We start from the raw sequence: 57,671 nt of genomic DNA on the forward strand, positions 1-57,671 counted from the left end.
CGAGAACGATTCGCTGGCACGATATTTCCGGCATGACGTAGTGAGGGCAAAATCCTATCAGTAAGTGGTGGGATTGTTTAGGTTATGGAGTTATCGTCTATTGAAAACGAACTTGAGCTTTTGGGTAGTGTAATCTTCAAATTTACGGTCGGACGAGACGAGTGTGAGTTTTTCGGTAATGGCGTGCGATATGATTGCATGGTCAAAAGGGTCGTTGTGCCGATCAGCAATCTGAAGTATCGAAAGTGTGTTGGTATGTTGTTTTGTAAAAGGCAGGATTTCTATATGTAGATCTTTTTCGATAATATCGATTATTTCCGTTGCTCGTTTTACATTTTTAGGGAAAATTTTCTTTATACGATACAATTGTAAAAGCTCAACAACAGAAACGGAACTTACATATTGTTGACTAGCATAATCATCCAAGATCATGGCGACATCAGCAGAAATACGATCGTATTCTCCTGAAATAATAAAAGCTACGATATTTGTGTCCAATAAATATCGAGCCATCTCGTTACTTCAAGACTGCCTTCATGTCTACAATTTCAACATACGGATCTTTTACGGCTTTAAGAAAAGCCAGCCAGGTTTTTGAACCTTTTTTTGCTTTTACCCGCTCTTCTGCTTCTGCTATTAATTGATCGATATTTTCCTTGTCTATTTTTTTCCTTGCTGTTTTCATCCTACCTCCATTGACTTTCACAAAGATACACAAAATCGAAATAATTAGCTAACGAGTGCGGGCCGCCACCTCCCATGTGCCAACGGCTCGCTGTGCTTTAACCACGGTAAGCTGATTATACAGCGCCACCGTAGGGCAAACGTGGATAGGCAAGGCGTAAACCACATCGCCAACGCGATATCCATGATCTGCCGGTGCGGCTAGCACTAAATGTTCTTCGCTATGGCTGATGGGTTTAAGGTTTGGCGCATTCAAGAAATGCAACCGCCGCTCCAGCAGATTCTCTGATGCCACAGCCTTATAGCCCAGGTCTACGCAGATACGGTCAGGACCGGGTGTGGATACCACACGACACAACAACACGGCCGCTGGCAGGAATTTTTGTTCGGGCAACGTGTCGCCGTACCCTTTATCCCAAAGCACGAATGTGCCTGGGCTGCATTCTACATCAGGGTAATGGGCGTACACGGGATACGATGGTGAGCCGCCGATGATGATACGAGGCGAGGTAACCCCCTCTTCTTGAAGTGTACGTACCATGTGCTGGATGGGCTGGAAATTATCCTCGCATATTGCTTTACGCTTCGCTAGGTCTATCTCCCGAACGTGCCCATCGTAGGCGTGGAATCCCCGTACCTGCAACCCCTGCAACGTAGCGCAATAGCGATAAAGGTGCAACGCATCCTCGCCGGGCCGGATGCCCGTACGCCCCATGCCAACATCCAAATCGATGTATGTATTGATGGCTACTCCTGCAGTCAGCGCTGCTGCTGAAAGATGCCCGGCTGCTGCTTCATGATCTACGATAGCTGAAAACAGTGTGTTCGGAAAACGAGGAACCAACGCCAAAAAACGCGCTACCTTGGGACCATGCAACGGATAAGCCAATAATACATCGGGTGCCCCGCATACGCCCAACATCTCGGCTTCGGCAATGGTGGCACATTTGAATTTTGTAATCCCGGCATCCAGCTGAAGCTGCAGGATCTCCGCGGTTTTATGGGTTTTGACGTGAGGCCGTAATCGGCTGACGTCACCAATCATGGAAATAGCCAACTCGATGTTATGCGTAATCCGCTCGGGATACACCAGCAAAGCAGGCGAATCCACGTCGTGTTCGTTGTTAAGCCTATACCACTCCATAATCTGCTAATTGTTCAGCAAGTATCGTCCTGATTTTCTCCTCGGCGTCGACAGCAAGATGGCTCGTGCGGCACCGCCAGCACTCGTACCCTCCACGCGCTAACTCGTGCGCTGGCGGCACATACCCTACATAATCGTTGGCCAAGCAAATGGTAAAATATTTACCCGACGGCCCAGTTGATTTCAATTTCAAACCCGTCTCTGAAAAGAACTCCCCGCCCAACGCCCCGATAGCACCCTGCCCGATACGGAAACTTTGGACGGGAAAAGGCTTTTCATCGGGATACTCAGCCAGTAACACCTGCTCGCGGGCGTATACCTGTTCGAAAAAACGTTCATTGCCAAATGAGATCGTCTCATAGTCGGTTTCACGAACTATCCGCTCGAAAACGGGTAATTCTTCAACAGATGGCTTTCGTAATCCGACCACAAAGTCTGTGTATCGAACGGCCAATGAAGGGCTCGATTCCCATGATACACGCTGTAGCGAATGAGCTACCGCCGCTGCCAGCTCACCGCCAATCAATCGGCTCTTTTCGTGATTGCCTTTCGGGTAACGGTCCGGGTGCTGAAAGTCCCAGATATTGATTTCGCCGCTCGTACCGTTGCTCATCAACCCCACGAAACCCTCGTCCGCACCCAACTGTATTGCCACCGCTTTTGCAAAATAACCAAAATAATCTGCGCTGATGGTACCGCGATCGCAGTCGCCTACGTAATGCAACGAATAGTTGGCCAATAGGCCTAGCCACCGACCGTCTATGGCTTGGATAGCAAGGTAACCCAAGCCGGGATCGGGCTGCGTAGTGTCTCTCACGATACGATGTTCGTTTCCGAACGGATTGGTTTTTACCTCATCCCTCCCACCGGTAACGGGGTTTACGGCTTGAAAGCCGCTATCCATCTCATAGCGTCGGCAAAGCAGGTGTTGGGGTTGGTCTACCGCGCCCCAGCCGATTTTGGCAGGCTCCAAATTATTGAACGCCGCTTTCGCTGCGTCTACAATCAGACCGCGCAACCGCCTTCGGTACGCCCAATCGATGTGGCCCATCAGTAGTTCCGCCACCGAACCGGCAGAATGGGTATGAGTAGCGGCGATAAGCTGGCATCTGCAAGGTATGCCCAGCAAATGGCTGATGGTGGTTTTGACCTCATCCAGAAAATCACGCTGCATAGCGCAAATATCAACCATTATAATGAGCAGGGTCGTTTTGCCTTGTTGCAGTACCAGTGCTTTAGCAAACAACGGGTCGGCAATATTATTGGCGTAACGGTTGGTAAACTCACCGTTGATTACCGTGCCCAGGGGCGGCGTGATATCTACTTGTGCGGCCCCTGCGCTAAATGAATGTTCTTGCATCCCGTACTATCTATTTGTTCCATGCTTGCCGTAAAAACCGTAACCAGTTTCCGCTGAAAATATGATCGATATCTTGTTCAGAATACCCACGGCCCTGCAGGATATACTCAAATTTTTGCAAATCGGCTATCGAGTCCATATCCCAAGGACTTTGCTCGGTACCGAATATACCGTCCAGGTCGCTGCCTATACCGATATGCTCTGCGTTTCCGGCCAGCTGACAGATGTGGTCCCAGTGATCAACCAAGTGTTCCAACCGGATGTCCAACTGCCAAGGATCGGAAACCGTATCGATAAATCGGATGTCCATCGCCCAGCAATCCAGCATGCCGCCGATAACCGCCCCTCGGCTAATGAGCTTTTTGATTTGTTCATCAGTCAGCTGCCGTTGGTTCGAAACGATGGCCCGCACATTATGATGGCTCGCCCAAATCGGCCCATCATACGCATCCAACGCCTGATCAAACCCTTCATCCGTTAAATGGGTTGCATCTAGAATCATGTTCAACTCGCCCATCACTTTCATCAGTTCCAATCCCTGCTGATGGATCCGCCCGGATGTTTTTGTGCCATCGGCATACCTACCCGGGCCAAAGTGCGACAAGCCCACCGCACGCAGACCGTAATCGTGGGCCCGATAAAGGTAATCAATATCTACTAACGAATCGCCCCCCTCCAAACTAAGGATATAGCCGACCGGCTTTTCGCTATCGGCCTTGCTTTCGTCTGCCCACAATGCCAAGTGGTTTTCAAGCCCAGCCGAGTCGGTAATCTGTACCATTTCGCCCAGTGCTTCCATTTCACGGTACCACGCGAGTTGGGCCTGGGTCATCGCCCAAGCCTGCTGGGGAGAGTTCCACGCTGTGGGCGTGTAGCTGGCCGGGCGGAATCGCGCCAATTGCGTAGCCACTACCAAACCTACTTTCCCTTCGCGCAAGGCGGGCAGGCATACGGTACCCTTGCCACGATCGGGTTTATCATCCATATTCGATTCCCGTCTGCGGATTTCGGCCAACGGTAACGACAGATCCCGGTTCCACTCCATGGCGTTCATCGCCAAATCCAGGTGGGCGTCAACAATCAAGCGCTTCATGAGGATACTTCAATATGAGTTGACGGATTTCTTTGCTGAACTGGCTTAACGTAGCTTTACGTACCTCAGAGTCGTGACTAGTGTAGGTGGCTAACTGCCCTTCTATACCGCTTGGGATATCGGTCATCTTAGACAAGTCGGGATTAAGGTCTTTCATCACCATGCCGTATGCATAGGTACCCATCAAATCCATGTACCGGAAATTACCCGCAAATGTGAGGTAATAGCCTGCATCGTTGCGGCAGGCGCGGTCTATGCTTTCTACGGAAGCATGTCCATTTTGAACCAGGTACATCGCTTCGCGAACCCATGCTGCCATCATCCGGGCGCGGACGCTGAAACCGCCATGTACGATGTAGGGATCTTTTCCCCATACCTCTCGGCCAATGGTAGCCAGCCGATTGACATATTGTGGGACTGATTGTTCATTGGCTACAATCTCCAAAAAAAAAGTGAGTTCGGCGGGGTAACACCAGTTTAACCCCAAAATACGCCCGGGATGTGCAACGTCCGCTGCCTGCAGCTCGTCAAGCGGAATGCTTTCGGTGTTGACGGCGATGATGGCATCGTTGTCTAAACGGCATGCCAACTGGTGTATTACGCTTAGCTTGACAGCCGCGTTTTCTCCTGTGATAGCAACCGCCACCGAGCAGGTGATGGTAGCGGGCCAATCAACCAGCAGCGTAAGCAAATGGGTATTTTTGCAACCTGCTTGTGTTATTTCGGTCCGTGCTTCGGCATGTCTGGCTGTGAGCAACACCGTCTCCTGGCCGGCATTCAGCATGTTGCAGGCCACCCGATACGTCGGCTCTCCATCGCCAACTATAAATATATGATCTTTCGGTTTGTTCATTTTATATTGTTTCAAACTATCTTTAGAGCGCTCGCAACGCTTCTCGGGCCACGGAAATGGCCTCATCGATATCCTCTTCGGTATGCACTGCGCTGATGTACCACAGGCCCCGCCCGATTACGCGGATGCCCCGGTCGTGCAATCCGGCAATGAACCGGCCCAGTTTGGCCTTATCGGCTTGGAGTGTATCCCGGTAATCGCGCATAGCGGTGAGCGGAGCAAATGCGGTATTGAACATAGGTCCCATGCCCTGCACCAGTAGCGGCTGGCCAGTTTCTGTTGCTGCTGCCCGCAATCCGTCCATGAGCCGATGCCCCAGACGGAACATCCTGGTATAGGTATCCGGATCGCGCTCCAACACCTCAATGGTTGCTAATGCGGCAGCCACTGTGGCGTTGCCACTGTTCATCGTGCCGGCATGGATAACCCGTGCGGAGGCTATTTCGTCCATCCATTCGCGTTTGCCCACAATCGCGCTGATCGGGTAACCGCTGGCGATAGCCTTGGCGAAAATGGCAAGGTCTGGAAAAACCCCGTAATAGCCCTGCGCACCACTCAGGCCCAGCCGGAAGCCGGTGATGACTTCGTCGAAAATCAATGCGATGCCATATTCATCGCAGATAGCTCGTAAACCCTGCAGGAATCCATCAGCCGGAGGAATGCATCCGTTGTTGCACATGACCGGTTCGGTAATGATGGCCGCCAAATCCGAATGGTGCTCGGCCACGGCCGCCCGTACCAATTCCAAATCATTCCAGGGCATTGCGAGGAATTCGTCGCGGCTCCGGGCTGCTAAACCGCCAGACCATGCATATACCGTAGGCTCCTCGCGGCTACCCAGCGCATCTGCCGAGGGTGTACTGATGCCCCACGCCACGTTGTCTAACCAACCGTGGTAATGCCCTTCAAACCGGAGGAACTTCTGCTTGCCTGTTTTGGCACGGGCAACGCGCAAAGCCGTTTGCACTGCTTCTGAACCATCTAAGCAAAAGCGCATCAGCTCGGCCGATGGGATAAGCTCATGGAGCTTTTCGGCAAGCTCAACTTCCTTGATGTGCTGGCCGGCATACAACTGTCCGGTAGCGGAGTAGTCGGCAATAGCTGCGACGACGTGGGGGTGGGAATGGCCTACAATCAACGGCCCTTGGCTGAGGGTGAAATCCAAATATTCGTTCCCGTCTACATCGTATATACGACTGCTTTTTCCATGGGAATAGAAAATAGCGTGAGGGTGATTGTACTTCCGGAACTCGGAAGAAACGCCGCTGGCTAAAACGTGCTTGGCCCGCGCCAGTAAACGGGCCGATTCTCGATATCGATTGTTCGTCATGTTACGATGATACAGGTGTTTTTTTGTCTTCTGCCACAGCCTCTGCGTTATACCGGGCGGCCAGTTCATAGATATCTCTATTGAATTGAGCAAAGGCGACTTCCCACCGCTTTGCCGAAACTTCGGTATAGGGGTATAAACCGTTTAGATTGTGGATACCTTTTGCGCCTTGCTCCACCATCTGCTGCATGATTTCCGGCACATCGGTGCGATTGCTGAGCTGGGGAAGTATTCGCGTTAACGCGTTAAGGTAATTTGCTCCACCCTCGAGGGTAATCCGTTCAAAAATCCCCATCATGGTAACCCATGAGCCGGCATCATATCGGAAGGCCTTATCGGCATCGGCTAGCGTGACGTGGCCTTGCTCAACCAAGGTGAGGGCCTCGCGATACACTGCATACATTAAGCGGTTGGTAATGAACCCGCGGACATCTTTTAATAACAACGTCGGCTCCTTGCCCCACGCTTCGCCCAAAGAAAGCATGAACTGGCCCACGGCCGGATCGGTGTCGTTGCCGCAGGTAATTTCGAGGAAACGGGTGATGTAGGCGGGTTCGGCCCAATGGACGCCCAAAAACCGCTCCGGGTGCGGCACCAACGCCTGTAATTCACTGATGGGGATGGCTGAGGTATTGGAAGCAATGATCGTCACGGTAGAAACTACGTCGGCAATCTGCTGGTATACGGTTTCTTTAATCTGCTTATCTTCGATAACGCATTCCATCACCACGCGGCAGTCGGCCAATAGTCGGTAGTCCTCAACTAACTGAAGGCGGCTAACGCAAGCCGCTATTCCCTCGGACAGCATGGCTGACGCGTCGGCATGGCGGAGCAAATCCGTGATGTGCCGCGATGCCTTTTCCTTTTCGCCGGCTATGGGAGCTAATGCCACCACCCGATGGCCAGCTGCCAACAACGCGACGACAATGCTGCTGCCCATCAGCCCCAGCCCTACCACGCCCACCGGCATGGACTTGATCTTTTGATTATCCATACGCAACTAAGGAAGCTTGACGATGCAATCGATCTCTACCCGGATGCCTTCGGCCAGTACGGATTGTACGGTGGTGCGGGCGGGCCGCACGCCACTGAAATACGCTCCGTAGACGGTATTGAAACGGTCGAAATCATCGATTTCCTTGAGGTGGACGGTGCTTTTGACCACATCATCCATCGTAGCTCCGGCCGCCTCGATGATGGCCTTGATATTATCGAGCGTACGCTCGGTTTCTTCTTCGATGGTGCCCAGTACAAACCGGGACGTTTTAAAATCTACCGCAGCTTGGCCACTGATGAACAGGAAACCTCCTGCGATAACTCCATCGGAATATGCTCCGGTTACGAAATGGGCATCCCGATCCGGATGCACGATTTTTTGTTTACTCATATCCTCTTTCCCTAACGTTTCAACTTAAATAGAATTTGTAAGCAAAGGTAGGCTGACGGGCTTTGGGGGTCTATTACATTTATGTGGATTTGTAGTACTATTTTTTAGAACGGGTTTGATATACAGAAAGGTTAACACCTCAATAACGTCCTGTTAACCTTGGTTTCGCACTTTTGCATAAAGTGACAGTGTACCTAATGGAAATAATCATTTGCTCCGTTACCCTGTTTATAGCAGGATTAACCTACCTTTTTATCAAATACGTAGACGTGGTATTCGATGACCCGGACGACAACTAACTGCCTCAACTTATGAATAAACGGAATGTAGATTTGGTGGTTATATCCGATGTGCACCTAGGCACCTACGGCTGCCACGCTAAAGAGCTCTTGCATTACCTCAAAAGCATCAAACCGAAACAAATCCTGCTAAACGGCGATATTGTAGACATTTGGCAATTCAGCAAACGGTACTGGCCGGAATCGCACATGAAGGTGGTACGGAAAATACTCAAGTTCGTGGCCGATGGTGTACCGGTGACCTACCTCACCGGCAACCACGATGAAATGCTGCGTAAGTTTTCCGACTTCCGGCTGGGATCGCTGACGTTGACCAACAAACTCTCTCTCCGTGTAGGCAAAAAGCGGGCATGGGTATTCCACGGCGACGTATTCGACATTTCCATGCAGCACGCAAAATGGCTGGCGCGGTTGGGTGCCATCGGTTACGACAGCCTCATTTTACTGAACAGCGTGGTCAACTGGATGCTTGTAAAACTGGGACGCGAGAAAATGAGCCTCTCCAAACGCATCAAAAACAGCATCAAGAATGCGGTGAAGTTCATTAATGATTTCGAGGTGACGGCAGCTACGCTGGCTATTGAAAAAGGCTACCAATACGTCATCTGCGGCCACATTCATCAGCCCGAGATCCGTGTGATCGAAACCGAAAAAGGTAGCGTCACCTACCTCAACTCGGGCGATTGGGTGGAAAACCTCACCGCACTGGAATACAATAAGGGCAACTGGCGGATATACCGATACAAAGCAGCGGATTACGCCAACGCGCTGCCCGATGCGGACCTTTCTGAAAATGACAACCTAAGCGATAAACTCAACATCAAGCAATTGCTCGACCTACTAAAATCAGAACCGGTGGCTTAGCAAGTTGATGACTGACAATGAAGAATTAATTTTCAATTTTCATCGGTCAATTGTCAATTAACTACTATACTTGTAACGCCATCGGGCGTATACAAAATGATCAATCAGTTTCGCAAATACACACCGTTAAACATTCTGATTTTGTCTGTTGTAGGGCTTGTGCTCTGTTTAGGAGTGTTTTTGCATCTGCCCGATAATCTTATGCCGGTGTTTTTCGAGCCCGCCATCAGCAATTTCACCGGCAAGCTGTCGCCTGAAATCATATCGCCGCAAGTCAATGTACTCATTACACTAGGGCTCACTATTGTTCAGGCGCTGTTGGTCAATGCAATTGTGAACCGCTTTAACCTGGTGGGCCGGTCTAGCTTCCTGCCTGCTTTAATGTATATGACGTTGGCGAGCCTCATGCTACCTTTCCTGGTGCTGTCGCCGATACTGATTTGCAATTTTCTGACCATCTGGATGCTGGACAAGTTGCTTAGCACCTATCGCCGCACGGAAATCAAGCCGTTGATGTTTGACCTGGGCATGATCGTTGCCCTAGGCAGTCTGGTTTATTTCCCCTTCATTGTGATGCTGGTGCTCCTGTGGTGTAGCCTGATGATTTTCCGGCCGTTCAGTTGGCGCGAGTGGGTGGCTGCACCCGTTGGTTTCGGTACGGTCTATTTCTTGCTTGGCGTGGTCTATTTATGGTTTGATCGGATGGATGAATTTTACGAAATTTGGCTACCACTCACCTATCCTTTTCCAACGTCGATCCACATTGATATTTATGACTATCTGGTGCTAATACCCTTGATAGCCATCATGGTACTTTTTATCATCACCCTCAAACAGAACCTTTTCAAAAGCGTAGTTCACATACGTAAATCATTCCAGTTGCTGTTTTGCATGTTTGCGTTAGCCGCAGTTTCGTTTTACCTCAACGCCGACTGGTCTATAAACCACTTTCTGCTTGCGGCCCCACCGATTGCCATTTACATGACCTACTATTTCAGTTACGCCACGAAACGATGGTTTTACGAAAGCATATTTACCTTACTACTGCTCACTATCATTTATTTTCAGTTCTTCTAATTGATTTATAAGCAATGGTTTAACCTTTTTTAACAAAAAGGATGTCCTGTGGCAACTAAAAATTAGATAGCTTTGCATACATTTTTCTGGTTATTAAATTTACTGATTGTCAATTAATAGGTATTCATCGACATCATCGTCCCGTTTTTAAATTAACACATGCAGCACCGCATATCGAAGTCCCTTTATACAACCGCACGCTTCATCCCTGGCGCCTTCACGCTCTCCTTATTACTCCTGTTTTCAACAACGACGCAAGCGCAACGCGCTACCACCAGTTCACCGTATTCACGGTACGGACTGGGAGAGATGCGCGGTGATGCGTTGCCACAGGCACGCGCGATGGGTGGTATTACCACCGGCATTCGCTATTTAAACGGGTATGGCAACATTAACGTAGGCAACCCGGCTTCGTACTCAGCGTTAGGACTTACCACGATCGATGTGGGTCTATTCGGTAACATTACCGAACTGAGCAAGAACGACTTGGTTGAAAATTCATACAATTTTTCCCTTAGCCATATCAATTTCGGCATACCTTTAGGCCGTCCGGGTGGCATCAGTTTCGGTATTATGCCGTTTTCTGATGTCGGTTTCAGTTACGCTATTCCGGGAACTATTGACACCACCGATATCCGTACCGTCTATGCCGGTGCAGGCGGCACCACGAAAGCTTACCTCGGCTATGGCATCCAAATCACGAAAAATTTCAGTGTAGGAGTCAATGCTTCGTATATTTTCGGTACGCTTGAGCGGATAAACTCGATTGAATTCCCCGGTGATGTAGGCGCACTGAATGTGCGGACAGACAGTAGCCAATACGTGAAGGGATTCAGTTTTGATTATGGGGTGCAGTATTTCCAACCCCTCGGTAACAACGTCAACTTGACTGTCGGTTACACGGGTACCGCAGGCTCACCGTTGAATACCAGCACCTCCCGGGTCATTACACGCACTCCAACAAGTGTAGAGGATGATCAAGAAAATCTTCCGGTAGATACCGTTTCCGTAGACGAGGGCTTAAAGCAACGGATTACCATGCCCATGAAACACAGCGTCGGATTCAGTATCGCCAAAGGCAATAACTGGCTGGTTGGTGGTGACTTCAATTATGCCAAGTGGAGCGATTATCGGGTAGGCGACAGCAACCCACATTTGACAGATAGCTATGGGTTTGCCGTCGGCGGCCAAATAACGCCCGACGTAACATCGGTGAATTACTTCGGTGTGGTGGACTACCGGCTCGGTTTCAAGTACGACAAATCACACATCAATATCGACAATCAAGACATTAACCGGATGGCGTTGACCGTGGGCTTCGGCTTTCCGTTGCCTTCTCTGTTTGGCTCATCATTCTATAAAATCAACTTCGCTACCGAATTCGGCCAAATGGGTACTTTATCCAACAACTTGGTGCGCGAACGTTATATTAACTTCAACTTAGGATTTACGCTAAACGATAGTTGGTTTAGACGCAGGTACTACGATTAGCGGATCCGCATCATCATGAGATGGGTATGCTTAGCAAAAATACAAGGATCTTCAGTATATATGCCCTATTGGGCATCGTGTTGCTAAGTGCCTGCGAGACCGACCTCAAAGAAGTGGACCGCATTGCCGCGATACAAGCGGAAGAACCTGTAGATATATCATTGGGCGTAACCGTTGTATATAGCGATTCAGCGTTAGTGAAAGCCCAGATGACGGCACCCGAAATGCGCCACTACAACGTTGAAGAACCTTATTATGAATTCCAGAAGGGTGTTACCATCGTTTTTTATGACGAAAACAGTGTGGAAACCCAACGCATCACATCCGATTATGCCATCCAGAAGGAGAAAGAAGAACTAATCGAATTCAGAGACAACGTGATTATTACCCGGGCCGACGGGGCCGTTATCAAGACAGAGGAACTCATCCACGATCAAAAGGAGAACACCTTCTACAACAACGTACCCGTTACCGCTTTCTTTAAGGATGGCGACAATTTGCGGGGCGATTACTTCACATCAAACGGGGATTTCACTGACGTTTATATCGACAATATGACAGCGTTGCATTATTTGCAACCAGGACAGGGACCTGCTTTCCGATAAGCATCTGCATTTTATTTAACTTTTTACGCTTTTTTTGATAAAAGTCGTATCTTGCGCCTCGTTTAAAAATGTGGATGCAACCACCTGAAAACAAGAATTTGACACAATAATATAACAGCTAAAAAAAACAGTTTTACACAGGCTATGGGATTGATGAATTATTTACGCAACCGCGCGGGAACGGTGATCGTTTTCTTTATTGGTTTTGCGATTGTTGCGTTTTTATTAGGGGATATAATCAGCTACGGTACGCCGTTTTGGGCTCGCAACCAAAACCAGGTTGGCAGCATCAACGGCGAGACCATTGATATCAACGCATTTAATGCACAGGTAGACCAAACCTCTGAAATGTTCCGGCAGCAGATGGGCGGCGGCAACTTGAGTCCACAGATGAAGACGTGGGCGGTGCAACAGGTTTGGAGCCAATACTTAAACCGTGAATTGCTGAAAAGTGAAGTCCAACGTATTGGCCTTTCTGTTGGGGGAACAGAACTGAATGACCTCGTGCAGGGCGACGACCCCTCCATGCAAATCCAGCAGGCATTTCGGAACCCACAAACGGGCCAGTTTGACCGCGATCAACTCAGCATGTTCATTTCACAGGTGAACACCTTACCACAAGGCCACGAAGCACACGGGCAATGGGAAGCACTCTTGCAAAATGTCATTGACGAACGGCTGAGCACCAAATACACCAATCTCGTCAGCAACAGCATTTACGTAACATCACTTGAGGCGAATGAAGCTTATAGTCAACGTAATAAATTGGCTAATTTTGAATACATATTGCTCGATTACCAATCACTAGCCGATAGCGCCATAACCATTACCGAAAAAGACTATCAGGCATATTACAACGAGAACAAAGGAGTTTTCCAAAACCGCGAAGAAACTCGCAGTTTGGAATACGTGGTATTCGATGCTAGCCCTACCGCCCAGGATACCGTTCGGGTACAAACCACCATCGAGGAACTCAAAGCACAGTTAGTAGAAACGAAAACAGACTCCTTATTCGCTGCTGTCAATTCCGATACAAAATATCCCTACATCTTCCGCAAGCAGGGTGAACTCGGACCTGCATTAGATACCTTGTTGTTTGGTGCAGCTGTAGGTACGACAGTTGGTCCCGTGCTCGCCAATGGGCGGTTTGAAATCGCAAAGGTGGTGGAGTCGTTGGTTGGCCCCGATTCGGTAAAAGCCAGCCACATTCTGCTCAACCCCGCTATCGAAGGCGGTGTAGACAAGGCAACTGCTAAAGCCGACTCTATCAAGACATTGATTGAAAACGGCGAAAGCTTTGCCGCGTTAGCCATCCAATTCAGTGTAGACGAAGGCAGCAAAATAAACGGAGGTGAGTTAGGTACATTCGGGCGGGGCATGATGGTTCCTGCATTTGAAAAAGCAGCGTTTGGGGCGAAGAAAGGCGAAGTGGTCATTGCTACCTCTCAATTTGGAATCCATATCATCAACGTCGAAGATCAGATCGGTTCATCGCGATTTGTCAAAGCCGCTATCATCGATAAGCAGGTAAATAGTGGCCGGGAGACGTTGGAAGCTGCCTATCGGCAAGCAACTCAATTCTTCGGCCAAATCGGCAGTTCAGATTTCGAAGAAGCGGCTACCCAGCAAGGGTTGTCTGTACAAAAGGCCGACGATGTAACCGCCATGGAAACGAATCTGATGGGCACTGAGGTACCTCGCGAACTCTTACGTTGGGCTTTCGATGCTGACAAGGGCGATGTCACCGACAAAATATATGAATCTGAAAATCATTATATCGTGGCAAAACTCACTGGCGTACGCGAGAAGGGCCAATTGCCATTGGCTGCCGTAAAAAGTGACATAGAAGATGTGGTGCGCAATCGGGTGAAGGCAAAAAAACTGATTACCCAAGCCGAAGAGGCTGCCAACGGCGCAACCAGCCTCGCGCAGATTGGCCAAAAATTGGGTAAAACCCCAGCCTTAGCAGAAAACATTGTGTTCGCCAACCCGGTTATCCCGGGAGTGGCCCAAGAAAATACGGTGGTGGGCACGGTCTTCGGATTGCAACCCAAGCAACCGTCGAAACCCATTAGGGGCTCGCAAGGTGTGTACGTAGTTGAAGTGAGCGGATTCGTAAATCCTGACGCTCCTACAGACCTCACTGCGCAAAAGCAACAGCTAACTCAGTCGGTGTCACAGCGTATCTGGTCATTGGCGTTCCAAGCATTGCAAGACAAGGCCGACATTGTCGACAATCGTGCCCGGTTCTTTTAAGGCGAGCACTGAACTTTATTTCGTACCTTTGTATCCGGGTAACGGCATCCGTTATCCGGATTTTTTGTGATGATTGAAACGAGATGAAAATACAGGAAACCATTGTAAATAAAGTGGCGCAGAGCGGACTGATGACCGTAGATCTTGCTAGTTTCTCCCCCAAGGGTGAACGGGTGGTCTACGACATCAAAGACAACCTGTTTCAAGGCCTTATCTTGCGTGAGAAGGACTTCAGGGAATTTGTAAACACCCACGATTGGCAGCAATATCAGGGTAAGTTTGTGGCCATTACCTGCTCGGCAGATGCCATTGTTCCTACCTGGGCGTATATGCTCCTCGCCAACCGATTAGAACCTTACGCAACGGATATCGTTTTCGGCGATGTTGCCACCTTGGAGACGGTACTTTATGAACGGGCATTGGAAAAGCTAGATATGGAACATTACCGCGACCAGCGGGTGGTGGTAAAAGGGTGTGGCGATATCGAGATACCCGAATCCGCTTTTGTCAAATTCACCACGATGGTAAGTAAAGTAGCCAAAAGCATTATGTATGGCGAACCCTGTTCTACCGTACCTGTCTTCAAACGCAAAGTATCCGTAACCAATGGGTAAAAGCGGCATTTTATTTGTATATTTCAGGATATGAAGAAGATGCTTATCCTCATTTGGGCCGTGCTCGCTTCGGTTTTTCTAACGCATGGGCAGTCGCTCCCCTACCTTAAGGAGCCTGCCTTCCAAGCAGGCGAAGAGCTCAGTTACCGCTTGCGTTACGGTATGATATCGGCAGCTACCGGGACATTGACGGTGGAAGATTCGAAAATCCAATTCAGCAGTCCGCAAAGTTACCATCTTTCGGCTCGCGGACAAACTTCCAGTGCATTTAGCATCTTTTTTACCGTGGATAACCGCTACAACTCCTATATCGATTCGCGTACCTTCCTTCCGCATTACTATACCGAAAACATCCGGGAGGGCAGCTACCGCCGTACAGACATTGTGAGTTTCAATCACCGCAACCAAACCGTTAAAGGTAATAAGGGTACGTTCAAGAGTCCATCGGCCCAGACGTTCGACCTTTTGTCGGCCTATTACTTCGCGCGTAATCTCGATTTATCCAACGTAAAAAAAGGACAGTCGTTCAAACTCACCTATTTCCTCAACGATGAAATAGCTACGCTTGGCATTGAGTATATTGGTGTAGAAACAATTAAAACATCACTGGGCACGCTGGAGTGTCTTAAATTCAGTCCGGAGATAAAACCTGGCCGGATTTTCCGAAAAGATAGCCGTCTATACCTCTGGGTGACCAACGATGGCAACCGCATACCTGTGAAGGCCCAAGTGGAAATCTTAGTGGGATCGGTAACGTTGGAATTGACCGACGCAAAAGGACTGAAATACCCACTCGGCGAACCCGCGAATTGACAAAAAGAACACGACCGATCATGATGATTGAAGTAGGCCCCGTATTGGTGAGTGAAGAACTGATAAAGGAAGAGTTTGTATGTAACCTCAGCAAATGCCGCGGTGCTTGCTGTGTGGAAGGTGATGCGGGTGCGCCCCTCGAACAAAAAGAACTCGATGTGCTGGCAGCTGTGTATCCAAAAGTGCAGCCATACATGACCGAAAAGGGAATCGCCACGGTTGAAGAGCATGGTACGCACGTTGTTGATACTGACGGTGATTTCACTACACCCTGCGTGGATGGCCATAAGGAATGTGCCTATGTGACCTGGGAAAACGGAATCACTAAATGTGCTATCGAAAAAGCATATGAAAATGGTGAAATCGACTGGCGGAAGCCGCTCTCCTGCCACCTCTACCCGATCCGTACAACAGCCTACCCCGAATTCGACGTGCTGCATTACGATCGCTGGCATATCTGCCATGCGGCCTGCTCCTTAGGTTGCGAACTGCAAGTGCCGGTCTATACTTTTTTAAAGGAACCGCTCGTCCGTAAATACGGCCAGCAATGGTACGATGAATTGGAAGAATCGGTGGCGCTGCTATAGGTTATTGTGGATTTCTTAGTATCTTGCGCCGTTTTGAAACAGACAAGTTAAATTCATGGCTGCCGACCGTTTTACATGCTCAAACTAAGCGAAATACAAAGGCCCATTGAAAGGGAACTGACAATTTTTGAAGATAAATTCAAGGAATCGATGCGGAGCTCCGTTCCGCTACTCGACCGCATCACCCATTACATCGTAAAGCGTAAGGGCAAACAAATGCGTCCGATGTTTGTCTTTTTTTCAGCGGGATCTTGCGGTGAAATCAATGACGCCACCCATCGTGGCGCAGCACTCGTAGAGCTTTTGCATACGGCAACATTGGTGCACGATGATGTGGTGGATAATGCCAATGTGCGACGTGGTTTCTTCTCGGTGAATGCACTTTGGAAAAATAAAGTTGCGGTGCTGGTAGGCGATTTCCTGTTGGCCAAAGGCATGCAGTTATCACTTGCAAACGACGATTTCGGTATGCTCAAGATTGTGAGTGATGCCGTCCAACAGATCATCGAAGGCGAATTGTTGCAACTCGAAAAAGCCCGACGCATGGACATCGATGAATCGATCTATTTTGAGGTTATCCGACAGAAAACAGCTTCGCTAATCGCATCTTGCTGTGCATGTGGGGCTGCGTCAACAGGTGCCGATGATGCGACAGTCGAACAGATGCGCCAGTTTGGTGAAAAAGTGGGCATGGCGTTTCAAATAAAAGATGACTTGTTCGACTTCGGCATAGACGATGTCGGAAAGCCGCTGGGCAACGACATTAAGGAGAAGAAACTCACGTTACCACTGATCCATGCATTGAAACAAGTGGGTAAACCGGAAAAACAACGGATCATCAACTTGGTTAAAAATCACAACGACGACTCCCAGAAAGTAACCGAAGTAATTGCCTTTGTAAAGGCAAATGGCGGCATGGAATATGCCTCTTCGCAAATGTTGGCATACCAACAAGAGGCTTTTAACATCCTCACCCATCTGCCCGACAATGCTTACCGCCATGGCTTAGAACAACTTGTAAGATATACAACCGAAAGAAATAAATAATATGAGCAACGAACTTCTATTTTTTGGTGGCTTTTTACTTTTCATCATTCTCATGCTGGCTATAGACCTTGGCCTGTTTAGTAAAAGCAACTCGGCAGTAAGCTTTAAACAAGCCGCCATTATGAGCGCGGTATGGGTGAGCTTTGCCCTCGGTTTTTACGTCATTCTACGTATTTGGGGCCATGAACTGCATAATATCGAAGATTTTGCCCGCTTGGCGGAGGTTACAGAAAAGCACTTACATAATATCCGCCTAATACCTGACGACTTTCTTGCTAGCTTGGAACTATACCGCCGCAACCTCGCGCTCGAATACATCACGGGCTATGTAGTCGAGTATGCGCTTTCCGTCGACAACATATTCGTCATGGTACTGGTTTTCAGCTCATTCGGTGTACCAACCCAATATTATCATAAGGTACTGGTATGGGGGATTATAGGTGCTATTGTACTTCGCTTCCTCTTTATCTTTTTGGGCGCAGCATTGATCAGTCAATTCGGATGGATACTTTATATATTTGGTCTGTTCCTGGTGTACACAGGCATCATGATGTTTATCCATCGAAACCAAGAAGAAGAAATTGATCCCCAAAACCATACGGTAGTCAAATTTGCGTCGAAGTATTTCTCTGTGTATCCCACCTTCGTAAACGGAAAGTTCTTCCATAGGGAGAATGCAAAACGGTACGTTACACCTTTGTTTTTGGTTTTACTGGTCATTGAATTTACCGACCTCATCTTTGCCGTCGATTCCATTCCAGCCATATTTGCGGTAACCAAAGACCCCTATATCGTATTCTTCTCCAACATCTTCGCGATTCTCGGATTGCGGTCCATGTTTTTCCTGTTGGTCAACATCATCCATAAATTCCATTACCTCAAAACCGGTCTTTCGTTCCTGCTGGTATTCATTGGGGCGAAAATGCTTTTGCATGATTGGCTATCAGGTATTGGCTTTACAACTTCACACTCGTTGATCATCATTGTGTCGATATTATTCATCAGTGTGGCTGCATCGCTCATTTTTCCTAAGAAAAAGATACCACAGTCCTAATACGCGGACATGAAGCCATTGCGCGTTAGCTGTACTTCGGCCGTTGTTTGGCGAAATCGGCCGTATCGCCGCTGCCGTAGGATACTTCGCTTGGAAACTGATGATAGACAACAACCTCGAAGAGGCACTACGTATTGGGGGTGATTGGCAGTGGGACTAATGCGCGCTAGAATAATACGTCTTGTATATCTTGGGTTTTCTTAAAAACACTTTTTGCATAAGGACATAGAGGCAGAATTTTGAGCCCATTTTCACGAGCAAATTCCACCGCTTCCATCACCAGATTTCTGCCGATTCCTTGCCCTGAAAAATCGGGGCTCACTTCGGTATGGTCAATGATAAATTTATGTTCACCTGCCCATGTATAGGTCATTAAACCCGCTTTTTCTTCATCCACCAAAGCCGTGAATTGTCCCTTTTTCCCGTTGTCATCTCGTTTAATTTCCATTTGCTCCCTTATTTGAATTACTTCGTCATTCGGTATAGGCAGTTTCCGTATTTTGAAACAGGAATGCCCATTTATCGGCCTGCTCAGCAATAATCATGGCCGTGGGTTTACCTGCGCCATGCCCCGCCTTTGTTTCAATACGGATGAGCACAGGATTTGGTCCCGCGTGGTATTCCTGCAAGCGCGCGGCAAACTTAAACGAGTGTGCGGGAACCACGCGGTCGTCATGATCCGCCGTGGTAACCATCGTTGCCGGGTAAGCCGTACCGGCTTTCAGCGCATGGTAAGGCGAGTACATATGCAAATAGTTAAACATTTCGGCATTATCATCGGCAGTCCCGTAATCGTAAGCCCATCCTGCCCCCGCCGTAAACTTATGGTAACGCAGCATATCCAACACACCCACAGCCGGCAGGGCCACTTTGAACAATTCAGGCCGCTGTGTCATAACCGCCCCCACCAGCAAACCACCGTTGGAACCACCTGCGATACCCAGCTTTCCGGGTGACGTATATCCTTCATCAATGAGGTATTCAGCGGCTGTAATGAAGTCGTCAAATACATTTTGCTTCTGGAGTTTTGTGCCGGCTTCATGCCATTTCTGGCCATACTCACCACCGCCACGCAGATTAGCTACGGCATATACACCTCCCTGCTCAAGCAGAATAATATTAGATGTGCTGAATGAAGGTGTCAGGCTAATGTTGAAACCTCCGTATCCATAAAGTAGTGTCGGGTTGCTTCCATCAAGCACAAGTCCTTTTTTATGCGTGATGATCATCGGTACCCTCGTGCCGTCTTGGGAAGTATAAAACACCTGTTTGGATTCATACTGCGTTGGATCGAAATCCACACCCGACGCTTTATATAATTCGGATTCGCCCGAAGCGATATCATATTTAAAAATGGTAGGTGGATACACATAAGAAGTAAACGAATAATACAAATCCGTGTCCGTTGTTTTCGCACTGAAGCCCCCTGCCGAACCCACATCTGGCAGTTCAATGGTACGCTCAAGTTTCCCGCTTCGGTCATATTGCAACACCATAGACGTCGCATCCTTTAGGTAATTCGCAAAGATCTTACCGCCACCAGTGCCAGCATTAAGCACATGCTTGGCTTCGGGAATTAAGTCCACCCAGTTTTCCGGCTTCGGATTATCGGCATCAACCGTAACGATTTTTCCGTTTGGTGCATCTAGGTTTGTGTAAATAAACAACCTATCGCCGTCGTTGTCGATAATCGCGTGGTCTTTTTCAAAATTATTGACCACATTTACAATGGGACTGCCCGATTTGGATAAATCCTGGATATATAATTCGCCACCGCTGGTTGTATTAGCTGCGGTGATAATGAGGAATCGCTCATCTTCGGTGAGGTATCCACCGATATAACGCCGGGGAGTGCTCGAACCGCCAAAGATAAGCGTGTCTTCGTTTTGCGGGGCCTCAAGTTTATGGAAGAAAAGCTGATGCTGATCAGTCACCCCCGAAAGTGTACTGCCTTCGTCAGGCTTATCGTAGCTGCTATAATAAAACCCTTCATTGCCGCGCCATGCCAGGTCGCTGAACTTCACGTCTACCAACGTGTCACCTACTATAGACTTGTCTTCCGCCCGAATAACGACAACTTTACGCCAGTCGGAACCGCCTTCCGACAACTGGTAAGCAACTAGGCTACCATCGCGTGAAAATGCGATACCGGCTAGGGACGTGGTGCCATCTTCCGAAAATTTATTTGGATCAAGAAAAACCTCCACATTACCATCTTCGCCTTTCTGGCGGTACAGCACACTTTGGTTCTGCAACCCGTCGTTCTTGTAGAAATAGGTATAATCACCCTCTTTAAACGGTGCGGAGAATTTTTCGTAATTCCACAGTTTTTCCAATCGCTTATAAATCGCATCACGGAAAGGGATTTGCTCCAGATAGGCTTCGGTTACCTTATTTTGCTCCGATACCCACGCCTTTGTATCATCCGCCATATCGTTTTCAAGCCAGCGGTAAGGGTCTGGCACCTCCGTGCCGAAATAATCATCTGTTACATCTCCTTTTCCCGTTGCCGGATAAGGTAGAAGACTGATCTCTTCTGCAGGCTGGATAGCCTGCTGGTTTTGACAGGCGGTAACAATCGTAGCCAATACGATAAGTTTTAAATTTTTATTCATGGTGCAATAGTCTTCGATAACCCATCCGACTAAAGCAAAGCTACAAGAATTTTTTAATTTTCCGCTGTAGAAAACCTCCCGCGGTCGCGGAGAACAGCACTCGGAGCTCACCGAAGGTAAATCAATGAACTTTCTTGGCACGCCAAGTGACCATATTGCATATAAAAGAAACTTATCGTAGCGATCTCATTGATGCCGAAAAAACGAACAAGATATCAATAACTTAGCGTAGCGATCTCATTGATGCCGAAAAAACGAACAAGATATCAATAACTTAGCGTAGCGATCTCATTGATGCCGAAAAAACGAACAAGATATCAATAATTTATCTAAGTTTGGCCGCATGGCAATACGCGATAAAGTTTATTTTGCTTCCGACTTCCACTTGGGCGCACATCCCCGTTCCGCAACGCGGGAACGGGAAGCGCGTATCGTCGCCTGGCTCGACCACATCAAGGCCGACGCCGCCGAATTATACTTGATGGGCGATGTCTTTGATTTTTGGTTTGAGTATGCCACAGTAGTACCCAGAGGCTACATCCGGTTTTTGGGTAAATTGGCCGAGCTGGCCGACGTAGGCGTGAAAATCACCCTTTTTAAAGGCAATCATGACATGTGGATGTTCGGCTACCTGAAAAATGAGCTTGGCGCAAGCATTGTCGACGACGAACTAGTTATTGAGCGGAACGGCAAAACATTCTATCTGCACCATGGCGACGGGTTGGGACCGGGTGATCGCACGTACAAAATTCTCAAGAATATATTCCGCAGCCGATTTTGCCAGTGGTTGTTTGCCCGGCTCCACCCCAATCTGGGTATCGGGATAGCCCAACGATGGTCGGCCCATAGCCGTATTGCTTCAGGCGGACAGGAAACGTTTCAGGGGGAAGCTAACGAATGGCTTGTAGTGTATGCGAAAGAACTCCTCGAACACCACTATTATGATTATTTCATCTTCGGCCATCGCCACCTACCGATTGACCTCGTATTACCCAAAGGCAGTAGGTACATCAATCTGGGTGAGTGGATAAACTATGATACCTACGCCGTATTCGATGGCAGAGAACTCGAGTTGAAGACATGGCCGGCGTAATCCCCAACGGATCGGTTGCACCCGAAGCTATGGAGGCTATACTCACCCGCGGGCTCGCTATTCCCCACGAATCGTTCGTGAAACTTACCGATATTATCCGGGTCATCGACCTGCCAAAAGGCAATCTGTTATTCAGTGCCGGCAAACTCGAACGTGATATTTATTTCATGGTCCGGGGTATCGCACGTGTTTATTATCATCGTGGAGATCACACCACTACACTCTGTTTTAACAGCGAAGGGGAAGTGCTGATTTCCCTAAAAAGTTATATTGAAAACCAGCCCGGCTACGAAAACATTGAATTGCTGGAACCGAGCAGGTTACTCCAGCTAAAAACCGGTGACCTCGATAAACTGTACACTTCGGATATACACGTCGCAAATTGGGGCCGCCGGTTAGCCGAGCAGGAATTGATAAAGACCGAAGAACGCCTGATGTCCAAATTGTTTAATACAGCATCAGAACGTTACCGCGAACTTATGCAGAAACAACCCCAATTACTCCAACGTGTACAATTAGGCTATATCGCTTCGTACCTTGGCATCAGCCAGGTAACTCTAAGCCGTATTCGGGCGGATATCAAGTAGTTTTTATCATTTGTAAAAAGGTTAGTCCTGTTAATTGCGGATATTTGCACTGTTGACATTTAACAAAGATTAGCATATGAATTGGATTATCCTTATCATCGCCGGCCTTTTTGAAGTCGGCTTTACGACAAGCCTAGGCAAAGCAAAAGAAACCACCGGGACGGCATCGTACCTGTGGTACGGTAGTTTCGCAGTGTGTCTAACGGTAAGCATGGTTTTGTTGATTAAGGCCACACAGACACTGCCTTTGGGTACAGCCTATGCAGTATGGACCGGTATCGGGGCGGTAGGCACGGTATTGATGGGAATCATTTTCTTCAACGAACCTGCTACCTTATGGCGACTGATATTCATCACCACACTCATCGGCTCCATCATCGGTCTTAAGGTTGTTGCATCGCATTGATTGGAGTGTCGTTCAATTTACCGACTGAAAACCATAAAAAAACGTACTTTTGCACTTAGTTTTTACTGCACGGTATACGGTCTTTGTTCGGTATCTGGAGAACGGACACCCCAACCAAAGGCAGAAATCACAATTAAGGCATTATGTTAGAGAAATTAAAAGCCATAAAAGACCGCTGGGACGAGGTGGAACGTGAATTGAGCAGCCCCGAAGCGATTAACGATATGAAGCGTTTCGCCCAGCTCAACAAGGAATACAAAGACTTGGGTAAAATTGTCGATCAATACCACATCTATAAGAATATGGTGAGTAATATCGACACTAATAAAAATATCCTAGCTAACGAAAAGGACCAGGAACTGCGCGAAATGGCCAAGGAGGAGTTGGATATCTTATTGGAACAGAAAGAAGCTAAAGAAGAAGAAATACGCCTGATGCTCATTCCCAAAGACCCCGAGGACTCCAAGAACGCTATATTGGAAATACGTGGTGGTACCGGGGGGGACGAGGCTGCCCTTTTTGCCGGTGACCTGTACCGGATGTACAGTCGCTTTTTCGAGGAGAAAGGCTGGCGCACCGAAGTAATGGATGTGACCGAAGGTACGGCGGGTGGCTATAAGGAAGTTATCCTGAAGGTAACCGGAGAGGATGTCTATGGTCAATTGAAGTACGAGTCGGGTGTACACCGCGTGCAACGTGTTCCTGATACAGAAACCCAAGGAAGGGTGCATACGTCGGCCGCATCGGTAGCCGTACTGCCAGAGGCAGAAGAGGTGGATGTGGAAGTCAATCCTGCCGATATTGAAATGCAGACCTCCCGTTCAGGCGGTGCCGGAGGACAGAACGTAAATAAAGTAGAAACCAAGGTTCAGCTCACTCACAAACCCACCGGCATCGTGGTGGTATGCCAGGTTGAACGCTCTCAGTTAGCCAACAGGGAATTGGCCATGGAAATGCTGCGGTCTAAACTCTATGAGTTGGAAGTACAGAAAAAACACGGCGATATCGCTGCTAAACGGAAGACGATGGTTTCTACAGGCGACCGATCTGCCAAGATCCGGACATATAACTATCCGCAAGGCCGGGTCACCGAACACCGCATCGGGCTTACCATGTACAACTTGCCAGCAGTGATGGACGGTGATATTCAAGAGATTATCGATGCCCTCCAGTTTGCCGAAAATGCGGAGAAAATGAAAGAAGGTGCCACCGGTTAATTATTTTAAAATTTTTGTTTGCAAATAGATAAAACAAGCTATATTTGCAGACCCGAAAGGGAAGCAGGTTCGGTAGTTCAGCTGGTTAGAATACATGCCTGTCACGCATGGGGTCGCGGGTTCGAGTCCCGTCCGGACCGCCAGTTTTAAAAGAGAGGTTGTCTCAAAAGGGCAACCTCTTTTTGTTTATGCCTTATTACGTCTACATCATCAAAAGAAGCCGACTTTCGGTTTTACATTTTTAATCTTAGATATACTTCATCTCCATCGCGTTGTGGATGAGCGCAGCCACATTGGTTACCTTAAATTTTTGAAGCAGGTTGCGCCGATGGCTCTCCACCGTGAGTGGACTGATGAAAATTTTCTCACCAATCTCCGCAGAGTTCAACCCCTGTGCCAGCCAATAAAGCACTTCTTTCTCGCGACGGGTAACCACCGGTAAATCTCCCGACTTTATACCGTCTATAATCTCCCGAACGTTATTGCTGAGGCCCATCCCACCCGAAACAACCTCATGAATAGCATTCACCACTTCATCCCGGGAGGCATTCTTAAGCAGATACCCTGAGGCCCCGGCCTGTAGCATGCGCTGAATGATGCTGTGTTCATTGATATTGCTGATGGCTATAACCTTGCAGGCGGGATTTAACTGCTGTATCTCCGAACAAGCATCAATGCCGTTTTTGCCGGGCATATTGATATCTAGGAGCACGATATCTACTGCCCCCCGCCCGATGTAAGCCAACCCGGTATCGGCATCCGCAAACGTTTCTACAAGCCGGATGCCGGGAATATCCTGCAGCATGAATGAGAACCCCTGCAGTACAACAGGGTGATCGTCGATGATAATGATGTTCAACAAATTACTATCCATATCAAATCGGTATTTCAATATTTATGGTTGTTCCGCGACCGGGATAGCTATCTATTTCCACCATGCCGCGCAATATTGCCACCCGATTTTCCACATTTTTTAATCCGAGCCCCTTTTTGCCCACTTCCTGCGGATCAAACCCACAGCCATCATCTTCAACTGTTAAAGAAAGGGATCGATCGTTCTCGCTGCACTGTACGATGATCTGACTGGCGCAGGCGTGTTTAATGGCATTATTGAGCAATTCCTGCACAATCCGGTACACGCCAATCAGAACGGGTTGCGGATAGGTGGTACTCAGATAGAACCCATGGAATTTCACCGAAGTCCCCGGGGTATCCATAAATTCGCACAAGTCGGCTAAGGCCGGCTTCAATCCCATATACAACAACGACTCGGGCATCAAATTGCGAGCTACCCGCCGCAACTCATCAACTGACCGGTCAAGCTCACGGATTACAGATTCCATCTCGTTATTCTGCACCGCCGTCTGCTCCCGCTCTTTGGTTGCTACCGCCGATAAGCGCAGCTTCACCCCCGCCAGCAAACCGCCCAGTCCATCATGCAGGTCGCGCGAAATCCGGTTTCGTTCTTCTTCTTGTCCTTGTAGGATGGAGTCGAATTGCTTGATTTGCTCCTGTTGTTTAAAGTTGAGCAGTTCTTCTTCATGCAGTCTTTCCCGCTGACCTAAAGCACGGCGGTTGCTACGTGCCAATTTCCACGAAAAATAAGCGATCGTTAGCGCGATGGTCAGGCTCGCTACAAGCAACATAATCCAGAGCCGGTTTCTGTCAATTGCCGATTGCTGCCGTCGATTTGCATCCTGCAATTTCAAGATTTCGTTTTCCTGTTCAACCGTTTGGAATTTTTTTTCAAGAGCCAGGATTTTCAACGCAGTCTCGCTCTCCTGTAACGAATCCTTGGCCAACGCGTAATCGCGCATTTGTTCGAACGCCACCTTGTAGTTGCCGAGATGGTACTCTGTTTTGGCCATTTCGCGGGCATGCAGTAGCCGGTTATGGGAGATGGTATGCGGTACGTGGGTATCGGCAATTGCTAAGTACTTTTTCGCGTTCAGATACTCTCCCCAATCCCGGTAAGTCGCATAAATTTCAAAATAGAGATCACGAAGGGAATAATCGTCCAGCAAATCCTCGGCTATTGCAATCCCGCGGTGAAAAGTTGCCAATGCCCGCTCCTTGTTCTTTATCCGCCGGAAATAAAAACCTGCGGTGCGGTAGTAATATGGGGCATAGGTCGAATGAGGTACTGCGTGTAGCTGTACCTCGGCGCTGTCCAAATAACGTTTTGCCTGATTGATATCGCCTAGATTCATCTCGTTTTTCGCAGCATTTACGTATACGGTCAGCTTATTCTCATATGCATGCGAAAAATTAGAAAGTGTATGTATCGCCTGCTGATAATACTGTGCTGCTGATTCGAAATCGTTGAGATTGCCGAGTATCAACCCGATGTTCTGTAGATGTTGGCTTACCGCGCTACTATCGCCCGCCATGCGTGAGTAGGGAAGCGCCCGTTCAATAATAATGTCTAAATATTTCGCCGCGCTATCCTGTGCCTGTAGTAAGGTACCGTAATTATTCCACGCTTTTGACTGATACACGTAAGCCCGTGGAAACGAATATTCGGCCAGCAGATGTGCGGCACGCTGGTAATAGGATTTGGCCTTCTCCATGTCGTGCGCATAGATCACGTTGGCACGGTGATGCCATAATAAACCCTGGTAATATGCACTCGGATTTACACCCATAATCCGCCTTGCCTTCTCAATATAACCGAACGCCTTCGAGGTGTCGCGGTCTGACCAAAAAAAACTCAGTTCGAGCAAACGCTCGATTTTCGTACTATCATCCGGCGATTGCCGTACAAGCTGCTCTAGGCTATCTGCAAAGGCACCTCCAGTAGACTCACCCTGCTGGGCAGATACCCCGATACAACACCCCCCTACAATTAGCAAACTAACAAACCATTTCATCTATTTTTATTTTCAGTTGTCAGATGGAGCCTTTGATGGTTCATATGAGGTCTCCAACGTTTCAAAGGTAGTCGCATCAAACAGAAAAAACAATCCACGAAAACACGTGTTTTCTCCAGCCACATTCGAAAAACACCTCGAATTAAATGTTAAATATTTTAGTATATTATTGAATTAAATGATTGAATTTCTAAAATTATTTGTATTTTTACTAAAAATATTAGACGTTATGAATATAATATATCAGCAGCATTACGGCCTTCACTTGTACGAGTACTTATTAATTATCGAGCCTAACGGTCTTGCACAGAAACAATTACGGGCTTTCAAACACTACTTTATCAACAGCTACCGCTATCCGAATGCGGTTGTTTCCAAAAGTCACCTAACGTTGATGCGGTTTATCCAGTATAGCAGCTACGAGAAACACATGATTAGGGAATTTCATCGGATAGCCGAGATGGCAAACCCTTTTGACGTGGAACTGCAAGGGTTTGGCAGCTTCGGCCATACATTATTCGTAGATGTCAAATCAGCAATCCCTATCCTACAACTGCTCGCTAGGCATCGCCGCACACTCCGTCCATTGGTGAGCGGCGTAAAGGGGCATGTGGCCCGGTTCGTAACCAAACCCCACATCACGATTGCCAGAAAACTGACACCATCGCAAAATGCGAGTTTATGGCCCATTTGGAACCGCACTGACTATCGTGGTGAATTTCGAGCACGGAATATGACATTGTTGAAGCGCCGCGTAGGTACACACGTCTATTCAACCGTTCAGAAATTTGAGTTTTTGGGCTTATCCCCTGTTTTTACGCAGGGGAAATTGTTTGCCTGATACCACACAACGGTTATCCGGCCCGTAGTGCTGCCTCATCACCATACATCATCTTGCGAAGATTATTGAGGGCGTAACGCATCCGGCCCAACGCCGTATTGATACTGACTTCGGTAACCGCTGCGATTTCCTTGAAACTCATATCGCCATAGTGACGCATAATCAGCACCTCTTTTTGGTCGTCCGGAAGGCGTTGTATCATACGCCGCAGATCACGATGGGTCTGCTCGCGAATCATCCGTGCTTCCGCACTTTCATCTGAAAATTGCAGTACATCGAAAATATCAAAGCCTTCGCTGTTTACCACCACAGGCGTACGCCGTTCTTTCCGGTAATAATCAATGACCAAGTTATGTGCTATCCGCATCACCCAAGGCAGGAACTTGCCTTCTTCGTTATAGCGGCCGCTTCTCAGGGTATTGATTACCTTAATAAAGGTATCTTGGAAAATATCCTCTGCTAGGGTTTCATCTTTTACCAATAGATAGATGGATGTATATAATTTGGCCTTGTATCGGTCAATCAAAATCTCGAGGCCTGCTTCGTCACCCGCCACATACAGGCGGATAAGCTCTCGGTCGGTTCGTTGTTCAAGCTTCATAATACGCTACTCCCGCTTTTTACTATTTTCAACAAATAAGTAATCTCTTTCTTGTAGTCGTATTTCCTATAGCAGCTCTCCTTTCAATAATTATGTAACTAGGTCAAAAAAAAGGAAAATTTTCAGCATTTCAAAGCTTTTGTTGGAATTTCAGTTTTTCTTATCGGTTTCAACGCTATCAGCTAATCAAAAAAGCCTTGTCCCGTATTTCCCAGAACAAGGCTTTTCGTTGCGTAACGACCGATGATTATTTATACAACGGATATTCGGCCATCAAGGTCCTTACTTTATTGTGAATCTTATCCAACGCCGTGTCGTCGTCATGTTTCAATAACGCCACATCAATCATCTCTGCAATCTCCAGCATCTGGCCTTCTTTAAGGCCGCGTGTCGTGATTGCCGCAGTACCCAACCGGATACCCGATGTGACAAACGGCGACCTGTCATCAAACGGCACCATGTTCTTATTGATGGTGATACCGGCCTTGCCCAAAGCGGCTTCAGCAGCTTTACCACTGATTCCTTTATTGCGGAGGTCGATAAGCATCAGGTGGTTTTCGGTTCCACCCGATATGATGTTGTAATCTTTATTCACGAACGCCTCTGCTAACGTAGCTGCATTTTTCTTTACTTGGACGATATATTCCATGTAGTCTTCGCTCAATGCTTCGCCGAACGCGATTGCTTTAGCTGCAATAATGTGCTCCAACGGCCCCCCTTGCGTACCCGGGAAAACAGCTAAGTCAAGCAATGACGTGATGCTCCGGATTTCGCCTTTCGGCGTTTTGATACCCCAGGGGTTTTCAAAATCTTTACCCACCATGATGAGGCCACCCCGCGGCCCGCGAAGTGTTTTGTGAGTTGTTGTGGTCACCACGTGGCAATGTGGCAGCGGATCGCTTAGTAGTCCACGGGCGATGAGGCCCGCTGGATGCGATATATCGGCCACCACCAGTGCACCGATTTCGTCAGCTACACGGCGGATGAAAGCGTAATCCCAGTCGCGCGAATACGCCGAAGCACCGCAAATGATAACTTTCGGCTTTTCTTGTAGAGCCACCTCTTCCAACTGTTTATAGTCAATCAAGCCCGTTTCCCTATCTACACCATAAAATAGCGGTTGGTATAGTTTTCCCGAAAAATTGACCGGCGAGCCATGCGTAAGGTGCCCGCCATGCGAGAGGTCGAAACCTAAAATCTTATCGCCGGGCTGCAGCAAAGCCAAAAACACAGCGGCATTGGCCTGTGCGCCTGAGTGCGGTTGCACGTTCACCCACTCCGCATTAAACAGCTGTTTAGCTCTTTCGATGGCAATCGTTTCCACCTCATCAACGACCTCACAACCGCCATAATAGCGCTTACCGGGCAAGCCTTCGGCGTATTTATTGGTCAATACAGATCCCGCGGCCTCCATCACTTGCCGGCTCACGAAGTTTTCTGATGCAATGAGTTCGATGCCTTCTTCCTGGCGCTTGAGCTCTTGGTTGATTAATTTAAAAACGGTTTCGTCCCTTCTCATTGTGGTACAAAGAATTGAATGTTAAAAAGTTGCGCAAAGATATAAACTTGAACGCAATATTCAACCCATCAATTGACTTTTGATGGTTTTTAATGCCATATCATACGGATTTTCATCCAAGGCGGCCACATGCGCTAGCAGCACGGTACTGAGTTCCTTAGCGGTTGCATTTGGCGGTAGGCCGGCGCCGACATTGCGTATGAGGGCTATCGTGTTGTCCTTTACACGTTCGGTGACCGACCATGCCACGTCACTTACATACAGCTGCTGGGTAATGTTGTGTTGATATTCGGCACGAATCTCTTCAATAATCAGGTGTTCAAATGCTTTCGCATCCAAATCGGGGTTATGCAGACGCACTGCTGCGCTGGTAGGATTGATCCGTTCAATCAGCAGTACCAGCCGCTCATAAGCCTGCAACCGCAGTGGTAATACTTCTTTTTTTGCCGCATGCCCTGCTTCCCATGTTTTGAGCCGGAAAATATGGCTATTATACTTCGTCCAAAACATCCAATTGGCTACGCCGGCCACCGCGCAACCTGCCAGTATATACTTAAAAATATCAATAGAAAATGAAGCAATATCCATCTATTCCGTTTGTTTATGGAACGTAAAAATCTCGGCAACACTGCAAAAGTGGGGATTATTTATGTATTTTTGCATGGTTTGGACGAATTAAAAACGAATTAGATTAGCAAGAAGATGAGTACAGCGACACAATCACCTTCCGCACCATTGACATTGACGCCAGGAGCGATCCAGGAGCTTAAAAAATTAAGGGAGCAGCAGGAGTTATCCGAAGCGTTCGGCCTGCGTGTGGGTGTTGAAGGAGGTGGATGCGCCGGCATGAATTATGTCTTGGGATTTGACCAAAAAAAAGAAGGTGACTCCGAGTACGACATCGCCGGGATACGCGTATTCATGAACAAGGCGCATGGGCTATATCTTGCGGGTATGGAAATCGATTTCAAAAGTGGTTTGGATGCGCGGGGTTTTGTATTCAACAACCCGAATGCCGAAAGTACCTGCGGTTGTGGGTCTTCTTTTTCGGCTTAACACCCCAAGAAGCTCATTTCGAGAATTTCCGATGGGAATCCTGGGAATCCGTTCCGAGCCGATTGCGGCTTTGCCTTTTTATACCTCCCGCTTACCAGTTCCTTACCTTTTCTTTACCACTTGCTTAGTCTTTGCTTACTACTGGCTTACCTTTTCCTTACCAAATCCTTACCTCCGCCTTACCTATTCTTTACCAAATCCTTACCTATTCCTTACCAAAGGGGTCAACAAATGGCAAGATGTCCTATACTGAAATAAGTTTACACTAAGGAAGCATATTACTACTATTAGTTTACTGCTAAATTTTCTTTTACTGACTATCGTTTACAATAGCCCATTTGATTACTGCTGGCTGTTTACATAGGCATTGATTTTAGTTGTCTGATTATTTTTTTCGTTCATATGTGTTTCCTCGGGGGTCCTGTAATTACAGCTGGCGTGGAGCCTGAGGCGATTGTAACGTAAGATTGCGCCATCTACGGCCATCCGGGCATCCCCTAGGGATTTAAACGTCCTATACGGGTCGAATTCGACTTTCAATATCCCATTGACCCTTTCGGCGATAGCGTTGTCTTAGAGGCTGGAAATAATCCATGGCTTTTACCGGAAGTCCGTACTTCCTTGCGATCTGTCCGGGACTGTAATCCCCGTCAAGGTATTTTAGCGCCAATTGAATCTTGAAACTGTCGGAATACTTGCTGTTCCGTCCCCGGTTCCCTTAGTTGGGCCGCTCGTTTATCATATCCATTTTTATCTGTTTTGATAAACTCCCTTATGTAAACTTTTTTTAGGAAGGGACAGAAAAGTATAAGCGCGAGCTGCAAAAGCCCTATGGATGTAATACACCCCAACTATCCGTGAGCACCGCAAAGCTGGTACGCATAATCAGCCTTTCCTTTTTCCTTTCGTACTAATTCTTTATCTTTGCATCCTCATTTTTGAACACAAATAATTGATGTACAAGGAATATAAGCAGCTGAATTTACCGGAAATCGGGAAAGAAATATTGGCTTACTGGCAGCGGGAAAATATCTTTGAAAAAAGCGTGGCTTCCCGCCCGGCAAGCAAGCCTTATACGTTCTACGAGGGCCCGCCTTCCGCCAACGGGATGCCCGGCATCCACCACGTAATGGCACGGGCCATAAAGGATATATTCTGCCGCTATAAAACACTGAAGGGTTACCAAGTAAAGCGCAAAGGCGGTTGGGATACGCACGGTCTGCCCATTGAACTGGCCGTCGAAAAAACACTTGGCATCACTAAAGAAGACATTGGCAAAACCATTTCCGTAGCCGATTATAATGCGGCATGTCGCCGAGAAGTGATGAAGTACACGGACGTATGGAACGACCTTACCGAAAAAATGGGTTATTGGGTCGATCTCGAAAATCCGTACATCACTTATGAGAATGATTACATCGAGACCTTGTGGTGGATCTTGAAAGAACTATACAATAAGGGGCTGCTGTACAAGGGGTATACCATCCAGCCGTATTCGCCAGCAGCCGGCACAGGCTTAAGTTCGCATGAACTTAACCAACCTGGCACATACAAACCCCTTAAAGACACCACCATCGTTGCCGAATTCCGTATCAAAAAGGACCAAGTGCACCCCGCTATGGCTACGCTTTTTGAAGAGGAAAACGAAGACACGGCCTTTATCGCATGGACGACCACCCCATGGACGCTTCCTGCCAACAGCGCATTGGTGGTGGGCAAGAACATACGTTATGTGAAAATCCGTACGTTCAACCAGTATACGTTTGAACCGGTCAGCGTGGTGTTAGCAAAAGACCTGGTGGGCCGCTTTTTCAAACAGGAAGGCCAGCAAATCCCCTTGAAAGACTACCACCGTAACGATAAAGTCATCCCTTGGGAAATTCGGGCAGAGTTTTCTGGAGCGGAGCTGCTCAACTTAAAATACCATCAGCTCCTGCCCTATGTCACCAATGAGGCATTGGAAGAAAAGGCTTTCCGCGTTATTGCGGGCGATTTCGTCACCACCGAAGATGGTACCGGTATCGTGCACTCATCGGCAACTTTCGGCGCGGACGACTTCCGTGTAAGCAAGGAAAACGATGTGCCAGGTGTATTCGTAAAGGATGAAAACGGCAAGGATATGCCCATTGTGGACAAGCAGGGCCGGTTCGTGGCGGAAATCGGCGAGTTCGGCGGACGCTTTGTCAAAGAGGAATTCTACAGCGATGACGAGCGGGCTACTGATGGATTCAAATCCACCGATGTGCTCATTGCCATCAAACTGAAAGAGGAAAATAAAGCCTTCGAGGTAAAAAAATACGAACACAGCTATCCGCACTGCTGGCGCACGGACAAACCCGTGCTTTATTACCCGCTGGACAGCTGGTTCATCCGTACCACCGCCGTAAAAGACGAGTTGGTGGCCCTCAACAAGACCATCAACTGGAAACCCGAATCGACCGGAACGGGCCGCTTCGGCAATTGGCTGGAGAACTTGGTCGATTGGAACCTTTCGCGCTCCCGCTACTGGGGTACACCCTTGCCGATCTGGCGCAGCGAGGATGAAAATGAGGCGATATGCATCGGCTCCATCGCCGAATTGAAAGCACGAATCCAGCAGAGCCTGGCTTCCGACGTGCTTAATGACGGTGAAAAAGATGCCCTCAAGAAATACCTGGATAAGTTCGGCACCGACCAGTTAGACTTGCACCGCCCCTATGTAGATGATGTGGTGTTGGTATCTGAAGCAGGCCAGAAGTTGTACCGTGAGCCTGACCTCATCGACGTTTGGTTTGATAGCGGTGCCATGCCCTTTGCCCAATGGGGATTAGACCAGGAAAAATTGGCTGCTGGCGATAAAACACCGTTCAAGGCCGGTTTCGAGGGGGCCTACCCCGCCGACTTCATTGCCGAGGGGGTAGACCAGACCCGTGGGTGGTTTTTCACACTCCACGCCATATCCACCATGCTCCGGCATTCAGTTGCCTTCAAGAACGTGGTTTCCAACGGACTGGTACTGGATAAAAACGGCAACAAAATGTCGAAGCGGCACGGCAATGCCGTTGACCCCTTCGCTACTATTGAGACCCATAGTGCCGACGCCACGCGCTGGTACATGATCAGCAATGCTGCACCTTGGGATAATCTGAAATTCAACGAGGATGGGCTAGATGAGGTACGGCGGAAATTTTTCGGCACCTTATATAATACGTATGCCTTTTTTGCGCTATACGCCAATATCGACAAGTTCGATTATAAAGAAGCCGATCTACCCATTGACCAGCGCCCGGAAATCGACCGCTGGATCATTTCACTACTTAACACCTTAACGCGCGAAGTAGATACCAACTACGCCGATTTCGAACCCACGAAAGCGGCCCGCGCTATTCAGATGTTTGTAGATGAACACCTCAGCAACTGGTATGTGCGGCTGTGCCGCAGACGCTTTTGGAAGGGCGACTACACCGAGGACAAGGTATCGGCTTATCAAACACTGTACACCTGCCTCAATACCATCGCCAAACTCATGGCACCCATCGCACCGTTTTTCAGCGACAGGCTTTACCTTGACCTAAACGGCGTAACGCAGAAAGAACAGGTCGAATCGGTGCATTTAGCCAACTTCCCCGCCTATCACGCGGAGCTGGTCGACAGCAGGCTGGAAGAACGGATGGCATTGGCACAAGACATCTCGTCGCTCACGTTATCGCTACGTAAGAAAACGGGGATCAACGTGCGCCAGCCCTTGCAAAAAATCCTACTTCCAGTACTGAACGATAGATTCCAACAGCAAGTGGAACAGGTAGCGGCTCTCATTCTTTCCGAAACCAACATCAAGGAAATCGAGTTCATTGCCGACACCTCCGGGCTGGTGAAGAAGAAGATAAAACCCAACTTCAAAGCCCTGGGGCCAAAGGTTGGCAAAGACATGAAAACGGTTGCAGCGGCCATACAAGCATTTACCGCCAATGAAATCGCGGAACTCGAGACGCAGGGCTCCATCACCATCACCGGCACGCCTTACACCATTCAGTTGGCTGATGTGGAAATCATTGCCGAAGACGTTTCGGGCTGGCAAGTAGCCAACCTCGGCCGGCTTACCGTGGCGCTGGATATCAGCATCACGCCGGCCCTGAAAAGGGAAGGCATTTCGCGTGAGCTTGTAAACCGCATCCAAAACCTACGGAAAGAACGCGGATTCGAGGTAACGGACCGGATAAAGGTAAGCCTGAGCGATATCCCCGATATTACAGAAGCGGCAACAGGTAATTTATCTTATATTCGCACCGAGATATTGGCAGACTCTTTGATATTCGAGGGTAACCTTATTTCCAATTATCGGATAGAGATTGCAGAAAAGGAATTGAATATATTAATCGAAAAAGTTTAAAATTATGGCAAATAGCAACGAAAAAACACGTTATAGTGATGCGGAATTGCAAGAGTTCAAGGAAATCATCCTCGACAAACTCCGTGTTGCCAAAGAAGAGCTTTCGGCTTTGACCAAAACGTTGAACAGCAGTAATGGCAATGGCACTGACGATACGGCAGGCACATTCAAAACATTGGAAGATGGTTCGGCAACGTTGGAGAAAGAACAGACGAACCAGTTAGCGGCACGCCAAAAGAAATTCATTGACAACTTGGAAGCTGCCTTGGTACGTATCGAAAACAAAACGTATGGCATTTGCCGCGAAACCGGCAAGCTGATCCAGAAGGAACGTCTTCGCGCCGTACCGCACACAACGCTGAGCATGGAAGCTAAATTGAAACAATATTAAATAGCTTTCAGCTAATACGATGAAAGGCTATACCAAACCCTTCATACTGATTGCCTCAGTGCTCTTGGTAGACCAGCTTTCCAAATTCTGGATCAAGTTGAACATGACGCTCGGCCAGGAATACAAGATTCTTGGCGACTGGTTCATCATCCACTTTACCGAAAACAACGGCATGGCATTCGGCTTGGAATTTGGTGGCGAGATGGGCAAACTGGCACTTTCGCTATTCCGTATTGCCGCGGTAATCGGCATCGCGTACGGCTTGCATTACATGGTCAAGAAAAAATACCACCGTGGTTTTATCCTCAATGTGGCGTTGATCTTTGCTGGCGCGATGGGTAACATCATCGATTCGACCTTCTATGGTTTGATCTTCAGTGAAAGCACCTGGTTCGAAAAGGCAAGTCTGTTCCCTGCCGATGGCGGCTATTCTAGCCTGCTCCACGGCAAAGTGGTCGATATGCTGTATTTCCCCATCATCAAGGGGGATTTCCCGTCGTGGCTTCCCATTTGGGGTGGTGAGGACTTCCTGTTTTTCAGGCCGGTTTTTAATATCGCCGATTCGGCCATTACCGTCGGTGTAGCACTTATCCTGATCTATCAGAAACGCTATTTCAAGGAAGAGTTAGTAGAGCCCGAGAGCTACAACAGCGAAATCATTGAAGATTAAATACCCGGAAACATCACATAAAAAAAGCGGCGAGAGCCGCTTTTTTTATGTGACCAGTTTTCACTAGACATCGTATGTCGTAGAGGATGTTTCACCTCCCCTACCCGTCCAATTCGTATGGAAAAACTCGCCACGGGGTTTATCGAGTCGCTCATAAGTGTGAGCGCCAAAATAGTCACGTTGCGCCTGCAATAGATTTGCGGGCAGGCGTTCGCAACGGTACCCATCGTAATAAATCAACCCAGCGCTCAAGCAAGGTACTGGTATGCCGTTCATGACAGCTGTGGCCACCACCTTCCGCCAGCCGCCTTGTGCAGCTTGTATTTTGTCTTTGAAAAAGTCGTCCAGAATCAGGTTCTGCAAATTGGGGTTCTTGTCAAACGCTTCCTTGATTTTACCTAAAAATGCCGACCGGATAATACAGCCTTCACGCCACATCAAGGCAATGCTGCCATAATTAAGCTTCCAACCGTACTCTTTCGCAGCTACGGCCATCATCTGGTAGCCCTGCGCATAAGAGATTACCTTCGCCGCATACAACGCATCCCGCAGGTCATTGATAAACGCCTGACGATCGCCATCAAATGACGGGATTGGTCCTTGCAGAACCTTTGACGCAGCTACACGCTCGTCCTTCAATGCCGATAGGCAACGGGCAAATACCGACTCGGCGATCAGCGTAAGGGGTACGCCCAAATCGAGCGCTACGGTTCCTGTCCATTTACCCGTGCCCTTCTGCCCGGCGGTATCGAGGATTTTATCGACCAACGGAACCCCATCCTCATCCTTGAATGCCAGGATATCTCGTGTAATCTCAATCAGATAGCTATCCAGCTCGCCTTCGTTCCAATCTTTAAACACTTCATGCATCTCATCAGGAGTCATGCCGAGCACGTCTTTCATGATATGGTAGGTCTCGTTAATCAACTGCATATCGCCGTATTCGATGCCGTTGTGCACCATCTTAACGAAGTGGCCAGCACCGCCGTCGCCTACCCAATCACAGCACGGTGTACCATCGGCTACCTTAGCGGCTATCCCTTGGAAAATCGGCTGTATCGCCGGCCAGGCTGCTTTCGACCCACCTGGCATGATAGACGGTCCCAATAATGCGCCTTCCTCACCTCCAGACACACCGGTACCCACGTACAACAACCCTTTGCTTTCTACATATTTCACCCGGCGTTCGGTATCGGGGAAATGGGAGTTGCCCCCGTCAATAATGATGTCTCCCGGCTCCAGGTGCGGAATCAACAGCTCGATGAAGTCGTCTACTGGTTTGCCTGCTTTCACCATCAACATCACTTTACGTGGCCTTTTCAGCGAACCGATTAGGTCTTCAATAGAAGTTGCACCATAGATATTCTTACCTTTGGCTCTACCATTAACAAAGCGTTCCACCTTATCTACAGTACGGTTGTATGCCGATACGTGGAATCCTTTGCTCTCCATGTTGAGAATGAGGTTTTCGCCCATTACGGCAATGCCGATAACGCCTATATCCGATTTTTCTTGCATAGTTTTTCCTTTTTTGTCCCAAAGTTATACTTTCACCTGCAGGAAAAAAACAAAAAGGGAAAAATGTTGTTCATAACTTATAATAACAGCGAACGAAAAGCTCAACAGAAAGGACATGAAGATGAACACAAAAAACAGTATCGTAACGTACGCATTGGTAGGACTTGCCGCCGGCACGGTGGCATGGTTATTATTGGGCACGAAAGAAGGTCGCAGACAGATGGATCGTGCAAGTGACGGTATACGGGAACTCAGCAAAACCATCCGGAAGACCACCAAGGAGGGTATTCGCAAAGCGTCGGAAATAGCCAATCGAGCTACCGACGAAATAGACAGCCTGCGCACCCAAGCGAAGAATAAAAGTCAATCCGCGATAAAAAAAGCGGACCGGATGGCAAAAACCGGAGTAAACGAAGCACGTAGCGCGATAAAGACCGCGAAGCGTAAGGCTGAAGAAGAAATATAGCCGCTTCGTAGCCGCGATTGCCCGCGAGGTTGTATCTTTGTGGCAATGCAGACATTAAAGGCGGCGAGGTCACTTATACAGAAAGACATTGTGTTAGAATGGCGGTCCAAGTACGCCATCAATGGCATCGTCCTCTATGTGGTGTCTACGGTTTTTGTCTGTTATCAAGCGTTCAAATCCGTAGACCCCACTACTTGGAATGCGTTATTCTGGATTATCCTTTTATTTGCCTCAATCAACGCAATCAACAAAAGTTTTGTGCAGGAAAGCCACGGACGGCAATTATATTATTATACAATTGCTAGCGCCCAGGCGGTTATTCTTTCCAAGATCATTTATAACATGCTTATTATGCTATTGCTTTCGTCAATAGCGTACCTTGTCTATTCCATCATCTTTCGCAATCCCCTGGGCGACCCGGTTCTCTACTTAGCAGTTGTTGCACTCGGTGCCATTGGTTTCGCAGCCGTATTTACCATGGTAGCGGCTATCAGCGCCAAGGCTGGCAATAACAGTACCCTCATGGCCATCCTCAGTTTCCCTATCATCATCCCCATGTTACTTGTACTAATCAAAGTTTCCAAAAACGCGATGGATGGGTTGGAACGCAGTGCCAGTTACGATGAGCTGATTGTGCTGGGGGCAATCAACATCATTACGATTGCCATTTCTTTGCTGTTATTTCCTTACCTTTGGAGGGATTGATCCTTCAAATAAAGGAATAAGGATATCAAGAACAGATACTTTGCTCAAAATCACATTTCAATGAAAAGATACTGGTGGAAAATACTTGCCATTTTATTAGTATTATACAGCATCATCATGGGACTGCTTGGGCATGTCCCCGCGTTGCCCATCGTCAATGAAACCATCCGCAACGTGTATTTCCATGTGCCCATGTGGTTCACCATGTTCACACTTTATATCATATCCGTAGTTTATAGCATCAAATATTTATCGTCCGCCAACCCACGACACGATCTGGTAGCTGTTGAAAGCGTGAATGTAGGCATTGTCTTCTGCGTTTTCGGACTGCTTACCGGAATGCTATGGGCCAATTTCACATGGGGAACGTTTTGGACCAATGACCCTCAACTCAATGGCGCTGCCATTGGCACATTGATGTACCTTGCCTACCTGGTGTTACGCAACGCACTAGAAGAAGAGCAAAAGCGGGCACGCATATCGGCCATATACAACATCTTCGCATTCCCGATTCTGATTGTATTTATGTATATCCTTCCCAAAACCACCGATTCGCTCCATCCCGGTGCGGGCGGAAATTCTGGGTTTGGCGAATTCGACCTCGATGGCTCGATGAAGGCCGTATTGTATCCGGGGGCCATTGGCTGGATACTTCTCGGTATTTGGTTGATGACATTGCGGTATCGCATGCGTAAAATGGAATATCAAAACGTTACGGCAACACTGTAAATATTGGCATAGTATCAATCATAAACCGATTAAACGGAAAAAATCAACAACGTTTATCACAAAACGATATGAAAAAGACAATTCTTTTTTTGCTATTAGTTATCAATGGGTTAATGTGTAGTTTTGCCCAATCAAGCACCGGGGTAGAGATGGCCACGGGTTTGCGCAGTTCGGGCAAGATTTATGTGGTGGTAGCTGTTTTGGCCGTGCTTTTCATTGGGCTGGCCATTTATCTATTTACCATCGACAAAAAGCTTTCGCGATTGGAAAAACAACAGGAGCGGTAGTGATAAGGGCGTTAGCTTCCGAGCTGTGCGCGATATTACCCAGCAGTGCCAATCCATCAAGTAAGCGATGACGTGGATCACCGGAGCGCACGAGGGTAATGAATAAAATCACTAAAAAGTATCTATAAATTTAAACATTGTTATGGCTAAGTCAATAGCAAAAAAAGTGCAAGAGCCCCATTTTTTTGATGATGTGTCTGCGTTCTTTGACCATGCGGCGCAATTCACCAAGCACCCCCAAGGGTTATTAGACCAAATCAAGGTGTGTAACAGCGTTTACCGATTCAGCTTCCCCTTCAGGCGGGGCGACAGCTTGGAGGTCATCAACGCTTGGCGCGTGGAGCACTCACAGCACATGTCGCCTACCAAGGGCGGCATCCGTTACAGCGATATGGTCAATGAAGATGAGGTGATGGCGCTTGCCGCATTGATGACCTTCAAATGCGCCATCGTTAATGTGCCATTCGGTGGCGCTAAGGGCGGTATAGCTATCAATCCAAAAAACTATTCCGTTGGCGAGTTGGAGAATATCACCCGGCGATACACGGTGGAGCTGATCAAGAAGAACTTTATCGGCCCGGCTATCGACGTACCCGCACCGGATTACGGCACGGGCGAACGAGAGATGAGCTGGATTGCCGACACCTATACGACAATGAACCCCGGCCAACTGGATTCTTTCGCCTGTGTAACGGGTAAGCCAATATCGTTACACGGCATCGCTGGCCGGAAAGCCGCGACCGGACGTGGTGTAGCTATTGCTATTCGCGAATGCGCGGATGTAGCTGAAGACATGAAAGCAGTAGGCCTCGAGCCCGGTATCGGCGGCAAACGAGTCATTGTACAGGGGCTTGGAAATGTTGGTTATAATGCCGCGAAGGTTCTCCTTGAGTTCGGCGCCATTATCGTCGGCGTATGCGAATACGACGGGGCATTATACAATCCGGACGGGTTAGACCCCGATGCCATCCTCGAACACCGCAAAAATACCGGCTCCATACTCGGTTATAAGAAAGCCAAGAAATCGTTTAAAACACCAGCGGAGGGATTAGAACAACCCTGCGACATTCTCGTGCCTGCCGCGTTGGAGAATCAGCTGACGGAGGAAAATATCGGCCGCATCCAAGCCAAAATCATCGCCGAAGGTGCAAACGGCCCAACAACCCCGGGCGCAGCTGCTGCTTTCGTCAAAAAGGGGGGCATCATCATCCCCGATATGTATTGCAATGCCGGTGGGGTAACCGTATCGTATTTCGAATGGTTGAAAAACTTGTCGCACGTATCTTTTGGCCGTATGGACAAGCGATATGAAGAAATGTCTAACCAAAACCTGATCAATACAGTCGAGGCGATGACTGGCAAGTCGCTTACCCAAGCCGAACGCATGACCATCGTCAAAGGGGCTGACGAGCTTGAACTCGTCAATTCCGGGTTGGAAGATACCATGATTCGGGCGTACCATGAAATCCGGGAAATCCGGAATTCCAACAATGCTATCGATACCCTCCGGACCGCTGCGTTGGTAGGTTCAATTAATAAAATTGCCGTTTCCTATCAAAATCTGGGAATCTGGCCATAATCAATTTTTGTATTCCACCCATATATTCCTAGCCGGAATCTAGGGGTGGATGTTTACTTTTTTTAACATTTTATTAAACAAAATAATTTAGGTTTTTTGAAACAAAGCATCTATTTTTATGGTTTTGTAAAAGACTAACGAAAACACGGAGCCTATGTTCCGCGAACAGCATTACTCGGATATATTCCAAGCACTACCTACTCCGTGCGTGGTGGTTCTTCCTAATGCCCCTCATTTTACAGTTATCAACGTTAGCGACGCGTATTTAGAGATAACAAATATCCGTCGGAAGGACATGATTGGCAACGGATTTTTTGAAGTTTTCCCAACCAATCCTTATCAAAACGATACCATTTGGCGGAATGTCTTCGACGAGGTTATCCAATCGAAAAAAACCTGCAAAGTGCCACCGCAAAAATACGCTTTCCCCACAGCAGATGTGCCAGCACGGCTCGATATGATGTATCTTGAGGTGGTTAACACCCCGGTCTTTGACGATAAGGGCGAAATCAAGTTTATCATCCGTTCGATGACTGATGTTACCGCCACTGTGCACGACGAAAAATTCTTTGAAGAAACACAACGTACCGCGCGCATTGGCAGCTGGGAGGTTAACATGGCCCATCAAACGGTCGTGTGGTCAGAAGGATTACGTGACATTTATGAGGTGGGGCCTGATTTTAATCCGGGTTTTCGGGTGCTCGAAGAATTTTATCCCGACGCTAATGCCCGACGTGCGTTCGAAGAGGCTTTTGTGAAAGCAATTGAAGACGGTAATGTCTTTCGTCTTACACTCCCTATGGTCACCGCAAAAGGTAATGACCGTTGGCTGTCGATTGTAGGTAAGTCGGACCTGGTAGGCGGAACATGCGTCCGCATTTATGGCATTGCGCAAGATATCACCGACAGCAAACGCCTTACCTGTTTGGATGATCTGGAAAAAACAGTATTGGAGCTGATTGCTCAGCCAAACACTTCCCTTATGGCCGTTTTGTCAACCTATATCCTGGGCATCGAGGGTCTTTTCAACGGCATGTATTGCTCCATATTGGGCGTTCAGAACAATCGGTTGGTCAATTGGGTAGCCCCTTCTCTGCCTGAGGTCTATAACGCAATCATCAATGACATTCCTATTAGCGATAACCTGGGCTCTTGCGGTACAGCAGCCTATCGTAAGGAACGTATTATTGTCAGCGACATTTCCACCGATCCCAAATGGGCGAATATCCGGGATTCGGCACTTGATCATGGGCTGAAAGCCTGCTGGTCACAGCCCATTATGAATGCGCAGGGTGAGGTGACAGCCGTACTTGGCATCTATTACAAGCAGGTACGCTTTCCCAATCCGGATGAGCTTATTATCATCGACCGGATGAGTGCGTTACTTCGCATCATTATCGAGAACCGGCAAAATGCTGATCGAGCACGAGAAGCTGCAACCATGATGGCGCAGGGTCAGGAACTTGCCCGCTTCGGCAATTGGCAACTTGATCTGGAAACCAATCGGCACACCTGGTCGCCGGTATTATGCGATATCTACGGTGTCGACCCTACCGTATGCGTGCCCAGTTATACCAATTACCTCGCCCTTGTACATCCAGATGATCGGGGGCGGGTGGAACAACTGGTTGGGCAAATCTTCGAAACCCACCAAGACACCGTATTTGAGGAGCGGATTATCCGTCCTGACGGCGAGGTACGCCATCTTCGATCTTGGACACGATTGGTAATGAACGAAGATCAGAAACCAGCGAAATTATTCGGTGCATGCTTGGATGTTACGGAGAGCAAGCAAGCCGAACTGAAGTTGAAACAACTGCACACTCAACTGGAGAAGCACCTCAAAGAAGTAGAGCAATCCGAACAAAAGTATAGCGACCTTTTCCATCTCAGCCCACAGCCCATGTGGGTATATGACTTAGCGACCTATCGCTTCCTTGATGTCAATGCAGCAGCAATTACCCATTACCGATATACGCGTGAGGAGTTTTTATCGATGTCCCTTATGGACATTCGGCCACCGGAAGAAATACCCAAGCTGAAGGCTTCGGTTGAACAATCACGGCATTACGATAGGCTGTTTTTTAAAGGTACATTCAAGCACCGTAAGAAAAATGGAGAAATCATCCAAGTCGATATACAAAGTAATATCATCCAGTTCCACGGACGAAGAGCCGAGCTGGTTTTGGCAAATGATATCACCGAAAAACTGTATCACATCGAAGCCATCGAAGCGCAAAACAATAAACTGCAGGAAATAGCTTGGATGCAGTCGCATCTAGTCCGGGCCCCACTCGCTCGAATTATGGGATTAATCGATCTTATCCAGAACTGCCTTTCGCCGGGCATAGATCATGATCAGCTACTGCGCGCAATCCATGAGTCTGCTATCGAATTGGACGAAGTATTGGGAGACATCACTGAAAAAGCAGAGCAAATCAACCTCACTGATTAGTAAATTTATGGAATTACGTGTGCTTGTCATAGACGACGATACAATCTTTAACTTGATGGCCGACGTCATTCTACGCGACCTCGGCATCACGACACAGCCACAGTGTTTCACCAGCGGGCAAGAAGCGCTAGCATATATCAGCCAGCATGACCATGCGGATATAACCTATCTCCTCTTCCTCGACATCAACATGCCAATAATGACCGGATGGGAAGTATTGGATTGCCTACAATCAATGCCACATCACCACCGTATACACGTCGTTATTGTTACCTCATCCATCAATCGAGCCGACCAAAAGGCCGCCCGAGCATCTAAATTTGTGATAGATTACATGATAAAGCCATTAAAACGGGATATACTTGCAACCCTTAAGAGCCACAAAAAAATCGCACCTTTTTTTCTCGCTAATAACTGATGGATTACCGCAATGCTTGCCACAGGATTTCCACGGGATGATAGGCTCTCCGGTTTGTTCCATCTTTGATCTGATGGCGACAGCTGGTACCTGGTGCCGCAATCAACACTTCTTGCGGCGTATCTTTTACCGTGGGCAGCAGTACCAACTCCCCTACTTTCATCGATACCTCATAATGTTCTTTCTCGTAGCCGAAAGAACCCGCCATGCCGCAACAACCAGCGGGAATCACAGATACTTCATGTCCTTCAGGGAAGGATAACATTTTCGACGTATAATCCACCAAGTGAAACGCTTTCTGATAACAATGACCGTGGAGTTTTATTTTACGCGGCGTATGTGAAAACAGGGATGGGGTGATGTTTCCGGCATCCATTTCCTGCACCAAGAACTCGTCGATTAACAATGCATGTTTAGCCAGTTTACGGGCATCGGCCAATAATGCTTCATCGGCCAGATCTAAATATTCATCGCGGAATGTAAGGATAGCCGATGGTTCGATGCCAATCAAAGGGGTTTCGGCTGTGATGGTATCTTTCAAATACTGGATATTACGATTGGCAATCGCCTTTGCCCTCCGCACCAATCCTTTCGACAAGTAGGCCCGCCCACTTTCCACGTGCTTCGTTAATTGCACATTATAACCCAGTGCCGTAAGCAACTGGTAAGCGGTTTGGCCTATCCCCACATCGTTATACTCTGTGAATTCGTCACAGAACAAATAAACGGTTCGTCCCGTTAGTGGTTGGCCTTGGCTACGGTCCTGACCACGAATCCACTTGCTTAAGGTCGTTTTCCCCACTTCTGGTAGCGACCTTTTTTGTGCGAACCCCAGTATTCCTTTTACCCATTGCGATAAGATGTCATGTTTGATTACCCAATTATATAACCTGGGCACATAAGCGGCCAATCGTTGCGATTTGGTGAAATTAGCAATTACCCAAGCGCGAAAGGGCGTACCATTTGCATCGTAATAATGCTGCAGGAACTCGGCCTTCATCTTCGTGACATCCACACCGGATGGGCATTCCGTTTTGCACGCTTTACAGCTCAGGCACAAATCCATTACCTCCTTTATTTCAGGGTGGTCGAATCGGTTCACTTTTGGCGATGCGGTGAGGTATTGCCGCAATAGGTTGGCTCGCGCGCGTGTGGTATCCTTCTCCTCCCGTGTAGCCATATACGAGGGGCACATGGTACCTCCGGTAATATGCGTCTTCCGGCAATCGCCTGAACCGGAGCATTTTTCTGAAAGGCGTAAGATACTTTCCTGCTTACTGAAATCAAATACCGTATCGATTTTCACCGTACTGGTATCCTGTTCATATCGCAAAAATTTATCCATTGGCGGCGTATCTACGATTTTGTTTGCATTAAAGACCCCGTTGGGGTCGAAAATCGCTTTCACTTGCTGTAGGAGCCCGTATACCTTTTCGCCAAGCACCGCACCGATAAATTCGCCACGGAGCCGCCCATCGCCATGCTCGCCGCTCAGGGAGCCGTTATATTTCTTCACCAGTTGGGTGGTATCTGCAAGTACCGTCCGGAAAGCCCGTTTCCCTTCATCGGTTTTCAAATTGATTAGCGGCTCCACATGCAATTCCCCCGCCCCAGCGTGGGCATAATACGAAGCATCCAATCCATGGTGGCGCAGAATATGTTGCAAATCCTCGATATATGCCGGCAAGTCTTCCGGCGCCACAGCACAGTCTTCTATGAGGTTTACCGGTTGGATGTCGCCGGGCAGGTTCCGTATCAACCCAAGGCCTGCCTTACGCACGTCCCACACCAAGTTGGTATCCGGCCCCGTAATCAAAGGGTGGGCATAGCCCAATCCTTCGCCTATCAACTCCATCTTCAACGCGTTGGCTTTGCGCTGCACTTCATCAACCGTATCGCCCCTGAATTCAACCATCAGCAGCGCGGCCGGATCACCTTCGATGAAAAACCGGTTGTACTGGTAAGTTGGATGGCCCTTGGTAAAGTCCATGATGTATTTATCCACCAATTCGGACGCTTCAGGACGGTGCCTCAGCGCAATGATGTTGGCGTACAACGACTCGCTGAGCGTGCTGCAATGTATACAGAGCAGCCCCACTTCGCTGGGCGGCAGTGGAAGCAAGTTTAGTTTCGCTTCCGTCAGGATGCCCAACGTCCCTTCCGATCCGGCAAGTAACTTGCAAAAATTGAAGGGTTGCTCGGTATCCAGCATCATATCCAGTGCGTAGCCGGTATTGCGCCGCGTGAGCGTCGGTTTAGGGTATCCTTCTTTTATAGCTTCGCGATTGGCCGGATCCGTCAACAAGTCATTCATCCGGCGGTATATATCACCTTCTCGATTCGAAGAAGTTAGTTTGTCAAACAACGCCGCATCGTCCAATGCCCGGAAAACCACTTCCGAACCGTCATCGAGGAGCACCGTCGCTTCCAACAGGTGGCTTCGCGTATCGCCCCACACGATGGAGTGTAGGCCACAAGAGTTGTTGCCCACCATACCACCCACCATGGCTCGGCTAGCTGTGGATGTTTCGGGGCCGAACATCATGCCGTATGGCCGAAGATAAGCATTAAGATCATCGCGGATAACGCCCGGCTGCACGCGTACCCACCGTTCTTCTGCATTGACCTCCAATATCTCATTAAAGTGCTTCGACACGTCCACAACGATACCGCGACCCACCACCTGTCCGGCTAAAGACGTACCCGCGGTACGCGGAATCAATGTTACCCTGTAGGTGGTGGCGAATGCAATCAGCACATTCAGATCGGCGCCATGGCGTGGTATAGCCACAGCGAGTGGAAGCTCCTGATATACCGATGCATCGGTAGCATACGCCCGGAGCAATGCGCGGTGCCCGGCAGTTTCATTGTAATAAAGAGGACCGTCCAAACGGTTTGCCAACTGCTCCAGGCCTTGTGCCATCATCATATTTCCCTGCTTATTCACGCGTTAAAGATACGTATCATCCGTTACCGGTCAGCTACTATTCCATTTCTAACACCAAATCATCCGTATTTACCAAGGTTCCCGCTGTAAGTATGACTTCCTTCACCTTACCCGATACCGCAGCAGTGACAGTAGTCTCCATTTTCATGGCTTCGATGACAAAAAGCGGCTGATTTACCGTTACAGCGTCACCTTTAGCCACAAAAACGGTCGACAGTAATCCCTGCAACGGCGACCCAACCTGCAGGGCATCGCTCAAATCCGCCTTTCTGTTTTCCTTCCGTGTTGCATTCGAGCTCGCATCGTGTATTTCGAGGTTCCGTGTTTGACCGTTCAACTTAAAGAAAACAATCCGTCTACCTTCCGCATCCGGTGGACCAATAGAGCCAAGCTTTACGAGCAGCGTTTTACCCTTAGCGATTTCGATGGTGGTTTCATCACCCGGTTCCATCCCGTATAAGAAGTACCGCGTGGGTACCACAGACACATCCCCGTATTTTCGATACGCTTTTATATAATCGGCAAATACTTTCGGATAAAACTGATAACTCAGATAATCGGTAAATTCGAGATCTTCACCAAATGTTGCCAAGAAATCGTTAAAGCCTGCTTCCATATCCAGCGGCGGCAAGTGCAAGTTGGGTCGCTCGGTATAGGCTTGCTGTCCTTTTAGCACCATCGACTGCAATTCTACTGGGAATCCGCCCTCCGGTTGGCCAATATCACCTTTGAAAAACGACACTACCGAATCGGGGAACGAAAGGGTCGCTCCTTTAGCCATCACATCTTCCGCCGTAAGGTTATTGGCTACCATATATTGGGCCATATCGCCGACCACCTTCGAGCTGGGTGTTACTTTTACAATGTCGCCGAATAATCCATTGGCCTCCCCGTAGCTACGTTTGATATCGGTAAGGCGATCGCCCAGGCCGAGAGCTGTGGCCTGTTGCCGCAGATTGGAGTATTGCCCGCCGGGTATCTCATGCTGAAAGACTTCGGCAGAGCCGGCCTTCATGCCCGACTCGAACGGCGCATAGTATGTGCGAACGGCTTCCCAATAATCACTATAGGCATTCAAACTATCCACATCAAACGGATTTTCACGCTCGTGGAAGCGCATCATTTCGACTACCGCGTTGAGGTTAGGCTGCGAAGTAAGGCCAGAAAGTGCTCCGAGCGCACAATCGACTACGTCTACACCCGCTTCGATCGCTTTGAGGTAAGTAGCTGTTTGCAGTGAAGACGTGTCATGCGTGTGTAGATGTATGGGTATCCTGACGGTGTCTTTCAACGCACCGATCAGTTCTTGCGCCGCATAAGGCTTTAGCAGGCCAGACATATCCTTTAGACCCAACATGTGCGCTCCGGCATTTTCCAAATCCTTCGCTTTGCGCAGGTAATAGTTCAGGTCGTACTTTGTACGCGACAGATCGAGAATATCACCCGTATAGCACAAGGTCCCCTCTGCAATGCCCCCCGTACGCTTCCTCACCATCTCGATGCAGGGGATGATGTTATCCATCCAGTTGAGCGAATCGAAAATCCGGAAGATGTCCACGCCGGTTTCCCAGCTTCGCTCCACAAACGCTTCAATAAGATTATCAGGATACGCAGCGTACCCTACCCCGTTGCATCCACGGATCAGCATCTGCAGTAAGATATTGGGAATGGCTTTCCGCAATTTCGCCAACCGCTGCCACGGATCCTCCATTTGGAAGCGGAGGCAGACATCAAATGTGGCGCCCCCCCATACCTCCATACTAAAAGTCTGCGGGTGCGCTTTTGCGAAGCCTGCGGCCACTTTCAGCATATCGTATGTTCGCATGCGGGTAGCCAATAACGACTGGTGCGCATCCCGTAAGGTGGTATCGGTATAATGTATCTGCTTCTCCTTTGCCAACCATTCGCAAAACCCCTCCGGACCTAGCGCTGTGAGGCGGTCTTTCGTTCCATCGGGGTATGGCGCATGTATATCGGTCGAGGGCACTCGTGGTACCTCCAATTGGGACGGCCGTGAGGCACTTTTCACATCCGGATTACCGTTTACCGATATATTACCAAGGAAATCAAGCAATTTGGTACCCCGATCCAGCCGTCCCCGGGGCTTCAAAAGCTCGGGATGGGCGGCAATAAAACCCACGGTGGCTTCGCCAGCTAGGAAAACAGAATGGGTGACAAGATTCTCCAGAAATCCAATATTATTTTTCACCCCCCGTATCCTGAATTCACGGAGTGCCCTATCCATCCGCTTGGCCGCTTCGGTTAATGTATTGCCATGGGTGCTGACTTTCACGAGCATCGAGTCGAAAAAAGGACTCACCTTCATCCCCAGGTAAGCACTCCCTTCGTCGAGCCGTACTCCGAATCCAGCTGCGTTGCGGTAAGTAATGATGGTTCCATAGTCAGGCTTAAAATCTGATGCAGGATCTTCCGTTGTAATTCGGCATTGGATAGCAAAGCCGTTTAACGGAATAGCCTGCTGGTCGCCGAGGCCAACCCGCTGGTCGGTGAGCCGGTGGCCAGAAGCAATATATAACTGCGTTTTAATCAGATCTACTCCCGTTACCAATTCGGTTACCGTATGTTCTACTTGGATACGTGGATTCACCTCGATGAAATAGACGCTGCCATTGGCATCGACCAGGAACTCTACCGTTCCCACGTTGTCGTAGACCGCTTGTTGCGCGATGGCCGTTGCATAACCATACAGCTTATCACGTGTTCCGTCGGTAAGATTCGCAGCCGGTGCCACCTCTACTACTTTTTGGAATCTGCGCTGTACCGAACAATCACGTTCGTAGAGGTGAGCCACGTTACCATGGCGGTCGCCCACTACCTGTACCTCGATATGGCGCGGGTTTTCGATGTATCGCTCCAAGAACACCGTCCCATCACCGAACGCTTTGAGCGCTTCGTTGCGGGCGCTGTTGAATGCAGTTTCCAGCTCCGCATCATTGCGTACCACACGCATGCCCCTGCCACCACCGCCAGCTGCGGCCTTCAGCATCAATGGATAGCCAATCCGGCGCGCTTCATCAAGTGCGGCCGCCACCCCATCAAGTGCCTTATCGCTGCTTTCGATAATGGGTACGCCCGCTTTCTGGGCTACTTCTTTGGCTTTCACCTTATCGCCCAGCATATCCATTACCGTTGGCGTTGGTCCAACGAATACGATACCTTCGTCTGCGCAACGGCGGGCGAACGCTGCATTCTCCGATAAAAAACCATAACCCGGATGTATTGCATCGGCACCACTTTCCTTGGCGATGTCAATGATGGCTTCGATATCGAGGTACGGTTTCAACGGTTCGTGGTCATCGCCCACTTGGTACGCTTCATCCGACTTGTACCGATGCAGCGAATACCGGTCTTCAAATGTATAGATTGCTACCGTTCCGATTCCCAACTCGTTGCATGCGCGGCTGATGCGTATAGCGATTTCACCACGATTCGCGATGAGTACCTTTTTGATGTTCATGGATTCCATTCTTTTTTATGCCGGTTCGCACACCTGCTTTTGCTCGCCCAACCCGTCGATACCCAACTCCACGGTGTCACCGACCTTGAGATACTGGGGTGGCTTCATACCTAATCCCACACCCGCTGGTGTACCTGTAAGGACCAAATCACCGGCTTCCAATGTCATGAATTGCGAAAGGTAGTGAATAATGTAATATACATCGAAGATCAGATTCTTGGTGTTGCCGTTCTGCATGGTCTGGCCATTCACGCTGAGTTGCAGGCGCAGGTTGTGCACATCGGCTACCTCATCTGCCGTGAGTAGCCAAGGGCCCGTGGGGCTGAAGTTATCGCACGACTTCCCTTTCGTCCATTGACCGCCACGCTCCAGTTGGAACGCTCGCTCGGACACGTCGTTCACTACCGTGTATCCCGCAATATAGTCCTTTGCTTCTGCCTGGGTTTGCAGGTAACGTGCATCCCTACCGATGACCACGCCCAATTCTACTTCCCAGTCCGTTTTTTCACTACTACGCGGTATAATAATCGAATCGTACGGTCCGACTACGGTATTCGCTCCTTTCTGGAAAACGATCGGCTCCTTTGGGATTTCCATATTGGACTCCTTGGCGTGGTCAGAATAGTTCAGCCCAATACAGATGACTTTACCCGGCCGGGCAACAGGTGCTGCCCACCGTTCGTTTTCCGCTACGGCCGTAGGACGCGAATTGATTGATAGGTACTCCTTAACCCTTTCTAAGCCACCATCGTTGAAGAAGGTTCTGTCCCAATCGCTAAAGCGGCCAGATAAGTCTCTTCTTACGTTGTGTTCATCCAAAATACCCGGGCGCTCAGCTCCAGGATTACCAAAACGGATTAATCTCATGATGTTTATAAATTTATATATCGATTCCTAAATAATTATTGACCAGCACCATCATTCGTCTCAAAACTAGCAAACACTTATCGGCCTATCCCCATGATGGTAAGATAAGCAGTGGTTTTGATAAGATAGGGTAATACGTGCTAAATGGTATTCGTTAGCTTATGCTTCAGTGAATACACAGCAGGAGACAAATATAAATGACAAAATATCCGCAAACCCATACGAGGTTTGCGGATATTGATACGTATTTGCTTTGTGGAATCAGCTACTATGGCATTGGAACAGGGCTGCCAAACCCCTTATTCTTTTATCGAAAAACTGCTTTCACTGCCTCTAGGTACGCCATACCGCTCACGGTATCGGGCTCCAAATAACTGCCCTCGGTCCACTCGTTCCAACAGTTGATATTGAGCATACGTGGCCCGTCAGGGTTGGCCAGCAACCGGTCTTTTGTCAGCTGCAATGCTGCTTTGAAATTCTCGGGTGTGTTGTTGCCGATGGTATTCATATAGGGGTACTCATCCGTTTGCCAGGGAACATTCACATCGCATCGCGGTGTAGCATCCCAGCCCATTGTCACATTCGGATAATACGGTACGCCATATTCTTCTTCTACACGTTCCCAATGTGCAACATACGCATCGCGCACCACGTTGTAGTCGGTCTGCACTTCCGGCAAGTCGACATGGTGTATCCATACGTACGATGTTGCCGAATCAAAGCCGAGTTCACGGATTAACCCAGGCGTATTCACAGGCACCTCTTCTCCTGGAAGGATTGGAGCACCCCACGCTACTAGATTCCAGTGGATACCTCCAAGCCCCGCAGCAACGGCCTTGTCGCGTAGGCGATCCATGGCTGCCTTTGCGGCTTCCACAGTCCCAAATCCTTCGATAAAACGTTGCACATCATATACGGAAAAATAAGGCTTCCCGTCAATCTTCAGGTAATTGGCCTGTTGGAAGTAGCGTTCGATCAGGTGGTCGCCTATTTCTTCAAACCGCTCCGGCGACACCTTGCCGGGATATAATATCTTATGCTCTTCCCCATACGTATACGGATGGATATCCATCCAATCGTGGTTGGCCCACATAAGCGCGAAATTGATTTTATCTGTATTTTCCGCTTTCAAGAACCCTTCATCAAGTGCTTTCTCAAGAAACGGCTCATCTTCGTACATGTACCAATCGAAGATGAAACAATTCACCCCGTGGTCAACCGCCGTCTGTATTTTCTTGGCCATTACTGCCGGATCTTTCTCATCGAGGTACCCCCACTCGGGCACCAATGGCTGCCGATGGCCTTCAAAACGTGGAGTGGCTGTTTTCACCAATTCCCACTCGGACCAATTCGGGCCCTTTTCCGGATTTTGGGAATGCCGCGCATCTCCCGTATGGTAATTGGGAAAATAATAGGCTGCCACGATCAGTTCATCGCCCTGCGCCTGCTTTTGCTCTTGCGGCGCGCCGCATGCCATCATCAAAACCCCGGCAGATATCGCCGACAACCTACTCCATTTATTCTTCATTAGTATCTTTATTTAAGTGTTGCCAAAAATAACTAATATTCATCACCATTCAACCTCAACAAATAAACCCAATCGTTCTCGTCCGGCTTCTCGGGCAGCACATACTCTCCCCTGCGGTTGGGCGTAACGATCGCATCAGCAGCATTGCGGTAGGTTCCGTTCCGCGGGTTGTACCATAGCGCGGTATAGGTTGCGCCGGCACGTAAGTTTTTCAATACGCCTGATAACGGAGCGTTCGCATTGCTGTAAAGCACATAGGTCTTGTCCGCATCCGATGAGAGGAAATGCTTGTCCTGGTCCATACCCGTTACATATTGGGCATCGTCAAACCGAGGTACCAGCATGTGGAAATCCAATGACTGGTAGAAGTCCTTAAGATAGGTCATCTGGAACGATCCAGGTAGGTCTATAGCCTCGTACCAGCTTAGCTTCGACCAGGCCTCCCAGCCTTGTCCGTCGCCCGATTCCCAGTTCATCGCCCATATTCCCGAAGCACCGTACGTATACCCATAGCTACCCGACTGTAAGGCCCGCCAAGCCGTCTCACGTACCCGCTCAGCAGCTATAGGTTCCGGCCAATGTAATTGCTCGTAATTAGCTTCGGTTTCGACATAAGGTTTCCTCGGGGTCGCATTCCAGTATTTTTCATAATAGGCTTGGGTCTGGTTTTCGGCCGAATTGTCTTTAAGGTGACCGCCCTGCATGGCCCAGAACTGATGCCATTCCAAGTCTTTCATTTCATTGAAGCTGGGGTACTTACCCGGATAATCACGGTCAGTATGCATGGAAAGCGGCCTATGGTAACCATCAAGCCGGCCGATGAGCTGTGCCACTTTCTTCCATTTGTCATATGCGCCATTGTCTGGCACGGCATTTACTTCTTGTGCAGTGATCCAGATGACCGGATAGGCGGCATACCGAGCAACCAGATACCTTGCCCAGTGCAACAATGTCTTCTCATGCATGGCATCTGCATTTGCCTGATGTACACCGAAACCCAACGCAATCGTCATCCCCTGATCGGCGAGGTAATTCATCATCACATCGAAGTTTTCACGGAATGCCGCTGGGTTAATCCGGATCGCGTCAGGCTCGTTGAGCAGTTTGGTGCGATCGTCCCACCAGTTATAGCGTCGCGGGTTGCCACCGCCGTCGTTCTCTGCGGCATCCGGGTAGGTTTGGTAGATGGTGAACCCCTTCGCAATACGGTTATTTACTAAGTGTTTGAATTGGCTATTCCCGCAGGCCCCGTCACAATCCGATGCATTACATTCTTCCAGTCGTTCGTAATCGGGCGCCTGCCAATGGGTGTCCCCCAGCCAAAAGAATGGGTGCCCATCGGCATAGCTAAACATACGGCCATTATCAGCAATACGTACAAAGCCGCGGAGGTCTAACTCGGTGTTTCCTTTATTAACAATCCCCATCAGTTCACCTGCCTTATGTAAGCCACTATTGCTATCGTCGCTAGCTGTAATATTATATTTCCATTTACCGGTTCTATTCGGTGAAAAACGGACCACCCATTGATTGCCCCCATCCCAATAGCCTGGCAATGTAATTACCGCACCCGATTCGTGGGTAAAAACCGCGTCGACGGTGACATCAAGAAAAGGGTTTACATAATTGTCTGAACTAGTTAATTTCAAATCAATTCGTTCCCATATTTCCACCTGCGGCAAACTATCGGTTTGGGCTAAGGAGACAAAAAAGGATGAAAAAGTAAGGGCAACCGCGAAAACCCACCTATAATATTCTCGGAAGCATTTAAAGTGTGTTCGCGTTCCAAAACGGATTAGTCTCATAATGTATCTAAACTGATATATCGATTCGCAAAGTAACAAAATAAATCACTACTGACCGGATAATAGTATCACGTCAGCGTCCCAAAACAAAGAATATATTGTAAACCTCTTTTGTTTCGAGCAACCAATAAAAAGCGTTCAAGTGTCTTACGTCACTTCGGTCTTGTGTAAATCCATCTGTCGTGAGTAAATATTTAGGATAGTTGTCGCGATTTTTTCCAATTTTCGTAATGGAGATATTTTATGCTCGTGTCAATTTCTCTTGCAGTCCAATATTCTTTGAACGAATAATGTGGCTAATTCCTCACTCAACAAAAACACATTTGAACCTGTGATGTAGACGTCTGTATTTTTTGACGCAAAAAGTCCGTCCACGAATTTTTCAAATTGTGGAATGTTTTGCACTTCGTCTAAAAAAATATAGTTGGGTTTATCGACTTATAGTTTTTTCTTGATAATTTATAAAGCATTTTCTTATTGTGAATAACGCTCTTCAAAATGCACCCAGGAAGACACCGGTTCTTCATCACTTGCCTCCTTCCGTTCTATCTTTCCCACAACGGCCAATTCGTCATCAATGACAGTTGCCTCCAAGTCTGCCAAAAAACCTTTTGGCACCAACAGTACCGGTGCCATACGGGGCATCCCGTTGCCATAGACCATCAATGTATCGCGCGAGACTACATATATCGTATCACTCTCCTCCTCCTGTAAGTAACCGCCGTCAAACAGTTCGCCGTGCATAAATAGCCTATTATACTGCTTGGTCATGAGCCAATAAAAATCGTCCATCGGCTGTCCGTGGTAATCCGTCCAAACACGAAGAATAGTTGGATGCTCAGCAGCGGCAGATGCATCCAGGCGGGCAGGTTCTACACTGGTATGTTCCCAACTTTCATTGAAACTATTTACCCATACACTTGCCGGAGCATATTTAAGCACCCGCACCCAAAGACTTCTGTAAAAATCACCTTGTTCCCGCGCTACATCATTCAAATTGCCCACACCATTCCAAAACCCCGGGCTTACTGCCATGACTTCATTGCCTACCGGATTAGCACCTTTGTCTAGCAAAGGCCAACCATAGGTATTGCTGTACTCCGCTTCGTCTTTGACCTGATTGAACATCCACCTCACGGTAAACTTCTGAAAAAACGGCATCGATTGGACATTTTCTAGCATATTGGCCCGATTCGGCAGAAATTCCACGAAGTGCACCATAAACGGCTTACCATCCTGATGATAGTAAGCATCTTTATGCGGTTCGTAAAATTCCTCCCACGTACGTCTGGATTCATCCTCACACCGCACAACCGCCGCAGCATCGTCCAATCCCCTACTTGTTCCCATAGCGATACAGAAATACATGTGGTGCTGGTCTGCAGAGCGATGGGCATTCCAGTTTTCTAAGCGTTCTATCAACTTCTTCGCACGATTGTCGACCCACGGATGGTTGCCGTTTGTAATGTCGAGCATGATGTAGGTAAAACCAGCATCATGTATCCACCGTATCTGTTCGTCAAGCACGGCCGGATCACCGGCATCATATCTACCCAACGTAGGCGTGTATACATTTCCCCATGCATCCCATGTATTGTATTCCGGTGCCGATTTTGTCTTCGTTTTATCCGTGTTTGCCAAGGATAGCCATTCATCTGCAGACACCACCGTTGCAACCACTTCACCCGCGTTGAGTTTACCGATCATTCTTGCTTTCGGGGCCGGTTTATTACCCCGCGATACCATGGTAGCCGGACGATGACCCGCAATCCAGAGGTGATCTGCTTCCGCAAATCCAGCATCTTGGGCGTATGCGACCCACCAGTTTCCATTGGTGTAATAAGCAATATCCGCCTTACCATCTTGATCGATATCGTACGCGAATGCTTCTTCAGCTCCTACGCCAAACCCGTTTTTCCAGATACCCTCGTCTGTGAACCCTGCTCCGGTGGACAGCGCAACCGACCATATGCTAGCAGTTTTCTCAAATGCAAGCGCATCTGCTTTACCATCGCCATTTACATCGGCAAGCAATTGGGCGTCTGCAGTGTGCCCAAACTCTCCAATCCAAGGGGAAAAACCACCGAACATATCCG

At 48.4% G+C, this 57,671-nt stretch carries 50 protein-coding genes, 1 tRNA gene and 1 pseudogene (1 of these 52 cut by a window edge); 27 read left to right on the top strand and 25 right to left on the bottom strand.

Going from position 1 to position 57,671, the window contains the following annotated elements:
• Positions 1-90 precede the first annotated feature (90 nt).
• The 9 genes from VNQ80_RS14380 to VNQ80_RS14420 are packed head-to-tail and all read right to left on the bottom strand — an operon-like array spanning position 91 to position 7,851.
• Entirely contained in the window at positions 91-513 is a 423-nt protein-coding gene (locus VNQ80_RS14380) for a type II toxin-antitoxin system VapC family toxin (protein ID WP_325639815.1), read from the bottom strand.
• A 4-nt stretch (positions 514-517) separates the two neighbouring features.
• Positions 518-685: a hypothetical protein gene (locus tag VNQ80_RS14385; RefSeq protein WP_325639817.1), complete on the bottom strand. Its 168-nt coding sequence runs from the start codon at positions 683-685 to the stop codon at positions 518-520.
• Positions 686-733: 48 nt separating this feature from the next.
• Positions 734-1,828 carry a D-TA family PLP-dependent enzyme gene (locus tag VNQ80_RS14390; protein WP_325639819.1) on the bottom strand — a complete coding sequence of 365 codons (1,095 nt, stop codon included), beginning with the start codon at positions 1,826-1,828 and terminating at the stop codon, positions 734-736.
• Positions 1,815-3,188 (bottom strand): hypothetical protein, encoded by a 1,374-nt coding sequence (locus VNQ80_RS14395; RefSeq protein WP_325639821.1) that lies wholly within the window; start codon positions 3,186-3,188, stop codon positions 1,815-1,817. Before VNQ80_RS14395 ends, VNQ80_RS14390 begins: the two co-directional genes overlap by 14 nt.
• A 10-nt stretch (positions 3,189-3,198) precedes the next feature.
• On the bottom strand, positions 3,199-4,281 hold the full coding sequence (locus VNQ80_RS14400) for a dipeptidase (RefSeq protein WP_325639823.1): 1,083 nt from the start codon (positions 4,279-4,281) through the stop codon (positions 3,199-3,201).
• Positions 4,262-5,134, bottom strand: a complete 873-nt coding sequence (locus VNQ80_RS14405; RefSeq protein WP_325639826.1) for a 3-hydroxyacyl-CoA dehydrogenase NAD-binding domain-containing protein — start codon at positions 5,132-5,134, stop codon at positions 4,262-4,264. Before VNQ80_RS14405 ends, VNQ80_RS14400 begins: the two co-directional genes overlap by 20 nt.
• A 22-nt stretch (positions 5,135-5,156) precedes the next feature.
• Positions 5,157-6,464, bottom strand: a complete 1,308-nt coding sequence (locus VNQ80_RS14410; protein ID WP_325639828.1) for an aspartate aminotransferase family protein — start codon at positions 6,462-6,464, stop codon at positions 5,157-5,159.
• A gap of 1 nt (position 6,465) precedes the next feature.
• Positions 6,466-7,458, bottom strand: a complete 993-nt coding sequence (locus VNQ80_RS14415) for a 3-hydroxyacyl-CoA dehydrogenase family protein (protein ID WP_325639830.1) — start codon at positions 7,456-7,458, stop codon at positions 6,466-6,468.
• Between the two features lie 6 nt (positions 7,459-7,464).
• Positions 7,465-7,851, bottom strand: coding sequence for a Rid family detoxifying hydrolase (locus tag VNQ80_RS14420; RefSeq protein ID WP_325639832.1), 387 nt, complete (start codon positions 7,849-7,851; stop codon positions 7,465-7,467).
• A gap of 311 nt (positions 7,852-8,162) precedes the next feature.
• Between VNQ80_RS14420 and VNQ80_RS14425 the strand changes: the two genes are divergently transcribed.
• The 10 genes from VNQ80_RS14425 to VNQ80_RS14470 all read left to right on the top strand — a co-directional run bounded on the left by VNQ80_RS14425 (position 8,163) and on the right by VNQ80_RS14470 (position 18,558).
• Positions 8,163-9,014, top strand: coding sequence for a UDP-2,3-diacylglucosamine diphosphatase (locus VNQ80_RS14425; protein WP_325639834.1), 852 nt, complete (start codon positions 8,163-8,165; stop codon positions 9,012-9,014).
• 96 nt (positions 9,015-9,110) lie between these two features.
• Positions 9,111-10,091, top strand: a complete 981-nt coding sequence (locus tag VNQ80_RS14430) for a DUF6427 family protein (protein ID WP_325639836.1) — start codon at positions 9,111-9,113, stop codon at positions 10,089-10,091.
• Positions 10,092-10,250: 159 nt separating this feature from the next.
• The gene (locus tag VNQ80_RS14435; protein WP_325639838.1) at positions 10,251-11,582 is read left to right on the top strand and encodes a hypothetical protein; all 1,332 of its coding nucleotides are present in this window, start codon (positions 10,251-10,253) and stop codon (positions 11,580-11,582) included.
• 26 nt (positions 11,583-11,608) lie between these two features.
• Positions 11,609-12,187: an LPS export ABC transporter periplasmic protein LptC gene (gene lptC / locus VNQ80_RS14440; protein WP_325639840.1), complete on the top strand. Its 579-nt coding sequence runs from the start codon at positions 11,609-11,611 to the stop codon at positions 12,185-12,187.
• Positions 12,188-12,331: 144 nt separating this feature from the next.
• Positions 12,332-14,443: a peptidylprolyl isomerase gene (locus VNQ80_RS14445; protein ID WP_325639842.1), complete on the top strand. Its 2,112-nt coding sequence runs from the start codon at positions 12,332-12,334 to the stop codon at positions 14,441-14,443.
• Between the two features lie 83 nt (positions 14,444-14,526).
• Positions 14,527-15,057, top strand: coding sequence for a DUF2480 family protein (locus VNQ80_RS14450; protein WP_325639844.1), 531 nt, complete (start codon positions 14,527-14,529; stop codon positions 15,055-15,057).
• Positions 15,058-15,087: 30 nt separating this feature from the next.
• A complete protein-coding gene (locus VNQ80_RS14455; RefSeq protein WP_414693003.1) occupies positions 15,088-15,870 on the top strand; it encodes a DUF3108 domain-containing protein in 783 nt (260 codons plus the stop codon).
• Between the two features lie 23 nt (positions 15,871-15,893).
• Positions 15,894-16,457, top strand: coding sequence for a DUF3109 family protein (locus VNQ80_RS14460; RefSeq protein WP_325639996.1), 564 nt, complete (start codon positions 15,894-15,896; stop codon positions 16,455-16,457).
• 75 nt (positions 16,458-16,532) lie between these two features.
• A complete protein-coding gene (locus VNQ80_RS14465) occupies positions 16,533-17,504 on the top strand; it encodes a polyprenyl synthetase family protein (RefSeq protein ID WP_325639846.1) in 972 nt (323 codons plus the stop codon).
• 1 nt (position 17,505) lies between these two features.
• The gene (locus VNQ80_RS14470) at positions 17,506-18,558 is read left to right on the top strand and encodes a TerC family protein (protein ID WP_325639848.1); all 1,053 of its coding nucleotides are present in this window, start codon (positions 17,506-17,508) and stop codon (positions 18,556-18,558) included.
• Positions 18,559-18,724: 166 nt separating this feature from the next.
• Here VNQ80_RS14470 and VNQ80_RS14475 read toward each other — a convergent pair whose 3' ends face one another.
• Both VNQ80_RS14475 and VNQ80_RS14480 read right to left on the bottom strand, forming a co-directional pair.
• A complete protein-coding gene (locus VNQ80_RS14475; RefSeq protein WP_325639850.1) occupies positions 18,725-19,006 on the bottom strand; it encodes a GNAT family N-acetyltransferase in 282 nt (93 codons plus the stop codon).
• Positions 19,007-19,031: 25 nt separating this feature from the next.
• Entirely contained in the window at positions 19,032-21,173 is a 2,142-nt protein-coding gene (locus VNQ80_RS14480) for a prolyl oligopeptidase family serine peptidase (RefSeq protein WP_325639852.1), read from the bottom strand.
• Positions 21,174-21,516: 343 nt separating this feature from the next.
• Between VNQ80_RS14480 and VNQ80_RS14485 the strand changes: the two genes are divergently transcribed.
• The 5 genes from VNQ80_RS14485 to VNQ80_RS14505 all read left to right on the top strand — a co-directional run bounded on the left by VNQ80_RS14485 (position 21,517) and on the right by VNQ80_RS14505 (position 24,619).
• Positions 21,517-22,266, top strand: coding sequence for a UDP-2,3-diacylglucosamine diphosphatase (locus tag VNQ80_RS14485; protein ID WP_325639854.1), 750 nt, complete (start codon positions 21,517-21,519; stop codon positions 22,264-22,266).
• Positions 22,254-22,853: a Crp/Fnr family transcriptional regulator gene (locus tag VNQ80_RS14490; RefSeq protein WP_325639856.1), complete on the top strand. Its 600-nt coding sequence runs from the start codon at positions 22,254-22,256 to the stop codon at positions 22,851-22,853. Before VNQ80_RS14485 ends, VNQ80_RS14490 begins: the two co-directional genes overlap by 13 nt.
• A 76-nt stretch (positions 22,854-22,929) precedes the next feature.
• A complete protein-coding gene (locus VNQ80_RS14495; protein ID WP_325639858.1) occupies positions 22,930-23,259 on the top strand; it encodes a multidrug efflux SMR transporter in 330 nt (109 codons plus the stop codon).
• A 143-nt stretch (positions 23,260-23,402) separates the two neighbouring features.
• Positions 23,403-24,476 (top strand): peptide chain release factor 1, encoded by a 1,074-nt coding sequence (gene prfA / locus VNQ80_RS14500; protein WP_325639860.1) that lies wholly within the window; start codon positions 23,403-23,405, stop codon positions 24,474-24,476.
• A gap of 66 nt (positions 24,477-24,542) precedes the next feature.
• A tRNA-Asp gene (locus VNQ80_RS14505) sits at positions 24,543-24,619 on the top strand.
• 104 nt (positions 24,620-24,723) lie between these two features.
• Here VNQ80_RS14505 and VNQ80_RS14510 read toward each other — a convergent pair.
• The gene (locus VNQ80_RS14510; protein ID WP_325639862.1) at positions 24,724-25,350 is read right to left on the bottom strand and encodes a response regulator transcription factor; all 627 of its coding nucleotides are present in this window, start codon (positions 25,348-25,350) and stop codon (positions 24,724-24,726) included.
• 1 nt (position 25,351) lies between these two features.
• Positions 25,352-27,346, bottom strand: a complete 1,995-nt coding sequence (locus VNQ80_RS14515; RefSeq protein ID WP_325639864.1) for a tetratricopeptide repeat-containing sensor histidine kinase — start codon at positions 27,344-27,346, stop codon at positions 25,352-25,354.
• Between the two features lie 229 nt (positions 27,347-27,575).
• Here VNQ80_RS14515 and VNQ80_RS14520 point away from each other — a divergent pair, with 229 nt between their 5' ends.
• Entirely contained in the window at positions 27,576-28,187 is a 612-nt protein-coding gene (locus VNQ80_RS14520) for a 2'-5' RNA ligase family protein (RefSeq protein WP_325639866.1), read from the top strand.
• A gap of 13 nt (positions 28,188-28,200) precedes the next feature.
• On the opposite strand, the gene VNQ80_RS14525 is transcribed toward VNQ80_RS14520, so the two are convergent.
• The 3 genes from VNQ80_RS14525 to VNQ80_RS14535 all read right to left on the bottom strand — a co-directional run bounded on the left by VNQ80_RS14525 (position 28,201) and on the right by VNQ80_RS14535 (position 30,895).
• Positions 28,201-28,788: an RNA polymerase sigma factor gene (locus VNQ80_RS14525; RefSeq protein ID WP_325639868.1), complete on the bottom strand. Its 588-nt coding sequence runs from the start codon at positions 28,786-28,788 to the stop codon at positions 28,201-28,203.
• Between the two features lie 247 nt (positions 28,789-29,035).
• On the bottom strand, positions 29,036-30,307 hold the full coding sequence (gene glyA / locus VNQ80_RS14530; protein WP_325639870.1) for a serine hydroxymethyltransferase: 1,272 nt from the start codon (positions 30,305-30,307) through the stop codon (positions 29,036-29,038).
• 60 nt (positions 30,308-30,367) lie between these two features.
• Positions 30,368-30,895: a hypothetical protein gene (locus VNQ80_RS14535; RefSeq protein ID WP_325639872.1), complete on the bottom strand. Its 528-nt coding sequence runs from the start codon at positions 30,893-30,895 to the stop codon at positions 30,368-30,370.
• 114 nt (positions 30,896-31,009) lie between these two features.
• On the opposite strand from VNQ80_RS14535, the gene VNQ80_RS14540 reads away from it, so the two are divergent.
• Positions 31,010-31,363, top strand: coding sequence for an iron-sulfur cluster assembly accessory protein (locus tag VNQ80_RS14540; protein ID WP_325639874.1), 354 nt, complete (start codon positions 31,010-31,012; stop codon positions 31,361-31,363).
• Between the two features lie 342 nt (positions 31,364-31,705).
• Here the strand turns inward: VNQ80_RS14540 and VNQ80_RS14545 are convergent.
• A pseudogene (locus VNQ80_RS14545) lies at positions 31,706-31,933 on the bottom strand (integrase core domain-containing protein); the annotation flags it as partial.
• 385 nt (positions 31,934-32,318) lie between these two features.
• Here VNQ80_RS14545 and ileS point away from each other — a divergent pair.
• Genes ileS through VNQ80_RS14560 form a run of 3 tightly spaced genes read left to right on the top strand, consistent with a single transcriptional unit; the run spans position 32,319 to position 36,793 of the window.
• On the top strand, positions 32,319-35,732 hold the full coding sequence (ileS, locus tag VNQ80_RS14550; protein WP_325639876.1) for an isoleucine--tRNA ligase: 3,414 nt from the start codon (positions 32,319-32,321) through the stop codon (positions 35,730-35,732).
• Positions 35,733-35,736: 4 nt separating this feature from the next.
• Entirely contained in the window at positions 35,737-36,123 is a 387-nt protein-coding gene (locus VNQ80_RS14555) for a TraR/DksA family transcriptional regulator (protein ID WP_325639878.1), read from the top strand.
• A gap of 19 nt (positions 36,124-36,142) precedes the next feature.
• The gene (locus tag VNQ80_RS14560) at positions 36,143-36,793 is read left to right on the top strand and encodes a lipoprotein signal peptidase (RefSeq protein WP_325639880.1); all 651 of its coding nucleotides are present in this window, start codon (positions 36,143-36,145) and stop codon (positions 36,791-36,793) included.
• 63 nt (positions 36,794-36,856) lie between these two features.
• On the opposite strand, the gene gnd is transcribed toward VNQ80_RS14560, so the two are convergent.
• Entirely contained in the window at positions 36,857-38,311 is a 1,455-nt protein-coding gene (gene gnd / locus VNQ80_RS14565) for a decarboxylating NADP(+)-dependent phosphogluconate dehydrogenase (RefSeq protein WP_325639882.1), read from the bottom strand.
• Positions 38,312-38,432: 121 nt separating this feature from the next.
• Between gnd and VNQ80_RS14570 the strand changes: the two genes are divergently transcribed.
• The 7 genes from VNQ80_RS14570 to VNQ80_RS14600 all read left to right on the top strand — a co-directional run bounded on the left by VNQ80_RS14570 (position 38,433) and on the right by VNQ80_RS14600 (position 44,950).
• Positions 38,433-38,777 (top strand): YtxH domain-containing protein, encoded by a 345-nt coding sequence (locus VNQ80_RS14570; RefSeq protein WP_325639884.1) that lies wholly within the window; start codon positions 38,433-38,435, stop codon positions 38,775-38,777.
• A 45-nt stretch (positions 38,778-38,822) separates the two neighbouring features.
• Entirely contained in the window at positions 38,823-39,482 is a 660-nt protein-coding gene (locus VNQ80_RS14575; RefSeq protein WP_325639886.1) for a heme exporter protein CcmB, read from the top strand.
• Positions 39,483-39,542: 60 nt separating this feature from the next.
• Positions 39,543-40,211 (top strand): cytochrome c biogenesis protein, encoded by a 669-nt coding sequence (locus tag VNQ80_RS14580; RefSeq protein WP_325639888.1) that lies wholly within the window; start codon positions 39,543-39,545, stop codon positions 40,209-40,211.
• A 68-nt stretch (positions 40,212-40,279) separates the two neighbouring features.
• Positions 40,280-40,498, top strand: a complete 219-nt coding sequence (locus VNQ80_RS14585) for a CcmD family protein (RefSeq protein ID WP_325639890.1) — start codon at positions 40,280-40,282, stop codon at positions 40,496-40,498.
• A gap of 142 nt (positions 40,499-40,640) precedes the next feature.
• On the top strand, positions 40,641-42,077 hold the full coding sequence (locus VNQ80_RS14590) for a Glu/Leu/Phe/Val dehydrogenase (RefSeq protein WP_325639892.1): 1,437 nt from the start codon (positions 40,641-40,643) through the stop codon (positions 42,075-42,077).
• 154 nt (positions 42,078-42,231) lie between these two features.
• Entirely contained in the window at positions 42,232-44,532 is a 2,301-nt protein-coding gene (locus tag VNQ80_RS14595; RefSeq protein WP_325639894.1) for a PAS domain S-box protein, read from the top strand.
• A gap of 7 nt (positions 44,533-44,539) precedes the next feature.
• Positions 44,540-44,950: a response regulator gene (locus VNQ80_RS14600; RefSeq protein WP_325639896.1), complete on the top strand. Its 411-nt coding sequence runs from the start codon at positions 44,540-44,542 to the stop codon at positions 44,948-44,950.
• Between the two features lie 4 nt (positions 44,951-44,954).
• On the opposite strand, the gene VNQ80_RS14605 is transcribed toward VNQ80_RS14600, so the two are convergent.
• The 7 genes from VNQ80_RS14605 to VNQ80_RS14630 all read right to left on the bottom strand — a co-directional run.
• Positions 44,955-47,879, bottom strand: coding sequence for an FAD-binding and (Fe-S)-binding domain-containing protein (locus tag VNQ80_RS14605; protein WP_325639898.1), 2,925 nt, complete (start codon positions 47,877-47,879; stop codon positions 44,955-44,957).
• A gap of 55 nt (positions 47,880-47,934) precedes the next feature.
• Positions 47,935-51,375, bottom strand: a complete 3,441-nt coding sequence (locus tag VNQ80_RS14610; RefSeq protein ID WP_325639900.1) for a pyruvate carboxylase — start codon at positions 51,373-51,375, stop codon at positions 47,935-47,937.
• Positions 51,376-51,390: 15 nt separating this feature from the next.
• Entirely contained in the window at positions 51,391-52,242 is an 852-nt protein-coding gene (locus VNQ80_RS14615; protein ID WP_325639902.1) for a fumarylacetoacetate hydrolase family protein, read from the bottom strand.
• Positions 52,243-52,549: 307 nt separating this feature from the next.
• Positions 52,550-53,770 carry a glycoside hydrolase family 99-like domain-containing protein gene (locus VNQ80_RS14620; RefSeq protein WP_325639904.1) on the bottom strand — a complete coding sequence of 407 codons (1,221 nt, stop codon included), beginning with the start codon at positions 53,768-53,770 and terminating at the stop codon, positions 52,550-52,552.
• 32 nt (positions 53,771-53,802) lie between these two features.
• Entirely contained in the window at positions 53,803-55,575 is a 1,773-nt protein-coding gene (locus VNQ80_RS14625) for a DUF4038 domain-containing protein (protein ID WP_325639906.1), read from the bottom strand.
• A gap of 252 nt (positions 55,576-55,827) precedes the next feature.
• Positions 55,828-55,995 carry an AAA family ATPase gene (locus VNQ80_RS20915; RefSeq protein ID WP_349255657.1) on the bottom strand — a complete coding sequence of 56 codons (168 nt, stop codon included), beginning with the start codon at positions 55,993-55,995 and terminating at the stop codon, positions 55,828-55,830.
• Positions 55,996-56,049: 54 nt separating this feature from the next.
• A protein-coding gene (locus VNQ80_RS14630) for an FG-GAP-like repeat-containing protein (protein WP_325639908.1) crosses the window boundary here: on the bottom strand, positions 56,050-57,671 show its 3' portion. Its footprint extends 574 nt past the window's final position; the window shows 1,622 of its 2,196 coding nt (coding positions 575-2,196); its start codon lies beyond the right edge, outside the window — the gene reads right to left on this strand; its stop codon occupies positions 56,050-56,052.

This window comes from Parapedobacter sp., assembly GCF_035556095.1.
In the GTDB taxonomy this organism is placed as follows: domain Bacteria; phylum Bacteroidota; class Bacteroidia; order Sphingobacteriales; family Sphingobacteriaceae; genus Parapedobacter.

Excerpts from the sequence above, each read along its gene's own strand:
- VNQ80_RS14380 (WP_325639815.1), bottom strand. The coding sequence starts at position 513 with ATGGCTCGATATTTATTGGACACAAATATCGTAGCTTTTATTATTTCA.
- VNQ80_RS14385 (WP_325639817.1), bottom strand. The coding sequence starts at position 685 with ATGAAAACAGCAAGGAAAAAAATAGACAAGGAAAATATCGATCAATTA.
- VNQ80_RS14390 (WP_325639819.1), bottom strand. The coding sequence starts at position 1,828 with ATGGAGTGGTATAGGCTTAACAACGAACACGACGTGGATTCGCCTGCT.
- VNQ80_RS14395 (WP_325639821.1), bottom strand. The coding sequence starts at position 3,188 with ATGCAAGAACATTCATTTAGCGCAGGGGCCGCACAAGTAGATATCACG.
- VNQ80_RS14400 (WP_325639823.1), bottom strand. The coding sequence starts at position 4,281 with ATGAAGCGCTTGATTGTTGACGCCCACCTGGATTTGGCGATGAACGCC.
- VNQ80_RS14405 (WP_325639826.1), bottom strand. The coding sequence starts at position 5,134 with ATGAACAAACCGAAAGATCATATATTTATAGTTGGCGATGGAGAGCCG.
- VNQ80_RS14410 (WP_325639828.1), bottom strand. The coding sequence starts at position 6,464 with ATGACGAACAATCGATATCGAGAATCGGCCCGTTTACTGGCGCGGGCC.
- VNQ80_RS14415 (WP_325639830.1), bottom strand. The coding sequence starts at position 7,458 with ATGGATAATCAAAAGATCAAGTCCATGCCGGTGGGCGTGGTAGGGCTG.
- VNQ80_RS14420 (WP_325639832.1), bottom strand. The coding sequence starts at position 7,851 with ATGAGTAAACAAAAAATCGTGCATCCGGATCGGGATGCCCATTTCGTA.
- VNQ80_RS14425 (WP_325639834.1), top strand. The coding sequence starts at position 8,163 with ATGAATAAACGGAATGTAGATTTGGTGGTTATATCCGATGTGCACCTA.
- VNQ80_RS14430 (WP_325639836.1), top strand. The coding sequence starts at position 9,111 with ATGATCAATCAGTTTCGCAAATACACACCGTTAAACATTCTGATTTTG.
- VNQ80_RS14435 (WP_325639838.1), top strand. The coding sequence starts at position 10,251 with ATGCAGCACCGCATATCGAAGTCCCTTTATACAACCGCACGCTTCATC.
- lptC (WP_325639840.1), top strand. The coding sequence starts at position 11,609 with ATGCTTAGCAAAAATACAAGGATCTTCAGTATATATGCCCTATTGGGC.
- VNQ80_RS14445 (WP_325639842.1), top strand. The coding sequence starts at position 12,332 with ATGGGATTGATGAATTATTTACGCAACCGCGCGGGAACGGTGATCGTT.
- VNQ80_RS14450 (WP_325639844.1), top strand. The coding sequence starts at position 14,527 with ATGAAAATACAGGAAACCATTGTAAATAAAGTGGCGCAGAGCGGACTG.
- VNQ80_RS14455 (WP_414693003.1), top strand. The coding sequence starts at position 15,088 with ATGAAGAAGATGCTTATCCTCATTTGGGCCGTGCTCGCTTCGGTTTTT.
- VNQ80_RS14460 (WP_325639996.1), top strand. The coding sequence starts at position 15,894 with ATGATTGAAGTAGGCCCCGTATTGGTGAGTGAAGAACTGATAAAGGAA.
- VNQ80_RS14465 (WP_325639846.1), top strand. The coding sequence starts at position 16,533 with ATGCTCAAACTAAGCGAAATACAAAGGCCCATTGAAAGGGAACTGACA.
- VNQ80_RS14470 (WP_325639848.1), top strand. The coding sequence starts at position 17,506 with ATGAGCAACGAACTTCTATTTTTTGGTGGCTTTTTACTTTTCATCATT.
- VNQ80_RS14475 (WP_325639850.1), bottom strand. The coding sequence starts at position 19,006 with ATGGAAATTAAACGAGATGACAACGGGAAAAAGGGACAATTCACGGCT.
- VNQ80_RS14480 (WP_325639852.1), bottom strand. The coding sequence starts at position 21,173 with ATGAATAAAAATTTAAAACTTATCGTATTGGCTACGATTGTTACCGCC.
- VNQ80_RS14485 (WP_325639854.1), top strand. The coding sequence starts at position 21,517 with ATGGCAATACGCGATAAAGTTTATTTTGCTTCCGACTTCCACTTGGGC.
- VNQ80_RS14490 (WP_325639856.1), top strand. The coding sequence starts at position 22,254 with ATGGCCGGCGTAATCCCCAACGGATCGGTTGCACCCGAAGCTATGGAG.
- VNQ80_RS14495 (WP_325639858.1), top strand. The coding sequence starts at position 22,930 with ATGAATTGGATTATCCTTATCATCGCCGGCCTTTTTGAAGTCGGCTTT.
- prfA (WP_325639860.1), top strand. The coding sequence starts at position 23,403 with ATGTTAGAGAAATTAAAAGCCATAAAAGACCGCTGGGACGAGGTGGAA.
- VNQ80_RS14510 (WP_325639862.1), bottom strand. The coding sequence starts at position 25,350 with ATGGATAGTAATTTGTTGAACATCATTATCATCGACGATCACCCTGTT.
- VNQ80_RS14515 (WP_325639864.1), bottom strand. The coding sequence starts at position 27,346 with ATGAAATGGTTTGTTAGTTTGCTAATTGTAGGGGGGTGTTGTATCGGG.
- VNQ80_RS14520 (WP_325639866.1), top strand. The coding sequence starts at position 27,576 with ATGAATATAATATATCAGCAGCATTACGGCCTTCACTTGTACGAGTAC.
- VNQ80_RS14525 (WP_325639868.1), bottom strand. The coding sequence starts at position 28,788 with ATGAAGCTTGAACAACGAACCGACCGAGAGCTTATCCGCCTGTATGTG.
- glyA (WP_325639870.1), bottom strand. The coding sequence starts at position 30,307 with ATGAGAAGGGACGAAACCGTTTTTAAATTAATCAACCAAGAGCTCAAG.
- VNQ80_RS14535 (WP_325639872.1), bottom strand. The coding sequence starts at position 30,895 with ATGGATATTGCTTCATTTTCTATTGATATTTTTAAGTATATACTGGCA.
- VNQ80_RS14540 (WP_325639874.1), top strand. The coding sequence starts at position 31,010 with ATGAGTACAGCGACACAATCACCTTCCGCACCATTGACATTGACGCCA.
- ileS (WP_325639876.1), top strand. The coding sequence starts at position 32,319 with ATGTACAAGGAATATAAGCAGCTGAATTTACCGGAAATCGGGAAAGAA.
- VNQ80_RS14555 (WP_325639878.1), top strand. The coding sequence starts at position 35,737 with ATGGCAAATAGCAACGAAAAAACACGTTATAGTGATGCGGAATTGCAA.
- VNQ80_RS14560 (WP_325639880.1), top strand. The coding sequence starts at position 36,143 with ATGAAAGGCTATACCAAACCCTTCATACTGATTGCCTCAGTGCTCTTG.
- gnd (WP_325639882.1), bottom strand. The coding sequence starts at position 38,311 with ATGCAAGAAAAATCGGATATAGGCGTTATCGGCATTGCCGTAATGGGC.
- VNQ80_RS14570 (WP_325639884.1), top strand. The coding sequence starts at position 38,433 with ATGAACACAAAAAACAGTATCGTAACGTACGCATTGGTAGGACTTGCC.
- VNQ80_RS14575 (WP_325639886.1), top strand. The coding sequence starts at position 38,823 with ATGCAGACATTAAAGGCGGCGAGGTCACTTATACAGAAAGACATTGTG.
- VNQ80_RS14580 (WP_325639888.1), top strand. The coding sequence starts at position 39,543 with ATGAAAAGATACTGGTGGAAAATACTTGCCATTTTATTAGTATTATAC.
- VNQ80_RS14585 (WP_325639890.1), top strand. The coding sequence starts at position 40,280 with ATGAAAAAGACAATTCTTTTTTTGCTATTAGTTATCAATGGGTTAATG.
- VNQ80_RS14590 (WP_325639892.1), top strand. The coding sequence starts at position 40,641 with ATGGCTAAGTCAATAGCAAAAAAAGTGCAAGAGCCCCATTTTTTTGAT.
- VNQ80_RS14595 (WP_325639894.1), top strand. The coding sequence starts at position 42,232 with ATGTTCCGCGAACAGCATTACTCGGATATATTCCAAGCACTACCTACT.
- VNQ80_RS14600 (WP_325639896.1), top strand. The coding sequence starts at position 44,540 with ATGGAATTACGTGTGCTTGTCATAGACGACGATACAATCTTTAACTTG.
- VNQ80_RS14605 (WP_325639898.1), bottom strand. The coding sequence starts at position 47,879 with ATGATGATGGCACAAGGCCTGGAGCAGTTGGCAAACCGTTTGGACGGT.
- VNQ80_RS14610 (WP_325639900.1), bottom strand. The coding sequence starts at position 51,375 with ATGAACATCAAAAAGGTACTCATCGCGAATCGTGGTGAAATCGCTATA.
- VNQ80_RS14615 (WP_325639902.1), bottom strand. The coding sequence starts at position 52,242 with ATGAGATTAATCCGTTTTGGTAATCCTGGAGCTGAGCGCCCGGGTATT.
- VNQ80_RS14620 (WP_325639904.1), bottom strand. The coding sequence starts at position 53,770 with ATGAAGAATAAATGGAGTAGGTTGTCGGCGATATCTGCCGGGGTTTTG.
- VNQ80_RS14625 (WP_325639906.1), bottom strand. The coding sequence starts at position 55,575 with ATGAGACTAATCCGTTTTGGAACGCGAACACACTTTAAATGCTTCCGA.